The organism is Luteococcus sanguinis, from assembly GCF_039527675.1.
In the GTDB taxonomy this organism is placed as follows: domain Bacteria; phylum Actinomycetota; class Actinomycetes; order Propionibacteriales; family Propionibacteriaceae; genus Luteococcus; species Luteococcus sanguinis.
On sequence record NZ_BAAAKI010000013.1, the window covers coordinates 165,524 to 220,442 of the forward strand.

At 68.1% G+C, this 54,919-nt stretch carries 59 protein-coding genes and 2 tRNA genes (1 of these 61 only partly in view); 21 read left to right on the top strand and 40 right to left on the bottom strand.

From position 1 onward, the window contains the following. Positions 1-121: 121 nt before the first annotated feature. Together ABD089_RS10005 and ABD089_RS10010 are read right to left on the bottom strand one after the other, a co-directional pair. Complete coding sequence (locus tag ABD089_RS10005) at positions 122-676, bottom strand: PH domain-containing protein (RefSeq protein ID WP_343886217.1); 555 nt, start codon at positions 674-676, stop codon at positions 122-124. Between the two features lie 15 nt (positions 677-691). After that, entirely contained in the window at positions 692-838 is a 147-nt protein-coding gene (locus ABD089_RS10010) for a hypothetical protein (protein ID WP_343886219.1), read from the bottom strand. A gap of 193 nt (positions 839-1,031) precedes the next feature. On the opposite strand from ABD089_RS10010, the gene mce reads away from it, so the two are divergent. Both mce and ABD089_RS10020 read left to right on the top strand, forming a co-directional pair. Beyond that, a complete protein-coding gene (gene mce / locus ABD089_RS10015) occupies positions 1,032-1,481 on the top strand; it encodes a methylmalonyl-CoA epimerase (protein WP_343886220.1) in 450 nt (149 codons plus the stop codon). Positions 1,482-1,616: 135 nt separating this feature from the next. After that, the gene (locus ABD089_RS10020) at positions 1,617-2,858 is read left to right on the top strand and encodes a DivIVA domain-containing protein (protein WP_343886221.1); all 1,242 of its coding nucleotides are present in this window, start codon (positions 1,617-1,619) and stop codon (positions 2,856-2,858) included. A 5-nt stretch (positions 2,859-2,863) separates the two neighbouring features. On the opposite strand, the gene ABD089_RS10025 is transcribed toward ABD089_RS10020, so the two are convergent. From ABD089_RS10025 to nucS, 3 genes are all read right to left on the bottom strand, one after another. Beyond that, positions 2,864-3,940, bottom strand: a complete 1,077-nt coding sequence (locus tag ABD089_RS10025) for a hypothetical protein (RefSeq protein ID WP_343886222.1) — start codon at positions 3,938-3,940, stop codon at positions 2,864-2,866. Beyond that, the gene (locus ABD089_RS10030; RefSeq protein ID WP_343886223.1) at positions 3,937-4,443 is read right to left on the bottom strand and encodes a SigE family RNA polymerase sigma factor; all 507 of its coding nucleotides are present in this window, start codon (positions 4,441-4,443) and stop codon (positions 3,937-3,939) included. Before ABD089_RS10030 ends, ABD089_RS10025 begins: the two co-directional genes overlap by 4 nt. Positions 4,444-4,511: 68 nt before the next feature. Further along, positions 4,512-5,228, bottom strand: a complete 717-nt coding sequence (gene nucS, locus ABD089_RS10035) for an endonuclease NucS (RefSeq protein WP_343886225.1) — start codon at positions 5,226-5,228, stop codon at positions 4,512-4,514. Between the two features lie 82 nt (positions 5,229-5,310). On the opposite strand from nucS, the gene ABD089_RS10040 reads away from it, so the two are divergent. Both ABD089_RS10040 and ABD089_RS10045 read left to right on the top strand, forming a co-directional pair. Continuing rightward, positions 5,311-5,589, top strand: a complete 279-nt coding sequence (locus tag ABD089_RS10040) for a hypothetical protein (protein WP_343886226.1) — start codon at positions 5,311-5,313, stop codon at positions 5,587-5,589. Then, complete coding sequence (locus tag ABD089_RS10045; protein ID WP_343886227.1) at positions 5,589-6,353, top strand: alpha/beta fold hydrolase; 765 nt, start codon at positions 5,589-5,591, stop codon at positions 6,351-6,353. Before ABD089_RS10040 ends, ABD089_RS10045 begins: the two co-directional genes overlap by 1 nt. 5 nt (positions 6,354-6,358) lie before the next feature. Here ABD089_RS10045 and ABD089_RS10050 read toward each other — a convergent pair whose 3' ends face one another. Further along, the gene (locus tag ABD089_RS10050) at positions 6,359-7,204 is read right to left on the bottom strand and encodes a phosphotransferase (protein ID WP_343886228.1); all 846 of its coding nucleotides are present in this window, start codon (positions 7,202-7,204) and stop codon (positions 6,359-6,361) included. After that, positions 7,204-7,860, bottom strand: a complete 657-nt coding sequence (locus ABD089_RS10055) for a peptidylprolyl isomerase (protein WP_343886229.1) — start codon at positions 7,858-7,860, stop codon at positions 7,204-7,206. Before ABD089_RS10055 ends, ABD089_RS10050 begins: the two co-directional genes overlap by 1 nt. Positions 7,861-7,915: 55 nt before the next feature. Here ABD089_RS10055 and ABD089_RS10060 point away from each other — a divergent pair, with 55 nt between their 5' ends. Next, a complete protein-coding gene (locus tag ABD089_RS10060) occupies positions 7,916-8,530 on the top strand; it encodes a cob(I)yrinic acid a,c-diamide adenosyltransferase (RefSeq protein WP_343886230.1) in 615 nt (204 codons plus the stop codon). Here ABD089_RS10060 and lplAB read toward each other — a convergent pair whose 3' ends face one another. The 20 genes from lplAB to ABD089_RS10160 form a co-directional block, all read right to left on the bottom strand. Continuing rightward, a complete protein-coding gene (gene lplAB / locus ABD089_RS10065) occupies positions 8,531-9,580 on the bottom strand; it encodes a lipoate-protein ligase LplAB (RefSeq protein ID WP_343886231.1) in 1,050 nt (349 codons plus the stop codon). 21 nt (positions 9,581-9,601) lie between these two features. Further along, positions 9,602-10,057 carry a DUF2550 domain-containing protein gene (locus tag ABD089_RS10070; protein ID WP_343886232.1) on the bottom strand — a complete coding sequence of 152 codons (456 nt, stop codon included), beginning with the start codon at positions 10,055-10,057 and terminating at the stop codon, positions 9,602-9,604. Between the two features lie 108 nt (positions 10,058-10,165). Then, positions 10,166-10,579, bottom strand: coding sequence for a F0F1 ATP synthase subunit epsilon (locus ABD089_RS10075; protein WP_343886233.1), 414 nt, complete (start codon positions 10,577-10,579; stop codon positions 10,166-10,168). Positions 10,580-10,581: 2 nt separating this feature from the next. Next, entirely contained in the window at positions 10,582-12,051 is a 1,470-nt protein-coding gene (gene atpD, locus ABD089_RS10080; RefSeq protein ID WP_343886234.1) for a F0F1 ATP synthase subunit beta, read from the bottom strand. Between the two features lie 16 nt (positions 12,052-12,067). Continuing rightward, positions 12,068-12,991, bottom strand: a complete 924-nt coding sequence (locus ABD089_RS10085; protein WP_343886235.1) for a F0F1 ATP synthase subunit gamma — start codon at positions 12,989-12,991, stop codon at positions 12,068-12,070. Between the two features lie 7 nt (positions 12,992-12,998). Beyond that, positions 12,999-14,627 (bottom strand): F0F1 ATP synthase subunit alpha, encoded by a 1,629-nt coding sequence (atpA, locus tag ABD089_RS10090; protein ID WP_343886236.1) that lies wholly within the window; start codon positions 14,625-14,627, stop codon positions 12,999-13,001. Between the two features lie 62 nt (positions 14,628-14,689). After that, a complete protein-coding gene (locus ABD089_RS10095; protein ID WP_343886237.1) occupies positions 14,690-15,490 on the bottom strand; it encodes a F0F1 ATP synthase subunit delta in 801 nt (266 codons plus the stop codon). Then, positions 15,487-16,029, bottom strand: coding sequence for a F0F1 ATP synthase subunit B (locus ABD089_RS10100; protein ID WP_343886238.1), 543 nt, complete (start codon positions 16,027-16,029; stop codon positions 15,487-15,489). Before ABD089_RS10100 ends, ABD089_RS10095 begins: the two co-directional genes overlap by 4 nt. A 20-nt stretch (positions 16,030-16,049) precedes the next feature. Beyond that, positions 16,050-16,271, bottom strand: coding sequence for an ATP synthase F0 subunit C (atpE, locus tag ABD089_RS10105; protein WP_343886239.1), 222 nt, complete (start codon positions 16,269-16,271; stop codon positions 16,050-16,052). A gap of 52 nt (positions 16,272-16,323) precedes the next feature. Next, positions 16,324-17,142, bottom strand: a complete 819-nt coding sequence (gene atpB, locus ABD089_RS10110) for a F0F1 ATP synthase subunit A (protein ID WP_343886240.1) — start codon at positions 17,140-17,142, stop codon at positions 16,324-16,326. A gap of 19 nt (positions 17,143-17,161) precedes the next feature. Continuing rightward, positions 17,162-17,416 (bottom strand): hypothetical protein, encoded by a 255-nt coding sequence (locus ABD089_RS10115; RefSeq protein WP_343886241.1) that lies wholly within the window; start codon positions 17,414-17,416, stop codon positions 17,162-17,164. After that, positions 17,413-17,958, bottom strand: coding sequence for a hypothetical protein (locus ABD089_RS10120; protein WP_343886242.1), 546 nt, complete (start codon positions 17,956-17,958; stop codon positions 17,413-17,415). The genes ABD089_RS10115 and ABD089_RS10120 overlap by 4 nt, the downstream gene beginning before the upstream one ends. A 104-nt stretch (positions 17,959-18,062) precedes the next feature. Next, positions 18,063-19,154 carry an MraY family glycosyltransferase gene (locus tag ABD089_RS10125; protein ID WP_343886243.1) on the bottom strand — a complete coding sequence of 364 codons (1,092 nt, stop codon included), beginning with the start codon at positions 19,152-19,154 and terminating at the stop codon, positions 18,063-18,065. Then, positions 19,147-19,995 carry an L-threonylcarbamoyladenylate synthase gene (locus tag ABD089_RS10130; RefSeq protein ID WP_343886244.1) on the bottom strand — a complete coding sequence of 283 codons (849 nt, stop codon included), beginning with the start codon at positions 19,993-19,995 and terminating at the stop codon, positions 19,147-19,149. The genes ABD089_RS10125 and ABD089_RS10130 overlap by 8 nt, the downstream gene beginning before the upstream one ends. A gap of 30 nt (positions 19,996-20,025) precedes the next feature. After that, positions 20,026-20,880 (bottom strand): peptide chain release factor N(5)-glutamine methyltransferase, encoded by an 855-nt coding sequence (gene prmC / locus ABD089_RS10135; RefSeq protein WP_343886245.1) that lies wholly within the window; start codon positions 20,878-20,880, stop codon positions 20,026-20,028. Then, positions 20,877-21,965, bottom strand: a complete 1,089-nt coding sequence (gene prfA / locus ABD089_RS10140) for a peptide chain release factor 1 (RefSeq protein WP_343886246.1) — start codon at positions 21,963-21,965, stop codon at positions 20,877-20,879. Before prfA ends, prmC begins: the two co-directional genes overlap by 4 nt. Before the next feature lie 131 nt (positions 21,966-22,096). Beyond that, positions 22,097-22,306: a 50S ribosomal protein L31 gene (rpmE, locus tag ABD089_RS10145; protein WP_343886247.1), complete on the bottom strand. Its 210-nt coding sequence runs from the start codon at positions 22,304-22,306 to the stop codon at positions 22,097-22,099. 139 nt (positions 22,307-22,445) lie between these two features. Further along, on the bottom strand, positions 22,446-24,449 hold the full coding sequence (rho, locus tag ABD089_RS10150; protein ID WP_343886249.1) for a transcription termination factor Rho: 2,004 nt from the start codon (positions 24,447-24,449) through the stop codon (positions 22,446-22,448). A gap of 311 nt (positions 24,450-24,760) precedes the next feature. Further along, a complete protein-coding gene (gene thrB, locus ABD089_RS10155; protein ID WP_343886250.1) occupies positions 24,761-25,690 on the bottom strand; it encodes a homoserine kinase in 930 nt (309 codons plus the stop codon). Position 25,691: 1 nt separating this feature from the next. Further along, entirely contained in the window at positions 25,692-27,017 is a 1,326-nt protein-coding gene (locus ABD089_RS10160) for a homoserine dehydrogenase (protein WP_343886251.1), read from the bottom strand. A gap of 184 nt (positions 27,018-27,201) precedes the next feature. On the opposite strand from ABD089_RS10160, the gene ABD089_RS10165 reads away from it, so the two are divergent. The 5 genes from ABD089_RS10165 to ABD089_RS10185 all read left to right on the top strand — a co-directional run bounded on the left by ABD089_RS10165 (position 27,202) and on the right by ABD089_RS10185 (position 34,061). Then, positions 27,202-27,273: transfer RNA gene (locus ABD089_RS10165), tRNA-Arg, on the top strand. Positions 27,274-27,319: 46 nt separating this feature from the next. Further along, positions 27,320-28,654: a glycosyltransferase 87 family protein gene (locus ABD089_RS10170; RefSeq protein ID WP_343886252.1), complete on the top strand. Its 1,335-nt coding sequence runs from the start codon at positions 27,320-27,322 to the stop codon at positions 28,652-28,654. Next, positions 28,651-29,952 (top strand): glycosyltransferase 87 family protein, encoded by a 1,302-nt coding sequence (locus ABD089_RS10175; protein WP_343886254.1) that lies wholly within the window; start codon positions 28,651-28,653, stop codon positions 29,950-29,952. Before ABD089_RS10170 ends, ABD089_RS10175 begins: the two co-directional genes overlap by 4 nt. 72 nt (positions 29,953-30,024) lie before the next feature. Continuing rightward, complete coding sequence (locus tag ABD089_RS10180) at positions 30,025-33,882, top strand: multifunctional oxoglutarate decarboxylase/oxoglutarate dehydrogenase thiamine pyrophosphate-binding subunit/dihydrolipoyllysine-residue succinyltransferase subunit (protein ID WP_343886256.1); 3,858 nt, start codon at positions 30,025-30,027, stop codon at positions 33,880-33,882. Continuing rightward, complete coding sequence (locus tag ABD089_RS10185) at positions 33,882-34,061, top strand: DUF6104 family protein (RefSeq protein ID WP_343886257.1); 180 nt, start codon at positions 33,882-33,884, stop codon at positions 34,059-34,061. Before ABD089_RS10180 ends, ABD089_RS10185 begins: the two co-directional genes overlap by 1 nt. A 42-nt stretch (positions 34,062-34,103) precedes the next feature. Here ABD089_RS10185 and ABD089_RS10190 read toward each other — a convergent pair whose 3' ends face one another. Then, a complete protein-coding gene (locus ABD089_RS10190) occupies positions 34,104-34,496 on the bottom strand; it encodes a hypothetical protein (protein WP_343886258.1) in 393 nt (130 codons plus the stop codon). Positions 34,497-34,652: 156 nt separating this feature from the next. On the opposite strand from ABD089_RS10190, the gene ABD089_RS10195 reads away from it, so the two are divergent. Continuing rightward, on the top strand, positions 34,653-34,904 hold the full coding sequence (locus ABD089_RS10195; RefSeq protein WP_343886259.1) for a WhiB family transcriptional regulator: 252 nt from the start codon (positions 34,653-34,655) through the stop codon (positions 34,902-34,904). Between the two features lie 112 nt (positions 34,905-35,016). Here the strand turns inward: ABD089_RS10195 and ABD089_RS10200 are convergent, their stop codons facing one another. Continuing rightward, positions 35,017-36,486 (bottom strand): sensor histidine kinase, encoded by a 1,470-nt coding sequence (locus ABD089_RS10200; RefSeq protein WP_343886260.1) that lies wholly within the window; start codon positions 36,484-36,486, stop codon positions 35,017-35,019. A gap of 137 nt (positions 36,487-36,623) precedes the next feature. Here ABD089_RS10200 and ABD089_RS13850 point away from each other — a divergent pair, with 137 nt between their 5' ends. Then, entirely contained in the window at positions 36,624-36,698 is a 75-nt protein-coding gene (locus ABD089_RS13850) for a 50S ribosomal protein bL37 (RefSeq protein ID WP_386751676.1), read from the top strand. Positions 36,699-36,831: 133 nt separating this feature from the next. On the opposite strand, the gene ABD089_RS10205 is transcribed toward ABD089_RS13850, so the two are convergent. The 4 genes from ABD089_RS10205 to ABD089_RS10220 all read right to left on the bottom strand — a co-directional run bounded on the left by ABD089_RS10205 (position 36,832) and on the right by ABD089_RS10220 (position 39,298). Next, complete coding sequence (locus tag ABD089_RS10205) at positions 36,832-37,089, bottom strand: zf-HC2 domain-containing protein (protein WP_343886261.1); 258 nt, start codon at positions 37,087-37,089, stop codon at positions 36,832-36,834. Then, positions 37,082-37,756 (bottom strand): sigma-70 family RNA polymerase sigma factor, encoded by a 675-nt coding sequence (locus tag ABD089_RS10210; RefSeq protein ID WP_386769604.1) that lies wholly within the window; start codon positions 37,754-37,756, stop codon positions 37,082-37,084. The genes ABD089_RS10205 and ABD089_RS10210 overlap by 8 nt, the downstream gene beginning before the upstream one ends. Before the next feature lie 130 nt (positions 37,757-37,886). Beyond that, entirely contained in the window at positions 37,887-38,540 is a 654-nt protein-coding gene (locus tag ABD089_RS10215; protein WP_343886262.1) for an alpha/beta hydrolase family protein, read from the bottom strand. Further along, positions 38,537-39,298, bottom strand: coding sequence for an SOS response-associated peptidase (locus ABD089_RS10220; protein WP_343886263.1), 762 nt, complete (start codon positions 39,296-39,298; stop codon positions 38,537-38,539). The genes ABD089_RS10215 and ABD089_RS10220 overlap by 4 nt, the downstream gene beginning before the upstream one ends. Positions 39,299-39,382: 84 nt before the next feature. On the opposite strand from ABD089_RS10220, the gene ABD089_RS10225 reads away from it, so the two are divergent. Genes ABD089_RS10225 through ABD089_RS10240 form a run of 4 tightly spaced genes read left to right on the top strand, consistent with a single transcriptional unit; the run spans position 39,383 to position 43,187 of the window. Further along, a complete protein-coding gene (locus tag ABD089_RS10225) occupies positions 39,383-39,997 on the top strand; it encodes a DoxX family membrane protein (RefSeq protein WP_343886264.1) in 615 nt (204 codons plus the stop codon). Positions 39,998-40,027: 30 nt separating this feature from the next. Then, positions 40,028-41,347, top strand: coding sequence for a 3-phosphoshikimate 1-carboxyvinyltransferase (gene aroA, locus ABD089_RS10230; protein WP_343886265.1), 1,320 nt, complete (start codon positions 40,028-40,030; stop codon positions 41,345-41,347). Then, on the top strand, positions 41,344-42,369 hold the full coding sequence (gene rsgA / locus ABD089_RS10235; RefSeq protein WP_343886267.1) for a ribosome small subunit-dependent GTPase A: 1,026 nt from the start codon (positions 41,344-41,346) through the stop codon (positions 42,367-42,369). Before aroA ends, rsgA begins: the two co-directional genes overlap by 4 nt. 23 nt (positions 42,370-42,392) lie before the next feature. Next, positions 42,393-43,187 (top strand): inositol monophosphatase family protein, encoded by a 795-nt coding sequence (locus ABD089_RS10240; RefSeq protein ID WP_343886268.1) that lies wholly within the window; start codon positions 42,393-42,395, stop codon positions 43,185-43,187. A gap of 99 nt (positions 43,188-43,286) precedes the next feature. Here ABD089_RS10240 and serA read toward each other — a convergent pair whose 3' ends face one another. From serA to ABD089_RS10270, 6 genes are all read right to left on the bottom strand, one after another. Continuing rightward, positions 43,287-44,477, bottom strand: coding sequence for a phosphoglycerate dehydrogenase (serA, locus tag ABD089_RS10245; RefSeq protein ID WP_343886269.1), 1,191 nt, complete (start codon positions 44,475-44,477; stop codon positions 43,287-43,289). Between the two features lie 63 nt (positions 44,478-44,540). Further along, a complete protein-coding gene (locus tag ABD089_RS10250; protein ID WP_343886270.1) occupies positions 44,541-45,329 on the bottom strand; it encodes an ABC transporter ATP-binding protein in 789 nt (262 codons plus the stop codon). Continuing rightward, a complete protein-coding gene (locus ABD089_RS10255) occupies positions 45,326-46,162 on the bottom strand; it encodes an ABC transporter ATP-binding protein (protein ID WP_343886271.1) in 837 nt (278 codons plus the stop codon). Before ABD089_RS10255 ends, ABD089_RS10250 begins: the two co-directional genes overlap by 4 nt. Further along, on the bottom strand, positions 46,159-46,974 hold the full coding sequence (locus tag ABD089_RS10260) for an ABC transporter permease (RefSeq protein WP_343886273.1): 816 nt from the start codon (positions 46,972-46,974) through the stop codon (positions 46,159-46,161). The genes ABD089_RS10255 and ABD089_RS10260 overlap by 4 nt, the downstream gene beginning before the upstream one ends. Beyond that, the gene (locus ABD089_RS10265; RefSeq protein ID WP_343886274.1) at positions 46,971-47,936 is read right to left on the bottom strand and encodes an ABC transporter permease; all 966 of its coding nucleotides are present in this window, start codon (positions 47,934-47,936) and stop codon (positions 46,971-46,973) included. Before ABD089_RS10265 ends, ABD089_RS10260 begins: the two co-directional genes overlap by 4 nt. Positions 47,937-47,939: 3 nt before the next feature. Then, on the bottom strand, positions 47,940-49,484 hold the full coding sequence (locus tag ABD089_RS10270; protein WP_343886275.1) for an ABC transporter substrate-binding protein: 1,545 nt from the start codon (positions 49,482-49,484) through the stop codon (positions 47,940-47,942). Between the two features lie 102 nt (positions 49,485-49,586). On the opposite strand from ABD089_RS10270, the gene ABD089_RS10275 reads away from it, so the two are divergent. The 5 genes from ABD089_RS10275 to ABD089_RS10295 all read left to right on the top strand — a co-directional run bounded on the left by ABD089_RS10275 (position 49,587) and on the right by ABD089_RS10295 (position 54,340). After that, complete coding sequence (locus ABD089_RS10275; protein ID WP_343886276.1) at positions 49,587-50,747, top strand: FUSC family protein; 1,161 nt, start codon at positions 49,587-49,589, stop codon at positions 50,745-50,747. 61 nt (positions 50,748-50,808) lie between these two features. After that, positions 50,809-50,882: transfer RNA gene (locus ABD089_RS10280), tRNA-Met, on the top strand. 133 nt (positions 50,883-51,015) lie between these two features. Continuing rightward, positions 51,016-51,603, top strand: coding sequence for a membrane protein YczE (yczE, locus tag ABD089_RS10285; protein WP_343886277.1), 588 nt, complete (start codon positions 51,016-51,018; stop codon positions 51,601-51,603). A gap of 41 nt (positions 51,604-51,644) precedes the next feature. Continuing rightward, entirely contained in the window at positions 51,645-52,973 is a 1,329-nt protein-coding gene (locus ABD089_RS10290; RefSeq protein ID WP_343886278.1) for a M16 family metallopeptidase, read from the top strand. Further along, positions 52,970-54,340, top strand: a complete 1,371-nt coding sequence (locus ABD089_RS10295) for a M16 family metallopeptidase (RefSeq protein ID WP_343886279.1) — start codon at positions 52,970-52,972, stop codon at positions 54,338-54,340. The genes ABD089_RS10290 and ABD089_RS10295 overlap by 4 nt, the downstream gene beginning before the upstream one ends. A 16-nt stretch (positions 54,341-54,356) precedes the next feature. Here ABD089_RS10295 and ABD089_RS10300 read toward each other — a convergent pair whose 3' ends face one another. Continuing rightward, a protein-coding gene (locus ABD089_RS10300) for a UPF0182 family membrane protein (RefSeq protein ID WP_343886280.1) crosses the window boundary here: on the bottom strand, positions 54,357-54,919 show its 3' end. 2,287 nt of this gene lie beyond the right edge of the window; 563 of the gene's 2,850 nt are visible here — the last part of the coding sequence; its start codon lies beyond the right edge, outside the window; the stop codon is at positions 54,357-54,359.

The following is a 54,919-nucleotide window of genomic DNA, read 5'->3' on the forward strand; positions in this document are numbered from 1 at the left end:
CCAATCGGGAGCGGCGCCTCGTTGTTGCGTCGTCGCAGTGACATCGTGGGCCCAGCGCGTACCCGTGGACGATGGATCGTTCAAGCGGCCAGATTTCCCACCCTGTCAGGGTGCGGAAGGCTCAGGAACCATCGTCCTCGTCGTCCGGCTCCTGCACCCGGACATTGGCTCGGAGACCCGCTCGCTGGATCACCTGCTGGATCGTCAGGTCGCGCTCCTCGGGGCGTCCGACGTAGGTGATGTCGCGCAAGCCTTGGTCCTGGGCAGCCGACTCGAAGGTGAAGTGGCCGTAACCCAGGATCCGTCCCCAGAAGGGCTGGGCGACGGAGATGTCGAGGATTCGGGTCATCGGCATGGTGGCCAGGTGCTGGTCGAGGATGCCGTGCACCCGGAAGACCCGCATGTTGGTGATGACGAAGCGGTCCATGTACTGGATGTGGATCTTCACCAGCGCCCACAACATCACGGCGAATCCCAGTGCCACGGGAACCCAGAAGAGGTCCCCCCAGTGCGGCAGCATCCAGAACCAGGGGATGAGGGCGACGATCGCCAGCACGGGCCCTGCCATGGTCACCCAGTGCTTGGGGACCTCGTCGATCACGTACTCCCCCTCCCCGCTGATGAGGTGGCGGTCGACGTCAGGTTCGACGAAGCGGGTGAAGAATCCGGCGGCCATCGAGGTGGCCGAGGGTCAGTTCGCGAGGGCGCGGAACAGGCGGGTGATGGCGTCCACGACGGACTTCACACCGTTGGCGAACTCCTCGGGCTGGGTCGCGATGTAGTAGATGATGAACGCGACCAGGAGGGTCCACAAGATCTTCTTGGCCCACTCGGGCATCATCGTTCTCCTCGCTGTGTACGGCAGGGTGGCCATAGGGGAAGGTCACACCGGTCTGCACCATAGTGCCGCAGCCTGGCCCTGCGGTCACCAACGGCGCGCCAAACCCTTCAGCGGCAGTGCAGGGTTCACGGTTGCGGAAACCCGCCACCCGCCCGCCCGCGCCTCAATGGCCTGTGAAAGAGTTGGACCCATGGACAACGAGAACCTCTTCATCTGCATCGACCACGTCGGCCTGGCCGTCAACGACCTCGACGAGGCCATCAAGTTCCACACCGAGAAGTTCGGCTGGCGCTTGCTCCACCAGGAGGTCAACGAGGAGCAGGGCGTTGCCGAGGCCATGATGGGCACCGGCTCGCAGCTGCCCGAGAGCGCCCAGATCCAGCTTCTGGCCCCGCTGAAGGAAGACTCCACCATCGGCAAGTGGCTGGCCCGCAACGGCGGCCCCGGCATCCAGCAGCTCTGCTACCGCGTGGCCGACATCGACCACGTGTGCGAGGTGCTGCGCGAGCGCGGCCTGCGCCTGCTCTACCCCGAGCCCAAGACCGGCACCGGTGGCGCGCGCATCAACTTCGTCCACCCGAAGGATGCCGGTGGCGTCCTGCTCGAGCTGACCGAGCCCCCGGCCAACGCCGCTCACTGAGCCAGCCGACCATTCATTTCCGTCGCCGCGGGCGGCGCTCCCCTCGGAGCGCCGCCCGCACTGCGTCCGGGCGGTGTTGGTAGCCTCAAGGGTGGGCGCCACTCCCCCGGCGAGCCGCTGGACGAGAGGAATGACGTGACGCAGCAGTCGGACGATTACTACGACGACACCGCGAACGAGGAGACGGGCCTCAACCTGTTCGACGACTCGGCAAGCGCGGCGGGGTCCTTCACCCGCGAGATGTTCGGCTACGACCGTGGGTCGGTCGACAGTTACGTCCGCGAGATCGAGAAGCAGCTCTCGACGCTCAAGCAGCTCGTCCGCACCCTGCGCCACGAGGTCGCACTGGCCGAGCGGACCAACGGCACCACCGACTTCACCCGGCTCGGGTCCCACGCCACCGGCATCCTGCGTACCGCCGAGTCCCAGGGCAATGACCTGGTCGCCAAGGCCTCCATCGAGGCCGAACGGATCAAGGAGGAGGGGCGGCGTGTCGCGGCCGACCTCCGCGCCAATGCCCAGGCCGAGGCGGACGACATCCGGGTCGCGGGCCTGGCGAACCTGCGCCAACTGCGCGAGGACCTCGAGGGCGAGCAGACCACCACGATCATGGCCGCGCGAGGCGAGGCCCAGTCCATCATCGCCGCCGCCCGCCGCCAGGCCGACGCACTGGCCACCCAGGCGCGGCAGAATTTCGCCAACCAGACCCAGGCCGCCGAGCTGCAGGCCGAGAGGATCATCGCCGAGGCGAACCGCCGCGCCGCCGACATCGAGGCAGCAGCGAAGCAGACCGCTGAGACCCATCTGGTCGAGGCCAATGCCCGCCACGACGAACTGCGCCTCAAGGCGGAGGCGCTGCTGAGCGAGGCCACCCAGCACCACGAGCAGTCAGCCGCCGACCTGGCGAACCAGGCAGAGGAGGCCCAGCAGATCCGTTCGCGAGCGCTGGCCGAGGCCGAGAAGACCAAGGCCGAAGCCGCGCGCGAAGCGGAGACGACGATCGCGTCCGCCCACCGTCAGGCAGCCATGCTGAAGGACCGCCTCGAGGAGCAGTACGCCTGGCGCAAGGAGCAGTTGGAGCGCGAGGTCGCAGCGTTGGTGCAGCGCAAGGGAGCGGTCGTGGCGCAGATGTCGAACCTGCGCCAGCTCGCGGGTGACGCGCCGCTCGACTTCCCCGACGACGATCCCTTCGGCTCCTCCGACCCGCGGGAGAAGCAGACCTTCGCCGCCGAGCAGCTGCCGCCGCTCGACGCCGACGCGACCCAGGTGCAGCCCCGCATCGAGTCCGGTGAACAGACCCAGGTCTTCGACCATACATCCACCGAGGTCTTCGACCGCTCCGACGTCGAGTACACCGAGGTGGTCAGGCGCGACTGACTTACTCAACCCCTGTCGGTGTGCGTCGTGCCCGCCGAATCGCGCCAGATGACCGTGGGCCTGGTGAAGTCCGTGTTGCGCTTCTCGGCCGCAGAGACCCAACAGCTGTACGTGCCCGCGAGCACTTCCTTGGTCTCGACGCTTTCGGGATTGTCGGCCCACACGACGCTCACCAGCCTTGCGCCCTGTGGGAGGACGCCCGCAGCCCAGGCCCTGCCCTGGCCCGTCAGCTGCTGCGATGTGAAGCTCTTCGTCACCGACGAAGTCGACAGTGGGCTCGTGGCTCCCGAACCTTCCGCGATGAGCTCGAACATGTCGTGGGCCTCGGAGACGATGACGCTCACGTCGCCGCCCAGCAGCTGGGTCGTTGCCGCGGGCAGCGCTCGTCCGGTGCCCTCGCGGTAGACCCCTGCGGTGTCGCGGAAGAAGATGTCGGCCTTCTCCCCACTGCCAACCGGATGGTCGTAGCGCATCAGGAGCACGCTGACCCCGGAGCTGCCGAGCGGGACGGGCTTGGTGGTGACGACCTCGCTCGGGGTGTCGTCGCCGGGCCGCCCGACGCGTGCCACCCAGGTGGGATTGCCGGGCACGGTGACGACACGCCAGCGCTGCAGGTCACCACCCCCCGCCGTCATGATGGACGCAACCTCGGTGAGCTTTCCCGAACCGCTGCGGATGTCGAGCGGTGTGACCAGTTGCGCGCCCGTACTCGATCGCACCTCGATCTGCACGCCATCGGCGCAATCCGTGACGGCCGGGGCCGCGCCACACCTCGCGACGAAGGTCGGCTGGTCGAGGAGTTCACCGTTGGCGAGTTCGTTCCCGTCCAACCGCACCTCGACGAGCGAACTCGGGGAGTTCGCGCTGTCCAAGGAGGTCCTGGTGCCCTGCTGCGTGACCATCGTGGCAGTCAACAGGCCAACCCCGCACAAGGCCCCGGCCCAGGCCGCCCGACGCTGGTTGCGCTCGCGGACCCCTTGCCGGCCGCGCGCGATCAGCTCGTCGAGGTCCAGGTTGACTTCATGGGTACGAGCCGATTCGGCCAGGTGCTGCTTCAGGTCGTGTTCGAAGTCGGTGCTCATGCAAGTGCTCCTTCGGCTTGAAGGGTGCGCAGGGTGGCCAGGCCGCGTGATGCGGCCGACTTCACTGCGCCGGGGGAAATGTTCAGGGACTCGGCGATCTCTCGCTCGGTCATGTCGCAGAAGTAGCGCAGCACGATCACCCTGCGCTGCCCCTCCGGCAATCGCCGCACCAACCTGGCCACCTCATCGTGCGTGGCAAGACGCTCATGCGCGTCCAGGGCGGCCAGCGAGCTGGCTGGGTCGTCGTCCAGGACCTCCGAGCGGCGGGAGCGCCATCGGTCGATGTTCTCGTTGACGAGTGTCCGTCTGGCATAGGCCAGGGCGTCCGCGCGGCGCACCTTCGGCCACGCCACGTAGGTCTTGACCAAGGCACTCTGCACCAGGTCATCGGCCTGTTCCCGGTTGCCGGTCAGCAGCCAGGCCGTTCCGCTCAGCGACGACTGCGCGTCGGTGACGAATTGGGAGAATTCCTCATCCCGCTGCGCCTTCTTTGGGCCAAACATCGTGTCCCCGTCCTGTGGGTGTCCTCACCCAGCACTACGGAGGAAGGCACCAGAAGGTTGCTCCAGCCTCAGAACAATCGGTCCTCGGCGTGGTCCATTCCGCGCAGCGCGTCGTAGTCGACCGTGACACATGCGATGCCGCGGTCGCCGGCCAGCACCCGGGCTTGCGGCTTGATCTGCTGGGCCGCGAAGACCCCGGCGACCGGGCTCATCAGCGGGTCGCGGTTCATCAGTTCGAGGTAACGGGAGAGCTGCTCGACCCCGTCGATCTCACCCCGACGCTTCACCTCGACGGCCACGTACTGGCCCTCGTCGCTGCGCAACAGCAGGTCCACCGGGCCGATGGCGGTGAAGTATTCGCGCTGGACCAAGGTCCAACCGTCCCCGAAGGTGGTCGGGTTCTCCGCGAGCAGGGCCTGGAGGTGGGCTTCGACGCCGTCCTTCTGCAGGCCCGGGTCGACTCCGAAGTCCTGTTCGACGTCCAGGTGCACGGCGCCGATCGAGATCTGCAATGTGTCGCCCCCCTTGCCCTTGACCTCCCAGACCTGGGTGATCGTCGGGTCGAGGTCGGCCGTGGTGGCGGGGACGTCGGTTGCCTCGTCGAGGTGGGTGACCTCGAGCGTGCACGGCGGGCTCATCCAGTTCAGCGGCTTGTAGGCGCGGTCGTCGGCATGGATCGAGACCGAGGAGTCGGCCTTGACGATGATCAGCCGCTTCGCCATCGGCAGGTGCGCCGTGAGCCGCCCCGCGTAGTCGACCTGACAATCCGCAATCACCAAACGCACGCGGTCAACCTACCTGACGATCTTCGCCATGCCTGACGATCTTCTCCCCGTTGCGTCACGATCTGGCCGGTACGCTGGCCAGGTGGCAAAGCGTCCGAGCAAGCACCTGCGACCCGCCCGTCCCCTGAGCGGTGGTCATGCGAGCGCGGCGCACAAGGCGGACGGAAGTTGGGTGGTCCGCACGATCCCGGGCAGCCGCGCCACCAAGCCCTACACCTGCCCCGGTTGCCACCAGGTGATTGCCGTCGGTGTCCCGCACGTCGTGGCCTGGCCCAGTGAACCGACCGGCTTCGGCTCGAACCTGTCCCCCATCGACGAGCGCCGACACTGGCACACGGGCTGTTGGAACCGAAAGCACTGATGTTGCACACGCTGGTCGTCGAGGGCGGCCCCACTCCCCTGGTCTTCCTGCACGGCTTGTTCGGGCAGGGAAAGAACTTCCTGCAGATCGCCAAGTTCGTCGCCGACCTCGCGACGTCCACGCTGGTTGACCTGCCCAACCACGGACGATCGGGCTGGACCGAGACGATCGACTACCCGTCCATGGCTGCCGAGGTGGCCGAGGTGCTGACCGCGATCGGACGCCCTGTCTGTCTGGTCGGGCACTCGATGGGCGGCAAGGTGGCGATGCGGGTGGCGCTGGACCACGCCGACCTTGTGGAGCGGTTGATGGTGGTCGACGTCTCCCCCAAGGTCGGTCTGGGGTCGAACTTCGACCCCTTCTTCGCCGCGATGCAGGGCCTGGACCTGGCGGCGCTGGAGTCTCGCCGGCAGGCCGACGAGCTGCTCACGCCCGGCATCCCCAACCCGGTGGTCCGCGGTTTCCTGATGCAGAACCTGCGCCACGACCACGGACGTTGGCACTGGCAGATGAACCTCGACCTGCTGGCGGCGTCGATGGACGCGATCAGCGGTTGGCCGGAGACGGACGCGAGCTACGACGGCCCGGTGCTGTGGGTCGCCGGTGAGACCTCGAACTACATCCAGCCCGAGTTCGCCCCGGCGATGCGCGCGCTGTTCCCCCGCACGCGCAAGGTCACGATCAGGGGCGCCGGACATTGGGTGCACTCCGAACAGCCCGCGGCCTTCACGTCGACGCTGCGGAGCTTCCTCGAGATGAGCTGACCCCCTCAGGCCCGGACCTCAGACTCATCCAACCCCAGGCATTCGGCCAGATGGGTGAAGCCGTGCGCTTCGAAAGCCTCGTCCCCCACCTGGTTTGCCCAACAGACGGTCCCGACGGCTTCGCGGAGGTTGATCCGCTCCCAGCCGGACGCCTGACGAGGGTCGCTGCCGTAGCCCTTGACGAAGGCCTCGGCCAGTTCGGGCCGGTCCCGCCACTCGCGGCGGTCCAGCCGGACCAGGTCGGTGGCGGCCGGCCGCCAGTCGAAACGACCCAGGTCGATCACGAACAGCCGGCCCTGGTGAACGAGCCAGTTGCGTTCCTGCCAGTCGCCATGGGTGGGGACGAGCGTGGCCACGGGATGCGCGTGGGCGGCGATCCGTTCGCGGAGCAAACGCTCGGCAGCTGGTGCGATCCGATGCGGACCCTCCAGCCAGCGCAGGGCACGGGCGTCCAGGGAAAGCTCGTGGTGGGGGTCCTGGCGCGACGCCTGGCGGTGGAAGCGCGCCAGCAGTTCACCCGCCTGGCGGTGCAGTTCGGGGTCCAGCGCCTCGGTGCTGTCCTGGACGAGGACTCCGGGCAGATACTCGACCGCGATCACGTTGAGCTCCGGGGACGCGTGCAGCAGGCACCCGATGCGGCCGTGCCACGGACGGCACCACTGTTCGCGTCCGGTGATTTCCCGACCGATGTGGTGGTTGCCCGGCCCTGCGGCCTTGACGACCACCTCTCCCCCGTGCCAGCGGTGGTGCTGGACGACCGTGTCAACCAGCCCCCAGCTCATGTCGGCCACCAGGACGTGGCCGGGGAACCAGTCATCCAGGACCCTGCACTGGGTAGCGGTGAGCGCCATCAGCCCAAGGTGACGGCGGTGATCTTCGCGAGGGCATTGGGGCTGATGCCGTTGGCAGCCACACCTTGGGCCGCAACGGCGGCCACGGCCTGCGTGGAGTCCTCGTCCATCTGCCCGAAGACGGTGTAGCTGGGGTCGAGCTGGGTGTCCTCCCACACCAGGAAGACCTGCGAGCCGTTCGTGTTGGGCCCCGCATTGGCCATGGCGACCGTCCCCTTGGGGTAGGTCTCCGAGCCGGTCAGTTCGTCCGCGAAGGAGTAGCCGGGGCCGCCTCTACCTGTCCCGGTCGGGTCGCCGCACTGGAGGATGAAGATGCCCTGGTCGACCAGACGATGACACTTGGTGTTGGTGTACCAGCCCTGTTTGGCCAGCGACTCGAACGAATTAACCGTGCAGGGCGTCTTCGAGCGGTCCATGGTGATCGTGACGGGCTTGCCGTCCAGCTTCAACGTCACGCTGGCAGTGCCCGTGCGCGCGACATTGGTGGTGCTGGGCGGGTCGACCGTCCTGGCCGCCTGCCCGCTGACGGGGTACTCGCAGCTCGCTCCCGTGGCTGGCGTCGTCGAGGTCTGGCTCCCGGACGACGAACCATTGGCGCAGGCTCCCAGCACAAGCAAGGGGACGAGCAATGACAGGACGGGACGCGGCGAGGGCATGGGCGCCATGCTAGTCATGCCCGCTGCTCCGGGCCCTCGCGACTAGGCTGATGTCATGGTGAACCTGACGCGCATCTACACCCGCACCGGCGACGGCGGCGAGACCCGCCTGTCCGACAACTCGCTCACCCGCAAGACGGACCTGCGGGTGGACGCCTATGGGCAGGTGGACGAGGCCAACTCGGCGATCGGCGTGGCGGTGGCGATGGGGATCCCCGACGAGCGGATCGTCGCTGCCCTGGGCATCATCCAGAACGAGCTCTTCGACGTGGGCGCGGACCTGTCCAATCCTCTGGTTGCCAACCCCGAGTGGGAGCCCCTGCGGGTGATACAGCCCTCGATCGAACGACTCGAGGCCTGGTGCGACGAGTTCATGGAGACCCTGCCGAAACTGCGCTCCTTCATCCTGCCCGGCGGCACCCTGCCGGCTGCACAGTTGCACGTGGCCCGGACGATCGTGCGTCGTGCCGAGCGCACGGCCTGGCAGTGCGTCGAGCAGTACGGCACCGAGACCACCGATGACGCGGAACTTCGCCCCGGCGGGGTGAACCCCTTGGCGGTCACCTACCTGAACCGGCTCTCGGACCTGTTGTTCATCATGGCCCGGGCAGCCAATGGCGAGTCCGAGGTGCTGTGGGTGCCCGGCGGCGAACGAAACCCCAACGCCTGATCAGGGGACGCGCTGGGTCCACGCGTCCGTTGCGAACTTCTCGGCCACCAGACGCTGGGCTCGGGCCAACTCGTCGTCGGTGTAGGTGGACAGGGACGACTCGTAGCGCCCCATGAAGTGCTTGATGAAGCTCGTCATGATCTGCTCGCGCGTCAGGCCGGTCTGGCTGCGCATCGGGTCGACGCGCTTGTTGGCGCTCTTCGTCCCCTTGTCGGAGAGCTTCTCGCGCCCGATGCGCAGCACCTCGAGCATCTTGTCGGCGTCGATGTCGTAGCTCATCGTGACGTGGTGCAGCACCGTGCCGTCCACGAAGCGGCGCTGCGCGGCGCCACCGATCTTGCCCTTGTCGGACGCGATGTCGTTCAGCGGCACATAGCGCGCATTGACACCCACCTCGGCCAGGGCGCCGAGCACCCAGTCGTCCAGGAAGGCATATGACTGCTCGAAACTGAGCCCCTCGACGAGCGACTCCGGCACGACGAGTGAGTAGGTGATGCAGTTGCCCGGCTCCATGAACATCGCCCCGCCGCCTGTGATCCGACGCACGACGTCGATGCCGTGCCGAGCCTGACCCTCGGGGTCGATCTCGTTGCGGACGCTCTGGAAGGAGCCGATCACCACGAGCGGCGAGTCCCAGTCCCAGAACCGGAAGGTGGGATTGCGCACGCCAGCACCCACCTGCTCGCAGATGACCTGGTCGAGGGCGACGTGCAGGGCAGGTGGGAGGGTCACCGCGTCGATGACGTCGAAGGCGTGGTCGCTCCAGCTCGTTGCGTGGCCCAGCGCACGACGCACGGCAATCCCGACCGACTCCGGCGTGAAGCCGATCAAGTGCACATCCTCCGAGATCGCCGCCTCGATGGCCTGGCCGATCTGCAGCGCGGACGAGGTACCCGGCAGCCCCTCAACGGCGCCGTTGATGGTCTCGAGCGCGTCGTCGGGCTCGAGGAAGAAGTCACCGGACAGGTGCACATTGCGCAACAGCCCGTCCACCTCGTCGACGTCTACTGCGACGAGCTTGCCGCCCCTGACCTTGTACTCCCCACGCATGCCGACGAGCCTACCGGTGGCTCACGAGTGGTAGGTCTCGCCTCCGGGCGGTGCGGCCTCCAGCCAGCTCATCAGACCTGTGACCGACTGCGGCGTCATGGCCAACTCCTGAACGCGATCGTCGCCGTCGCTGGACAGCTGCAGGCGGACGATCTGGTCTTCCCCGAACAGCACAATCGCCTCGGCCGGGTCGGGGGCTCGTCGGCCGAGGGCCACGGTCTGATCGCGATGCAGCTCGACGTGTGGACGCCAGCTCAGCGAGAAGATGCGGAACCACTGCAGCACGTCGCCCTCATAGCGCGCGAGCCCGGTCGCCCAACCCACGCCCGGGCCTGAAGACCGCAGACGCAATGCGCAGTCGAAGACACCACCCTGGGACGAGAGCCACCGGCGCCGGGCCCAGAGTCCGAGGATCGGGGCGATGAGGAGCAGCATGAGCAATACCGCCCCGAACTCCGCCGTCGCCATCCAACCCATGGGGAGAATCTAGCCGATCCCACCAGCGACCGTCGGGTCGGGGGCCGAACGCACCGAGGGGCCGCCCGGACGGTTCCGGACGGCCCCTCGGGCCTGGCTGACCTGGGGTCAGAAGGCGTGCGAGTTGCCCTTGCGGGCTGCCTTGAGCTGGGCAGCGGCCAAGTGCATGCGGTGCACCTCGTCCTGCGTCGCGTCACCATCCTGGTGCAGCTTCGACAAGGTGTCGAACTCCGCTTGGGCCGCGTCGACCGAGACTTCCTGGCTCATCGTCGCGTACTGCGACACGAGGCTCACGCGGTTGGCGGCAACTGACAAGAAGCCCCCGTCGATGGCGACCATCTCACGCCGCCCGTCCGAGGCCACGATCTCCGCTGCGCACGGCACGAGGCCGGCCAGCAGGGGCTCGTGGCCCGACTGGATGCCGATGTCACCCTCGGTGGTCCGGACGATGACCATCTCGGCCTCGCCCTCCCAGACCATGCGGTCTGCGGCAACCACCTCGACATTCAACGGTGCGGCCATGCTCACAGATCCTTCTGCATCTCGGCCCACTTCGCCTCGACGTCATCCATACCGCCGACGTTGAAGAAGGCCTGCTCGGCGATATGGTCGACGTCGCCGCGGCAGATCATCTGGAAGGCCTCGACGGTCTGCTCCAGCGGAACCGTCGACCCCTCGATGCCCGTGAACTTCGTGGCCATGTAGGTGTTCTGCGACAGGAACTGCTGCAGACGACGAGCGCGGTTGACGATGATCTTGTCCTCTTCGGACAACTCGTCGACGCCGAGGATCGCGATGATGTCCTGGAGCTCCTTGTTGCGCTGCAGGATCTGCTTGACCTCGATGGCAGTGTCGTAGTGGTGCTGGCCGACATACTGCGGATCCAGGATTCGCGAGGTCGAGGTCAGCGGGTCGACGGCCGGGTACAGACCACGCGAGGCGATGTCACGCGAGAGCTCGGTGGTGGCATCGAGGTGCGCGAAGGTGGTGGCCGGGGCGGGGTCGGTGTAGTCGTCGGCGGGGACGTAGATGGCCTGCATCGAGGTGATGGAGTGGCCCCGGGTCGACGTGATGCGCTCCTGGAGGGCACCCATCTCGTCCGCCAGGGTGGGCTGATAGCCCACGGCCGAGGGCATGCGACCCAGCAGGGTCGAGACCTCGGAACCGGCCTGGGTGAAGCGGAAGATGTTGTCGATGAACAACAGCACGTCCTGGCTCTGCACGTCGCGGAAGTACTCCGCCATCGTCAGCGCCGAGAGGGCGACGCGCAGACGCGTGCCCGGCGGCTCGTCCATCTGGCCGAAGACCAGCGCGGTGTCCTTGAGCACGCCAGCCTCTTCCATCTCCATGATGAGGTCGTTGCCCTCACGGGTGCGCTCACCCACGCCGGCGAAAACCGAGGTGCCACCGAAGTTGTGGGCGATGCGGTAGATCATCTCCTGGATGAGCACCGTCTTGCCGACGCCGGCGCCGCCGAACAGGCCGATCTTGCCGCCCTGGACGTAGGGGGTCAGCAGGTCGAGCACCTTGATGCCGGTGTGCAGCATCTCGGTCTTCGACTCCAGTGCGTCGAACTTGGGGGCGTCACGGTGGATCGGCCAGCGCTCGGTGATCTCGACGCCATTGGCGGCGAGGTCCTCGTTCAGGCAATCGCCGGTGACATTCCACACGCGTCCCTTGGCGACGTCGCCGACCGGCACCGAGATCGGGGCGCCGGTGTCGATCACCTGGTCACCGCGGCGCATGCCGTCGGTGGGCTTCAGCGAGATGGCGCGAACCATGTTGTCGCCGACGTGCAGGTTGACCTCGAGGGTGAAGGTGCGCTTCTCCTGGGGGTTCTCCAGTGAGTCGACCGTCACGGTCAGCGCGTTCATGATGTCTGGCATCTGGTCGGCGGGGAACTCCACGTCGACGACGGGGCCGATGACGCGGGCGACGCGGCCCACACCAGCGCTGCGCTGCTCGGCCTGGGGATTGACAAGGGTGTCAGTCATTTCCATTCTTCCTGGTTCACTCGTCCGCGTTCGCTTCGGCCAGCGCTCCCGCGCCGCCGACGATCTCGCTGATTTCCTGGGTGATCTGGGCCTGACGGGCCTGGTTGGCCTGGGTCGTGAGCTTCTCGATCAGTTGCTGGGCGTTGTCGGTGGCCGACTTCATGGCCTTCTGGCGGCTCGCCAGCTCGGAGGCGGCAGCCTCGAGCAGGTAGAACCACACGCGGTTGCGCAGGTAGAGGCCGAGCAGCTGGTCGAGCACGGTCTCCGGGTCGGGCTCGAAGGTGTAGAGCAAGGGGGTGTCGCCCTCGGCCTCGATGGCCTTGTCGACGTCCTTGCCCTCCTCGATGACCTCGATCGGCAGCAGACGACGCACACGCGGCGACTGGGTCAGCATCGAGACCATGCGGGTGTAGACGGCGTAGATCTCGTCCACGCCACCCTCGTCCGAGTCCTGGACGAAGCGCTCGAGCAGCGCGTCACTGATCTCGGCGGCCTTCTCGTAGGTCGGGGCATCGGTGAAACCCGTCCACGTCTGCTCCATCTGAACCTGACGGAAGCCCAGATAGTCGGCGCCCTTGCGGCCGACGACATACATGACGACCTCCAGACCCTCCCCCTGGAGCTTTTCGCGAAGGCGCAACGCCGTCTTGATGGCGTTGGTGGAGTAGCCGCCAGCGAGCCCACGGTCCGAGGTGAACATCACCACGGCCGCGCGGCGACGATGCTTTGGCTCACCCACCAGCGGGTGGTCAATGTCGGAGTGCTGCGCGACTGCGGCGACGGCCCGGTTGAGCACACTCGTGAAGGGCAGGGCCGCGCGAGCCGCGCGGTCCGCCTTCACGATCCGGGATGCAGCAATCAGCTCCATGGCCCGGGTGATCTTCTGGGTCGTGGCAACCGACTTGCGTCGCTGTCGCAACTCCCTCAGGGATGCTGGCATTGTCTGGTCAGCCTCGCTTCACGACGATCTGCTCGTTCGAGACCTTGTCGTCCTCGAGCGGCTTGTGCTCCTCGCGGCCCAGGAGATGGCCCTCCGAGGTGCGGAAGCCCTGCTTGAACTGCTCGATCGCCGCGCCAGCAGCAGCTTCGGTGTCCTTGTCGAAAACCTTCGTCTCCGCAACGGTCGACAGGATCGGGGTGTTGTGGCGCAGGTGCTCCAGCATCTCCTGCTCGAAACGCAGCACGTCATTGACGGGAACGTCGTCGAAGTGGCCATTGGTGCCCGCCCAGACGCTGAGCACCTGGTCTTCCACCGCGTAGGGCGCGTACTGGCCCTGGCGCAGCAGCTCCGTGAGGCGGGCGCCCCGCTCGAGCTGCTTGCGCGAAGCGGCGTCGAGGTCGGAGGCGAACATCGCGAAGGCCTGCATGTCGCGGTACTGGGCGAGACTCAGCTTCAAGGTGCCGGAGACCGACTTCATCGCCTTGACCTGAGCGGCGCCACCAACTCGGGAGACCGAGATGCCGACGTCCACGGCGGGACGCTGGTTGGCGTTGAACAGGTCGGACTGGAGGAAGATCTGGCCATCGGTGATGGAGATCACGTTGGTCGGGATGTAGGCCGAGACGTCATTGGCCTTGGTCTCGATGATCGGCAGGCCGGTCATCGAGCCGGCGCCCAACTCGTCGGAGAGCTTTGCGCAACGCTCGAGCAGACGGCTGTGGAGGTAGAAGACGTCGCCGGGGTAGGCCTCACGGCCCGGGGGACGACGCAGCAGCAGCGACATGGCGCGGTAGGCCTCGGCCTGCTTGGTGAGGTCGTCGAAGATGATCAGGACGTGCTTGCCCTGGTACATCCAGTGCTGGCCGAGCGCGGAACCCGAGTAGGGCGCGATGTACTTGAAGCCGGCCGGCGCGGAGGCGGAGGCGTTGACGATGGTGGTGTATTCCATCGCTCCGGCCCTCTCCAGCGTGCCGCGCACCTCGGCGACGGTCGAGCCCTTCTGACCGACGGCGACGTAGATGCAGCGGACCTGCTTGGTCGGATCGCCCGACTCCCAGTTCGCCTTCTGGTTGATGATCGTGTCGATGGCAATGGCGGTCTTGCCCGTCTTGCGGTCACCAATGATCAGCTGGCGCTGACCACGGCCGATCGGGATCATCGCGTCGATGGCCTTCAGACCGGTCTGCATCGGCTCGCGGACCTCCTGGCGGTCCATGACGCCCGCCGCCTGGAGCTCCAGGGCGCGACGGGTCTCGGCCTGGATCTCGCCAAGTCCGTCGATGGGGTTGCCCATCGCGTCGATGACGCGGCCCAGGAAGGCATCACCGACGGGCACGGAGAGAACCTCGCCGGTGCCGCGCACCTCGGAGCCCTCCTCGATGTGGTCGGAGTTGCCGAGTACGACGACGCCGATCTCACGCACATCGAGGTTCAGCGCGATGCCCATGGTGCCGTCGGCGAAGCGGAGCAGCTCGTTCGCCATGACCGAGGGCAGGCCCTCGACGCGGGCGATGCCGTCGCCCGAGGTGACGACCTTGCCAACCTCTTCGCGTTCCGCCGCCGCGGGGGTGTAGTTCTGGACGAAGGTGTCCAGTGCGTCGCGGATCTCGTCCGGACGAATCGTCAGTTCCGCCATTGCTTGCGTCCCTACTCTTTCGAAATCGCTTGCACCCTTGTGGGGCGGCTTGGGGTTGGTCTTCAGCCGAGCTGGCGCTTGGCCTGCTCGAGCCGATCTGCAATCGTGCCCTGGATGATCTCATTGCCCAGCTCCACCCGGACGCCGCCGATGACCTCGGGATCGATCGTGAACTGGAGGTCGACCTGGCGGCCGGCGATGCTGCTCAGCGCGACCTGGAGCCGGGCCTTCTGCTCGTCGGTCATCTCTCGGGCGACGGTCACCTTGGCAACGTCGCGGTTGCGCAGCTGCGCGGCGAGGGCCAGGTAGCCGTCGACCGTCGTCTCGAAGTTGCGGTTGCGTCCAGCCGCCGCACGGGAGGCCAGGGAGCTGGTCCACCCAGTGGCCTTGCCGGCCAACAGGTTGCGGACGAGTTCCTGCCGGCCCGACAGAGGGCGGCTGCGGTCGCTCAGTGCCGCACGGAGCTCCGGGGAGCCCTGGACGGTCTGGGCGAACCGGAAGAGCTCGTCGGTGACCTCGTCCAGCTGGCCGTGGGCCTGTGCACTGGACAGCTCGGCCCGGACGGCCTGGCGCTCGACGGCGTCGACCAGCGAGCGGCCCGAACGCCAGCGCAGGCCAGCAGCCTGCACCAGGAGGTCCAGGGCCTGCCCGCCGACCTTTCCCTCGAACAACCGACGAGCCAGCCCCTGCTTGGCCTGCGAAGAGGCCGCAGGATCGGTGAACGCCCGCTTGAGCGCGGACTGGGAGTCAATCGCGTCAACGAGAGCGAACAACTCCCCCGGCGTGGCGAAGTCGAGCTGCTGGGAATCCAGCACCTTGTCGAGCTCACCCTGCCGGGACTCTTCGGTTGCACTGAGGGTCATACCGTCTGCCTCTGCTCGCTCGTGGACTCCAGCTCGGCCAGGAAGCGGTCGACCGTGCCGCGGACGCGGACGTCGTCGTCGAGGGACTCCCCGACGATGCGTCCGGCCAGCGTCGTGGCCAGGCCGCCGACCTCACCCTTGAGCTGGTTCAGGGCCTGCTCGCGCTCGGCCGAAACCTGGGCACGGGCAGATTCCACGATCCGGGTGGATTCCTTGGTCGCCTGATCCCGCATCTCGGCAAGGATCTGGGCGCCCTGGTTCTTGGCCTCCTCGCGGATGCGAGCGGCCTCGTCTCGGGCCTCCGAGAGCTGGGCGGCGTACTGCGAACGCGCAGCCTCCGCCTCGGCCTGGGCGCGCTCGGCGCGCTCCATGCCTCCCTGAATGGCGTCCGCACGCTCCGCATACATCTTCTCGAAGGCCGGTACGACCCACTTGGCCAGAACGGCCCACACGAGGCCGACCAGGATGAGGCCGATGAACAGCTCGGAGAGATGGTGCGGCAGCAGCGGGCCCAGGTCCAGCTCCTGAGGCACCCACATGAGGGGCACCATGAGGGGGCTCACTTGATGACGAACGCGAGGGCGATCGCGATGATGGCGAGGGCCTCGACGACGGCCATGCCGATGAACGCGGTGCCCATCATGGCGCCACGGGCCTCAGGCTGGCGGGCGGTGCCGTTGATGACCGAGGCGAAGATCCAGGCCACGCCAAGGGCCGGGCCGAGGGTGGCCAGGGCGTAGCCGATCATGTTGATCGAGCCCGCGATTTCCATGGGGGTCATGTTGTTTCCTTTCGGAGTTTTTCTTCGGTGGTGAAGAAAGCTTTGGGTGGGGTCAGTGCTCGTCCGCAATGGACGAACTCACGTACTGGGCCGTGAGGACGGTGAAGATGTAGGCCTGCAGCGCTCCGACGAAGAGCTCCAGGAAGAGGATGGCGAAGCTGAACAGCAGCGAGACACCGCCAGCAACGCGGTGGATGGCCGGGCCGTGGGTCAGCAGGTAGGCGCCGCCGACGACGAACACGAGGACGACCAGGTGGCCGGCGAACATGTTGGCGAACAGACGCAGGGCCAGCGTGACCGGGCGGACGATGAAGTTCGACAAGAACTCCAGCGGGATCAGCAGCGGCAGCAGGTAGCCCGGGGCGCCCGGCGGGATCAGCGAGCGCTTGAGGTAACCGCCCACGCCGTGCTTGGCGAAACCAGCACCCATGTACATGATCCAGGACAACAGCGCGACCGCGTAGGCGTAGCCGATGTTCGAGAAGGTCGGCAGCATGAAGAGGAAGAACTCGCCGAACCAGTTGTTGACCAGGATGAAGCTGAAGACGGCCAGCAGGTAGGGCAGGAACTTGCGGAAGTCATGGCCGAGGGTGTCGCGAGCCACGCCATTGCGGATGAACTCGTACACATACTCGAAGAAGAACTGGCCCTTGGTCGGCTTGACGCCGAGCTTGCGCGAGCCCCACAGCCAGAAGGCGATCACCAGCAGTGCGGCGATGATCGCCTGCATGGCTGGCTTGGTCAGCCAGTCAATCCCCCAGTTGCCGTCGAACTGGAACGACTCCACGCCGGGCGACTGGTAGCCGCCCTCACCGTGCGCCTCGGTCTCCAGGGGAAGGATGTTCAGCAGATGCAGTGACAGCTGCAGCATCACAGGTCAGCTCCCTTGTTCACGTGCGGCTCCCATAACGCTTGATGATCGAGTAGACGCTGAAGCACAGTCCGATGATCAGACCGAGCGGCAACATCCAGTTCTGGTGCAGATAGTGGTCTGCGAGCCACCCGAGGCCGCCGTAGAACAGCAGACCCGAGATGACGTAGCTGAGCACGAGCATGCCGTCGTCACCCGTCGGTTCCGTCGCCTCGTTGCGCGATTGCTTCTCCATACCGGGGGCGACATTACCAGTGACGAGATGGTTGTTCACCTCGAACCACCGCCCCTGGGAGGCTCACCCGCGGGAGTCCCTTGCCGGCGGCCAACAGAGCCGCTTCGACTGGTGTCCGTGCGCGCCCGCCACTGGGAGTCGAAGACGCTCACGCGCTGGTGGGCATGGGTCCACAGGACTCCCCCCAGCCAGCCGGCGAGCACCGCGAGGGCACCCACCATGACGCAGGTCCGGTCCAGGAGCGGTTCCACGCGTTCCTGGTGCTCCATGGCCAGCCAGAGCATCCCACCGAGAACGGCCACCCGGGCCAGGTAGGAGCCCAGCACGAGCACCATCCCGTTCGAGTCAGCCATGCCCGCGGCAACCATCTGGACGGCCTGCCCGGAGGCGGCGAACAGCAAGACGATGACGCCCGCCGCCGCGGCATTGAGCGCGCCCACTCCCCCGTGTGCCATCCCACAACCGGCGGCCGCGACGAGCAGTGCGACATTGGCGGCTCCGAAGCCGCCCCGCAGCATGCCCAGACACAACGCCTCACCTTGATGCAGGGGCAGCCGAGGGGTTCGGTCAACAGCGGCCATGGCAGTCATTCGGTGACGCGTCCTGTCCGCCGGATGTCCGGCTCACTAGGAGTTTGGGTTGCTTGTGAAACCTAGCACAAGAGATCTCTTGATGTCGAAACATCTCACGCCCGCCGCGGTCGGGGCCAGGTGAGGGCCGTCGCCACCAGGAGAGCCACGACCAGCCCGAGGACTGCCCACCAACCCGGGGCGAGACCCACTGCGATGGCACCAAAGCTGATGATCGCGGTCCACAGGTACATCAGCAACGCGGCGCGGGTCTGGGAGTGGCCCAGTTGCAGCAGGCGATGGTGCAGGTGCTGCTTGTCGGCCACGAACCACCACGTGCCGTTCATCGTCCGTCGGGCATAGGCCAGCACGAGATCGAGTAGCGGCAGCGCGAGGACGGCAAAGGGCAGCACGATGGGCAGGTAGGCAGTCACCAGGCCGGCGCCCCTCGCGTTGAGTCCCGAAGCGTCGATCTGCCCGGTCAGCGAGATGGTGGACGCTGCCAGGAGCAGCCCCAGCAGCATCGAGCCCGAATCGCCCATGAACATCCGGGCGGGGAAGAAGTTGTGCGGCAGGAAGCCGAGGCAAACACCCGCGATGGTGACGGTGACCAGGCTGGCGGTGGTGGCCAGAACCAGGTCCTGTTCATGGGCCAGGAGGTAGGTGTAGCTGAAGAAGGCAAGCCCACCGATCGCCACCACTCCCCCGGCGAGCCCGTCCAGCCCGTCCACGAAGTTGATGGCGTTCACGCAGACGAAGATGAAGATGACCGTGATCAGGATGGAGGTTGCGTTGTCGAGGACGATGATCCGCTGGGGCAGCGCGATCCAGAACATCCGCACGCCGTTGACGACCACGATGCCAGCGGCCAGCACCTGGCCAGCGGCCTTGGCCAGTGCCGGCAGGTCGAAGACGTCGTCCAACACCCCCACGACGCAGATCACCGACGCCGCGATCAGGATCGCTCGGGCGTCATGGGCGACCACCGCATGTCGGGACAGGAAGGGCAGTTGAGCGGCCAGCAGGAAGGCCGCCGCAACCCCGCCCAGCATCGCCAAGCCTCCCAGGTAGGGAATTGGCACGGCGTGCACATCCCGGGCGCGGACCGGCGCCACCGCGCCCACCTTGATGGCGACACGGCGGCACATGCCGCACAGGAGGTAGGTGGTCGATGCGGCGGTCAGCAGGACCAGGAGGTATTCACGCATCCACACCCTCGTCGGGCGCGTCGGATGCGGCCTCGACCGGATCGGTGCCAGCGGGCTCAGAAGCATCGGCAGGGGTCGCGGACTCCTCGGGGGACTCGATGCCCTCCACGAAGGGGGCGACCTCGTGGATCAGCTCCAGCGAGAGGGCACCTTGGCGAACGACCTTGCCCAGGCTGGTCGAGACGAAGTCGATGATGGTCGACGGGGTCTCGCCGGGGGTGGCACCGGCGTCGAGGTAGACCTGCACCCGGTTGCCGAGCTGGCCCACCGCGTCGTCGATGTTCGTCGACGAGGGCTTGCCGGAGACATTGGCCGAGCTGACGGCAAGGGGGCCGGTGCGCCGGAGCAGGTCGCGGGTGAAGTCGTGGTCGGGAACGCGGACGGCGATGGTGCCACGGGTCTCCCCCAGGTCGATTCGCAGATGGGGCTGCGCCTGGACGATGAGGGTCAGGGCCCCGGGCCAGTAGGCCTGCGCCAGGCGCATTGCGTGCGAGGGGATCTCGTCGGCCAGCGCCTCGAACATACCCACCTCGGCCACCAGCACGGGCGGTGGCATGTCGCGTCCGCGTTCCTTGGCGTCGAGCAGACGCTGCACCGAGGCCGCCGAGAAGGCGTCCGAACCGATCCCGTAGACGGTGTCGGTGGGCAGCACGATGCACTCCCCGGCCGCGATCGCAGCCTGTGCCGCAGCAAGCGCCTCACCCGCCTCCGAGGTGACGTCGAAGCGGCGCCAGGTTGACTCGTCGGGGCCACCAGCCTCGCTCTGGGATTCGTCGCCCTCGATCTCAGTGGCGTCCAGCTCTGGATCGACAGGTGCGTCGGTGGGAGGAAGGTCAGTCACGAGGAACATCCTGCCACGCCCAAGGGCGGCTCAGCGGTCGCGTCGGGTGCCACGGCGGGCGGTGACGAAGCGTGGACGGCCGGCGAGGTCACGGTTGTCGGCCACCTCCGTGAAGCCACCGTGGTCCACGAAGACCTGCGGCGCCGAGCGCTCCTGCACCTCGGCATGCTCGCTGCACACCAGGCCTCCGGCGCGCAGCAGGCGCGCGGCGGTGCGGGCGACGACCCGGGTGGCGTCCAGACCGTCATCTCCTGACCACAGCGCCAACGCCGGGTCATGGTCGCGCACGTCGGCGGCGACGGACTCCCAGGCCTCGAGCGGAATGTACGGCGGATTGGAGATCACCAGGTCGACGCTGCCGTCGAGTTCGGCGAAGGCGAGCGCCATGTCACCTGGTCGCAGGTCGACGCCCGTCCCGGCGAGATTGCGCTGGGCAAAGTCGAATGCGGAGTCATCGAGTTCCACGGCATGGATGCGGGCGGACGGCAGTTCGTCCGCGATGGCCTTGGAAATGGCCCCGGATCCCGCGCAGAGCTCCACGACGACGGGTTCATTCACGCCCTGCAACTCATCGATGGCCCATCCGGTCATCACCTCGGTTTCGGGACGAGGAATGAAGACCCCCGGGCCCACCTCCAGGCGCACGTGACGGAAGAATGCCTCCCCGGTCAGGTGCTGCACGGGGATGCCCTGCGCTCGCTGCGCGATCAGCTCATCCATCTGGTGGCGCTGCTCCTGGGTCACCTCGGTGGCCAGCACCAGCCTGGACGGATCGACGCGCAGCACATGGGCCAGCAGGGTGCGGGCCTCCGCGGCCGGTGAGGGAGCACCGGCGTCGGTCAGGGTTCGAACGGCGGCCGACAGCAGCGCTGACGGACGAGTCACTGCGCGCCGCCCTGCAGGCGTTCCGCCAGGTCAGCGGCCTGCAGCGCCTCTACGACCGGGCCGAGGTCACCGTCGAGCACCTGGTCCAGGTTGTGGGCCTTGAAACCGATCCGGTGGTCGGCGATCCGGTTCTCCGGGAAGTTGTAGGTGCGGATGCGCTCGGAACGGTCCACGGTTCGCACCTGCGAGCGTCGCGCCGCCGAGGCATCGGCAGCGGCCCGTTCGTCGGCGAGTTGCACAAGCCGTGAGCGCAGGATGCGCATCGCCTGCTCCTTGTTCTGCAGCTGGGACCGCTCGTTCTGACAGGTGACGACGATCCCCGTGGGCAGATGGGTGAGGCGCACGGCCGAGTCGGTGGTGTTGACGCCCTGACCGCCCTTGCCCGAGCTGCGGTAGACGTCGACGCGCAGGTCGTCCTCGTTCACCTCGACCGCGTCGTCGTCGTCCACGTCGGGCATCACCAGGACGCCAGCCGCCGAGGTGTGGATGCGGCCCTGGCTCTCGGTCACGGGCACTCGCTGCACGCGGTGCACACCGCCCTCGAACTTGAGCGCGCCGTAGGGCATGGTCTCGGGGTCGCCAGCTCCAGGGGCCTTCACGGCGATGGTGACGGTCTTGTAGCCACCCAGGTCGGTGCCCTGCTCGTCGAGGGCCTCGACCTTCCAGCCTCGACGTTCGGCGTAGCGGGAGTACATCCGCAGCAGGTCGCCGGCGAACAGCGCGGACTCCTCACCACCCTCGCCGGACTTGATCTCCACGATCGCATCCAGCGAGTCGTGCGGGTCACGCGGCGCCAGCAGGGCGGTCAGCCGGTCGTCGGTGCGTTCCAGCTGCGAGGTCAGTTCGTCGGCCTCAACGGTAAAGGCCTCGTCCTCGTCAGCGAGTTCGCGGGCAGCCGCGAGGTCGTCGGCAAGCTGCTGGTGCTCGGCCAGTGCCTTGATGATCGGGGTCAGTTCCGCGTAACGCCGGCCAACGCGCCTTGATCGGGCCGGGTTGGCGTGCAGGCCCGGGTCGGCAAGCTGGCGTTCGAGGTCGGCGAACTCGTCACGCAGGGCACTCACCTGGCTGGTGGAGGGGTCGAACACTGCTGCTCCCGGGGACGTGGGCGTGCCTGTGGAAACGACGTGGGGGAAACGACGTGGGGGAAACGACGTGGGGGAAACGACGAGCGCCGGGACAGGTCCAAGGGACCTGCGCCCGGCGCTCGGCTGGATGACTACTTCTTCGCGGCGTAACGACGCTCGAAGCGGGCCACGCGGCCGCCCGTGTCGAGGATCTTCTGCTTGCCGGTGTAGAAGGGGTGGCACTCGGCGCACACGTCGGCGCTCAGCTGGCCGCCCTTGGCGGTGGAGCGCGTGGTGAAGGTGGCGCCACAAGTGCACGTCACCGTGGTCTCGTTGTAATCGGGGTGGATACCCTGCTTCATGTCTTCTCCTTGATGGGTTTGTGTGCCGGGTCGCCTGCATGAAGGGCGGCGTGAACCGGCACCGACGGACAATTTTGCCCGCTCCAGTGGTGAATCGCCAAATGCCGCGGAATTGTTCCCGCGGCACCGGCAATCGGGCTCACTCGGTCTGGGGCGTCGTCTTCGAGATCTGGATCAGGAAGTCGGTGTTGGACTGCGACTTGCGCATCTGCTTCAGCAGCATCTCCAGCCCCGCCTGGGAATCCATCCCCGACAGGAGGCGACGCAGCTTCCAAATGATCGCCAGCTCCTCGCGTCCCACCAGGAGTTCCTCGCGGCGGGTGCCCGAGGCGACCACGTCGATGGCCGGGAAGACTCGCTTGTCGGCGAGGTCACGGCGCAGGCGAAGCTCCATGTTGCCCGTGCCCTTGAACTCCTCGAAGATGACCTCGTCCATGCGCGAACCGGTCTCCACAAGGGCCGTCGCGAGGATGGTCAGCGAGCCACCGTCCTCGATGTTGCGGGCGGCGCCGAAGAACTTCTTCGGCGGGTAGAGCGCGGCCGAGTCGACACCACCGGAGAGGATGCGACCCGAGGCGGGCGCGGCCAGGTTGTAGGCGCGGCCGAGGCGGGTGATGCCATCGAGCAGGATGACGACGTCGTGACCAAGCTCGACGAGGCGCTTGGCGCGCTCGATGGCCAGCTCCGCGACCGTGGTGTGGTCGTCGGCGGGGCGGTCGAAGGTGGAGGCGATGACTTCACCGTTGACCGAGCGCTGGAAGTCGGTGACCTCCTCGGGGCGCTCGTCCACGAGGACGACCATCAGGTGCACCTCGGGGTTGTTCGCGGTGATCGCGTTGGCGATGTTCTGCATGACCATCGTCTTGCCGGCCTTGGGCGGGGACACGATCAGGCCACGCTGGCCCTTGCCGATCGGGCTGACGAGGTCGATGATGCGGCCGGTCATGTTGGCCGCACCCATCTCCAGGCGCAGACGCTCCTGCGGGTAGAGGGGCGTCAGCTTGTTGAAGTCGGGACGATCCTTGGCCTTGGCCGGGTCGTCGCCATTGATGGTGTCGAGGCGGACGAGCGGGTTGAACTTCTCCTTGCGCTCCCCCTCCTTGGCCTGGCGGATGGCACCGGTCACCACGTCGCCCTTGCGCAGCCCGTGCTTGCGCACCATGGCCAACGACACGTAGGCGTCGTTGGACCCGGGCAGGTAGCCGGAGGTGCGGACGAAGGCGTAGGAGTCCAGCACGTCCAGGATGCCGCCGATGTTGAGCAGCACGTCGTCCTCGGCGATCACGGGCTCGGCGTCGTTGTAGCGCTCCATGCCCGTGCTGCGATTGTTGTTCCCACGGCGGTTCTGGCGATCACGCTGGCGGCGACGACGTCCACGACGGCCACCGGCCTCGTCGTCGTAGTCGCGCGAGGCACTGGGGTTGTTCGAGTTGCCCGCGTTGCCGCCGCCCGAGTTGTTGCCATTGCCAACGTGATTGCCAACGTTGTTGTTGCCGTTGCCAACGTGGTTGCCAGCGTTGTTGTTGCCGTTGCCGGCGGTGTTGTTGCCGCTGCCCGAGGTCGCGCTGCCGCCTGTGAAGCTCTGGTTGTTCACCGACTCGCGCTCGCGGTCTTTTCCGTGCTGCGCAGGCTGCTCGCCACCCTCGGACTGTTCGCCGCCGCGGTTGCGTCGACGGCGGCCCTGGTTGGACAGCTCCGCCAGACGCGCTCCCACCTCGTCGGCGACCTCGCCGCCCGAGGTGGTCGGCTGCACCGGCTCGGACTCGCTGCGCTGCCCCTCGGAGGCCGCTGCCTCGGTACGGCCACCGCGCTGTTCACGCTCGCGGCGGGAACGGGTGCGCTGCTGGCCCTGCTCGTGCGCCGTCTCCTTGCGGGTCGAGTCCTCGCGGATGGTCTGGGCCGGACGCTCCTGCTGGGCTGGTGCCGCCCCAGCGGCGGACTCCTGGGCCGGCGCCCCAGCGGAACGACTGGCACGACGGCGCGAAGCGCTGGCATTCCCACCGCCCTGCTCACCTTGGATGGCAGCAATGAGGTCGGCCTTCTTCACCCCGGTGGTGCGGATGCCCATGGAGGACGCCAAGGTCTTCAGCTCGGGCAGGAGCATGCTGTTGACACTCTTGCCCGAGTTCTGCGATTCGGTCACGTGGTTCCCTTCGGTTCCGGCGTGGGTGTGCACATGTTCGTGCGGGCCGCCGGTGGATGCTGGCTTTCAGGTCGTGATCTGGCGGGGCAAGTTTGCCCTCGGCGCCAGTTCGCGGTGGGGGTTGGCGGTGTCCGGACGTCCATCCGTCGGTCTCGCCGATGGGAACCTGACCTGTGAGGTACCCGGAGCGGGTGGTGACCGCGCTCACTGCCAACGATAGCACCCACCCTGGCCACCCCGGGCACCGGTCCGGCCGCCAGGCGAGCCCCGACGAGTTGGGCGACGCCAGCTGACGGCGCCGGGTGCCGCGCTCAGCCTTGGCTGCCGCGTACCTCCAGGAGCTCGACGCCACAACCGAGCGCGACCGGGTGGGCCACGAAACCGTCCTGCGATACGCCCTCGGCCAGGGCGAGCTGGTCTGGGGTACCGAGCGCGAGCACGGTCGGTCCGGCCCCGGAGATGACCGCCGCCACGCCCACGGCTCTCAGGGCCGCGACAAGGTCGGCGGAGGGGCGCATCATCTCGGCACGGTAGGGCTGGTGGAGCAGGTCGTCCGTGGCCTCCAGCAGTCGGGCGGGGTCGGTGGTCAGGGCATGGACGAGCAGCGCCGAGCGGGTCGCCTGGCGCACCGCGTCCAGCCGGGGGACGTCATCCGGCAGCACCTTTCGGGCGCCCGAGGTGAGCACCTCGAAGGTCGGGACCAACGCGATCGCACGCAACCCGGATGCCGGCGTCAGCTCCACGACCTCCACCACCGGGGCTGCGTCCAGGTCGTCGGGCATCCAGGCCAGCACCGCTCCCCCGTGCACGGCAGCGGTCGCGTTGTCAGGGTGGCCCTCGGCCTGCGATGACAACCGGTCCACCCAGCCAAGGTCAAGACGCCGGTCTGGACGCGCGAGGCCCCAGGCCAGGGCCAGACCCGCGACGATCGCAGCCGCGGAAGAGCCCAAGCCGCGCGAGTGGGGAATCGTGTTGTGGGCGCGCAGGACGAGCCCAGCCACTCCATCGCCGAGGTCGGCCAGACCATCCACAAGGCTGGCCAGGACGAGGTGACGCTCGTCCCGTGGGACCTGTTCGGCGCCCTCTCCGGACAGCTCGAAGACCAGACCACCGTCGGTGGCCTCGGCCTCGAGCTCGTCGTACCAGTCGAGCGCCAGGCCCATGCAGTCGAATCCGGACCCGAGGTTGGCGCTGGTCGCGGGCACCCGGACGCGCGCGATGCGCCCAGCGGGGATGACCACCTCAGTTGCCTTCGACGCGCAGCACGCGGACCTGGCCGTGGATGAAGCTGCGCAGGCCGAGCTCGTCGACGCATGCCTGGACGTCGGCCTCATTGGCCTGGTGGGTGGTCACCTGGATGGTGGCCGTCGGGTGGTCCGTGGAGGCACCCAGTTCCTGGTCGACCGTCTGGAGCGAGACACCGTGCTCGGCGAAGCAGCTTGCCACCGCGGCGAGCACGCCGGGCTCGTCGGCCACCTCGGCACTCACCGCATAGCGCGTGTGCACGTCACCCATGGAGGCGATCGGACGGTGGGCGTAGACATTGTGCCCACGGGCCGCGACGCCGCGGACGCGGTTGCGTCCGACCGTGACCAGGTCTCCCATCACGGCGGACGCGGTGGGGGCACCTCCAGCGCCGGGGCCCAGGAACATCAGGCGGCCGGCCTCACGGGACTCGACGAAGACGGCGTTGTACGCGCCCGACACCGAGGCGAGCGGGTGGGAGTTGGGCACCATGGCGGGGTGCACGCGCACACTCACCTTCCCGTCCGGAAGGCTGCTGGCGATGGCGAGCAGCTTCACGACGCAGCCATTGACCCGCGCCTGTCGGATGTCCTGGGCGGCGATCCGGGTGATGCCCTCGCGGTAGACGTCCGCGGCCCGCACCCGGGTGTGAAAGGCCAGGGAGGCCAGGATCGCAGCCTTGGCGGCGGCGTCGTAGCCCTCGACGTCGGCTGTCGGATCGGCCTCGGCATAGCCAAGGGCCTGCGCCTCGGCGAGGGTCTCGTCGAAGTCAGCGCCGGTGGTGCACATCTTGTCCAGGATGTAGTTCGTGGTGCCGTTGACGATGCCCATCACGGTGATGATCTCGTCGCCGACCAAAGACTCGCGCAGCGGACGGACGATCGGTATTGCGCCCGCCACTGCCGCCTCGTAGTAGAGATCGACCCCTGCCTTGTCGGCGGCCTGGGAGAGGGTGTCGGCGTCAGCGGCCAGTAGTGCCTTGTTCGCGGTGACGACCGAGGCTCCGCTCTCGATGGCGGCCAGCACCAGGGGGCGCACCTCCTCGATCCCACCGATCAGCTCGACGACGACGTCGAGGTCACCGCGGGTGACCAGGCCCAGGGCGTCGGTGGTGAACAGCTGGGGGTCGATCCCGTCGCGCTGCTTGATGGCATCCCGCACGGCGATGCCCACCAGCTCGATGGGACGTCCGATCCGCTCCCGCAGGTCATCGCCGGACTGGGTGATGAGGCGGGCGACCTGCGTCCCGACCGTCCCACAGCCCAGCATGGCCACCTTCAACGGGGCGAGCTCGGGCGGGCTGGACGTGCTGGTCTGGTTCATGGACGCCTTCCTGGGCATGCTGCTGTCACTTCGCCGGCCGCAGAGCCGACGATCAGGGCAAAGCCTGTCAGATGCGCGGGAAGCGAGGCGCCGTGATCCAGCGAACGGACGCGAGCTCGGTACCGTCGCGCTGGCACGACCGGGAAACCTGCTAGCCTGTTCCACGCCCTGCCGAGCAGGGCAGGCCCCCGTAGCTCAGGGGATAGAGCACCGCCCTCCGGAGGCGGGAGCGCAGGTTCGAATCCTGCCGGGGGCGCCCAGTCGCCCGAACAGGCCGCCCGAGAAAGCCACAGCGAGGTCTCGTGACGAATCCCACCCCTTCAACCGGATCTCGTCGGGCGGGCAGGTCCGGCGCCCCGGATTTCACGTGGCGGGGTTGGTGGCAGTCCGATCGGCTCAATGACGCCCGCCTGTTGCGCCGGGTGTGGCTGATCGGCCACGCGCTCCTGCTGGCCCAGTGGGTGCTGATGCGTTTCACGCTCGGCGACACGCGCTACTACTTCGACAACATCTCCCGGATGGGCGAACTCGGCCCCCGCCGGACGATGGTGGAGTACCCCACCCCGGTGCTCTGGTTCCTGAAGCTGCCCGACCTGGTCAGCTTCGGGCAGCGCTGGGTCTACGTCCTGGTCTTCTTCCTGATGATGATGGCCCTGGATGCCGCCTTCACCCGCTCACTGTGGCTGCTCGGCGGTCGCAACCGGGGCAAGGCGGTGCTGTTCTGGAGCGTCTTCATCCCCCTGATCGGCACCACCGCCTACCTGCGCTTCGACATCGTCACTGCCGTGCTGGCTGGCTGGGCGCTGATCGAGCTGGCACGTCGTCGTCCCGGCGTCGCGGGCATGCTCGTCGGAGCCGGTGCCGCCATCAAGTTGTGGCCCGCCCTGTTGTGGCCCGCACTGCTCAACCGGCCGGACGACAAGGGGTCCGCGGGACGCGCAACGCTCGGGATCTTCGGCTTCGGTGGCGTGCTGGCGTTGGTCAGCCTGGCCTGGGCCGGGTGGGACCGGCTGTTGTCGCCGCTGACCTGGCAGGGTGAGCGCGGCCTGCAGATCGAGTCGCTGTGGGCGACGGTGCCGATGGTGTTGCGGGTCTTCCATCCCGAGCGCTACCTGGTCGCGGTCAGCCCCTTCAACGCGTGGGAGGTCTCCGGACCGACCACCGACCTCTTCCTGAAGGGCGCGAGCCTCGCCTTCGCCGTCGGCCTGCTGGCCGCCGTCGCGGCCTACCTGTGGTGGATCCGTCGCGGCCACGGACGTCTGGTCGAGGCAGCCGCGATGATGCTGCTGGTGATCCTGGTGATGATCGTCACCAACAAGACCTTCTCGCCGCAGTACATCATCTGGCTCGGTGGGCCCCTGGCCGCCGCCTGGGCGATGGCGAGCGAGAACCCGGTTGGATCGGTGCGTGCTGCGCGCGACGAGCACGAGATCGCCGTGGTCAGCGAGTTGACCTTCCTGGCCACCTTGCTGACCCAGCTCGTCTACCCGTTGACCTATGCGGCCCTGGTGCAGCACCGTCCCGGGCTGGTGCTCGCCACCATCGTGCTGGCCGCGCGCAACCTCGTCCTGCTGTGGCTGTTCATCCGGGTGACCCGTTGGATCTGGAGTTTCCTGCGGACGGACGGTCGCGCATGAGCGCTGCCCGCCATCCGGATGAGGTCGACCTCGTCGCGCTCGGCGCCAGGTTGCTGCACTCGGGCTGGGTGTGGATCGCGGCGTGGCTGTTCAGCCGTGCAGTGATGTTGCGCGAGTGGGGCTTGCACTACGACTACATCGCCAATGACGTGCGCTACTACTACTTCCAGCTCGCCCAGGGTGACCCGCACGTCGTGCTGCGCGAGTACCCCTTGCCGGTGCTGTGGTTCTTGGACCTATTGCGCTTCCCCGCGGCCGAGGACGTCAACCTCTACATCATCACCTTCGCCTTGACGATGGCTCTGCTCGATGCCGGCTTCGTCTACTGGCTGTGGCGGTCACACTCCCATGTAGCGGCGATCTCCTGGATGGTCTTCGGCTTCGCCATGGGTCCGCTGGTCTGGTTCCGCTATGACATGCTGCCGGGCGTGATCGTCGGGGCCGCCGTGCTGTTCATCGCCCGCCGTCCGAGGGTCAGTGGCGCCCTGGTTGCCGTCGGCGCCGGCATCAAGCTGTGGCCCGCACTGCTGGTCGCTCCCCTGCTTGGACGCGACCAGGCATCCGTGCGCCGTACGACCTCCTTTGCCGCGACCGGTCTGGCGTTGGCCCTGCTGGCGCTGGCGGATGCCGGTGCCGTGCGGCTGGTGTCACCGCTGTCATGGCAGGCGGAGCGCGGGCTGCAGATCGAGTCCGTCTGGGCCACACCGCTGATGTGGCAGCGTGCCTTCGGAACCAACCCGCAGGTGCTGGTGGAGATGAGTCGCTTCAACGCCTACGAGCTCTTCGGCCCGGGCGTGGGGGGCTACCAACTGGCCGCCTCCATCGCGATGGTCATCGCGGTCATCTTCTGCGTGATCGTTGCCGTGGCGGCCCTGGCGCGGACCCACGTCCCGGCCCACGAACGAGCCCAGGCCTGCGCCGCGATCGTCTCCATGATGCTCGTGGCCAACAAGACGCTCAGCCCCCAGTACCTGATCTGGTACGGCGCGGTGTGCTCCGCGTGGCTGGCCCTCAGCCCCCGCACGCACCGGCTGCGCGCCATGACCAGCTGCGGCGCGGGCCTGGTGGTGGCTGCGGCCACGCAGTACGTCTACCCGGTCGCCTACGGCGGCTTGATCACGAACCCTGTAGGCGAAGTGGGCGTGACGGTCGTCCTTGCGCTGCGCAACCTGCTCCTGACCGTGGTCTGCCTCACGCAGGCGCTCTGGGTGGTGGGTGACATGGCCGGGGGGCTTCGCCCAGCAGCGCGCCGCTGGGGGCGCACGGTTGAAAGTACCGATAGCATTCCCCCTGGGTAGGCACAGGAGCCTGCCACAGGCCCACACAATCCGGGAAAGAGGCGATGGTGGCCGCGGCCACCGGTTACAACAATGGCTCACACTGACACCTCAGACGACTTCGGCGCCAACGACTGGCTGATCGAGGAAATGTACGAGCAGTTCCAGGCCGATCCGGCCAGCGTGGACCCAGCCTGGCAGGACTACTTTGCCAAGAACCCGCCCGCCGGTCAGCAGTCTCCCCAGGCCGCAGCTCCCGCCCAGCAGGCGTCCGCTACACCCGCGCCTGCCCAGCAGGCCGCCACGGCCCCCGCCCCAGCCGCTGGACCCGCTGCCGATGCTCCTGCTGCTGCTCCTGCTCCTGCTCCTGCCGCGAAGCAACCCGCTGCCGCTCAGGCTGCGCCCGCGAGCGTTCCCGCCTCCCAGCAGGCTCCCGCCGAGCCCACCCGGAAGTCGACGCCCGCCGTCGAGGCCCCGGAGACCCGCCGCTCGGAGACCCCGGACTCCCCCGGCAGCTCCAGCAAACTCTCCGCGGACGCACCGAACCCGGCGAAGCGTCCTGCCGCCAGCACGTCCGAGGCGAAGCGCACGATCATGAAGGGTGCGCCGATGCGCACCGCGAAGAACATGGACGCCTCGCTGTCGATGCCGACCGCGACGACCGTGCGCTCCGTGCCGATGAAAATGGTGATCGACCAGCGCACGGTGATCAACAACTTCCTCAAGCGCTCCAAGGGCGGCAAGGTCAGCTTCACCCACATCATCGGCTATGCCATGGTTCGCGCCCTCAAGGCGATGCCGGCCATGAACAATTCCTACGACGAGACCGACGGCAAGCCCACGCTCGTCGAGAGCCCGTCGATCAACCTCGGCCTGGCAATCGACCTCGTCAAGGCTGACGGAACCCGCCAGCTCGTCGTCCCCGCGATCAAGGGCTGTGAGGACCTCGACTTCGCCCAGTTCTGGGCCGCCTACGAGGAAGTCGTCCAGAAGGGGCGCAAGGGCACGCTGGGCGTTGACGACTTCGCCGGCGTGACCGCCTCGCTGACCAACCCCGGCGGACTCGGGACGAACCACTCGGTGCCCCGACTGATGAAGGGCCAGGGCGTCATCCTTGGCGTCGGCTCGATCGACTACCCGCCGGAATTCCAGGGCACCTCGGAGTCGCGCCTCCAGGAGTTGGGGGTCAGCAAGGTCACCACGCTCACCTCGACCTACGACCACCGCGTCATCCAGGGCGCCCAGTCGGGCGAGTTCCTGCGCACGATGCACCAGCTGCTGATCGGCGAGCACGGCTTCTACGACGACATCTTCCGCAGCCTGCGCATCCCCTACGCGCCGCTGCGTTGGGACCGTGACGTGCAGGCCCACCGCTCCTCGCAGGTGCCGAAGGAGGCCCGAGTCATCGAGCTGATCAGCGCCTACCGTCACCTGGGCCACCTGGTCGCCGACACCGACCCGCTGGAGTACCGCCAGCGCAGGCACCCCGACCTCGAGCTCGAGACCCATGGCCTGACAATCTGGGACCTGGACCGACAGTTCGCCGTCGGCACCTTCGCCGGTTCCCCCCGCCAGTACATGACTTTGCGCGAGATCCTGGACATCCTGCGTGACTCCTACTGCCACACCATGGGCATCGAGTACATGCACATCTCCGACCCCGAGCAGCGCGCCTGGTTCCAGGACCGTTTCGAGAAGCCCCACAAGCCGCTGCCCCGCGAGGAGCACCTGCGCATCCTGGACAAGCTCAACGAGGCCGAGATCTTCGAGACCTTCCTGCAGACGAAGTTCGTCGGGCAGAAGCGCTTCTCGCTCGAGGGTGGCGAGTCAACGATCGTCTGCGTGGACGAGATCTGCGAGCAGGCCGCCAATGCAAGCCTGGCCGAGGTCTGCATCGGCATGCCCCACCGTGGCCGCCTCAACGTGCTCGCGAACATCGCCGGCAAGAACTACGGGCAGATCTTCCGCGAGTTCGAGGGCTCCATCACCGGCCTGCAGGGCTCGGGTGACGTGAAGTACCACCTCGGCGTCGAGGGCGAGTTCACCGCTGGCAGCGGTGCCACCGTGAAGACCTCGGTCGCCGCCAACCCCTCCCACCTGGAGACGGTCGACCCAGTTCTCGAGGGCATCACCCGCGCCAAGCTTGACCGGATGCCCAGCGCGCTCAACGGTGGCGAGGGCTTCCCCGTCCTGCCGGTGCTGCTGCACGGGGACGCGGCCTTCTCGGGCCAGGGCGTCGTCTACGAGGTGCTGCAGATGGGCCAGCTGCGCGGCTTCCGCACCGGCGGCACCATCCACTTGGTCGTCAACAACCAGGTCGGCTTCACCACCTCGCCGGTCGAGTCGCGCACGTCCACCTACTGCACGGATGTCGCCAAGGTCGTCCAGGCACCGGTGATCCACGTCAACGGCGACGACCCGGATGCGGTCGTCCGCGCCGGTCGCGTCGCCTTCGAGTACCGCCAGAAGTTCAACAAGGACGTCGTGATCGACCTCGTCTGCTACCGCCGCCGTGGTCACAATGAGGGTGACGACCCGAGCTTCACCCAGCCCAACATGTACGACCTGATCGAGCAGAAGCGCTCCACCCGCAAGCTGTACACGGAGTCGCTGATCGGCCGCGGGGACATCTCCACCGAGGACGCCGAAGCCGTGATGAACCGCTTCCGCGACCGTCTGGAAGGCGTGTTCAAGGAGGCCCGCGAGGGCTCGAGCGACCTGGACGATGGCTACACCCGCGTCCCCTACTACCCCTCCAAGGGCACTCAGCTGGCAGGCACCGCGATCGATCGCTCGGTGCTGGAGCGCGTGGCCGAGGTCTACACGGCCTACCCGGAGGGGTTCACCCCCCACCCGAAGGTCAAGCCGCAGCTGGAGCGTCGCGCCAAGCAGATCCTGGAGGGGCCCATCGACTGGGCCACCGGCGAGCTGCTGGCGATCGGTTCGCTGCTGATGGAGGGACGTCCGGTGCGCATGACCGGCCAGGACTCCCGCCGCGGCACCTTCAGCCAGCGCTTCGCGGCCATCGTGGACCGGACGACCAACGAATCCTGGGTGCCACTCAAGCACCTGGCGGACGACCAGGCGACCTTCGACGTCTACGACTCGCTGCTCAGCGAGTACGCGGTGATGGGCTTCGAGTACGGCTACTCCGTGGCCGCGCCCGACGCCCTGGTGCTGTGGGAGGCGCAGTTCGGCGACTTCGTGAACGGTGCCCAGACCATAGCGGACGAGTACATCTCCTCCGGCAACGCCAAGTGGGGCCAGAAGTCGGGCGTGGTCCTGCTGCTCCCCCATGGCTACGAGGGCCAAGGCCCGGACCACTCCTCGGCCCGCATCGAGCGGTGGCTGCAGCTGTGCAGCGAGAACAACCTCGCCGTCTGCCAGCCGTCGACCCCGGCCAGCCACTTCCACCTGCTGCGCCAGCACGCCTACGTGAACTGGCACCGCCCGGTGGTGATCATGACCCCGAAGTCGATGCTGCGCAACAAGATGGCCGCCTCCAGGCCGGAGGAGTTCACCAGCGGTGCCTGGCACCCTGCACTGGGCGACCCGACCATCAGCGATCCCGTCTCCGTGGAACGCGTGCTGCTGTGCTCGGGCAAGGTCCGGTGGGAACTGGTGGCCGAGCGCGCCAAGCGCGGTCTGGACGGCAAGGTCGCGATCATCGCGCTGGAGCGGTTGTACCCGCTGCCGGCCGAGGACCTGGCCCGCGAGCTGGAGCAGTACAAGCACGTGACCGACGTGCGCTTCGTCCAGGACGAACCGGAGAACCAGGGTCCGTGGCCGTTCATGGCGCTGCACCTGCCCGGTGCCGTGGCCGAGCACCTACCTGGCTACACGCTGGACATGAAGGTCGTTTCTCGTCCGTTCGCCTCGGCACCCTCGGTGGGCTCGCACAAGGTGCATGAGGAGCAAGAAGCCGCGCTGATGGAAGCGGCTCTCGGCTGATGTACTTCACCGATCGCGGCATCGAGGAGCTGTCAGCCCGCCGGGGGCAGGAGGACGTCTCCTTCGCCTGGCTGGCTGAGCAACTCAGCCTGTTCGTCGACCTCAACCCGGACTTCGAGGTTCCCGTGGAGCGGCTGGCCACCTGGCTGGCACGGCTCGACGATGAGGACGACGACTAGCTCAGCCAAGGATTGCCCGCGACGCTCGCGGCCTGACCACGGTCAGGCCGCGGGCTTCTCGTCATCGACGTAGAAGTAGCGGGTTGCCGCGGGCGTCACCGCACACACGAGGATCACCAGGGCGAGCACGAACACCGGCCAGGCCCAGGGCTGGCCTGTGCGAGCGGTCGTCCAGGCCACCATGGCGTGGATGATGGCGCCGGTCACGATGCCGCCGCGGGCCAGGGGTAGTGCCCGCCATCCTGCCCAGGCCACCGCCGCGACGAAGACGCCGTAGATCAACAGCATCGCCCCGACGCCGGCAGAGAATCGCCCGTGGCGCTGCAGTGCCGTGGCCAGCCCGATGCCGATGATGGCGAGGGCGAACAGCGCAGTGCCGACGATGGCCACCACCAGGCTCGTGGGACGGGCAGTGGCAGGTTCAGGCACGGACATGGCCCGAACTCTAGCCCGATTGCCGTGATCCCCTTGTCAACGTGAGCGCCACTTGAAAGACTCGTCTACGCTGTCTGAGGCCGCCTGATGGTTGGCCCCGGTGCGACGACCCCTGTGGAGTCTCGCCCAGCATGTCTGACACAAGGAGCAATGCGCATGGACTGGCGCCACAAGTCTGCCTGCCTCACGGAGGACCCGGAACTCTTCTTTCCCATCGGCAACACGGGACCCGCGCTGCTTCAGATCGAAGAGGCCAAGAAGGTGTGCCGTCGCTGCACCGTGCGAGAGCAGTGCCTGGCCTGGGCCCTTGAGGCCGGTCAGGACCATGGAGTCTGGGGCGGTCTCAGCGAGGACGAGCGGCGCGCCTTGAAGCGCCGCCAGGCCCGCAGCCGCCTGCGGAGCTCCTAGAACACCTCGTCCACCAACTGACAATGACCGTCCGGCTGGCCCGGACGGTCATTGTTTGTGTGCGCTGGCGTTCCAGGTGACGACGGGGGCCAAGTCAATGCGGGCCTCCAGCTCATTGCGGGCTGCGACGGGTCAGCGGCAGTTCGACGCGCGCACGGGTGCCTTGGTGACCGTCCGCCCGCGAGCTGAGGAGGAAACTTCCGCCCAGGTCACTGACCAGCGTCTGGACGATCGACAGCCCAAGGCTGTTGGTGTTGGTCATGTCGAAGTCGTCCGGAAGTCCTTCCCCCTCGTCCAGCACGTCGACGAACAGCTGCGGACCTTCCCGGTGTGGGTAGACCTCGACCGTCCCCGACGATGAGTGCAGCCCGTGCTCGACGGCGTTCTGGCACAGCTCGGTCATCACCAGTGAGAGCGAGGTGGCGGCGTCGGCGGGCACCAGGCCGAAGGAACCGGTTCGGCGGGCGACGACCCGTCCGCTGGACGCTGAGACATCGCCCACCATCCGCAGGATGCGGTCGGCGACGTCGTCGAACACGACCTCCTCGTCGAAGGCTTGCGACAGGATCTCGTGAACCACCGCGATGGCCGCCACCCGGCTCATCGCGTCCTTCAGCGCACCCTTGGCCTCCTCGGAGTCCATCCGTCGTGACTGGAGGCGCAGCAACGCCGCAACGGTCTGCAGGTTGTTCTTGACGCGGTGGTGGATCTCGCGGATCGTGGCGTCCTTGGTGACCAGCTGGCGGTCGCGCTGGCGCAGCTCGGTCATGTCGCGCACGAGGTACAGGACACCGGCGGGCTGGCCCTCCACGGTCATGGGTACGACCCGGATACGCAGCGCGGCTCGCTCGTTCTCCACCTCGAGTTCGCCCACATCACGCCCCGAAAGGTCGCTGCCGAATGACTGCCCGACCTCCGAAAGCCCCGAGGCCAGCGAGGTCGTCAGCTGCCGCATCTCCTCCCCCTCGAGGTCGGCCGGATGGCCGAAGTGACGGTAGGCCGAGATGGCGTTGGGGCTCGCGTAGGTGATGACGCCGCTGGGCATGGCAGTGATGACTCCATCCCCGACCTTGGGACTGAGCGTCGGGTCGCTCGGGGGGTCAACGGGGAACTCCCCGCGCCACAGCATGTCCGAGAGCACGTCGGCGGTCTCCAGGTAGGAATCCTCCAGCGCGCCCGGTGCCCGCACGCCCATCTGGTTGGTGTGTCGTTCCACGACACCTATGCAATGTCCATCACGGACGATGGGGATGGCCCACACGTCCACCGGGATACCGGCATGGAGCTGGTTCTCGCTCGTCTCACAGATCGCCCTCGACAGGTAGGCGGTGGTCACCAGGTGCTCGGGGTCGTAGTTGATCTCCTCCCCCACCACCTCGTCCTCCAGTGCCGTCGGACCGGTGGTAGGGCGGACCTGCGCGGCCGCCCAGAAGATGTTGTCGTCGGGGCCGGGCACCCACAAGATCAGGTCGGAGAAGGAGGTGTCGGCCAGCAGGTGCCACTCGTTGACCAGACTGCGCAGCCACCCCTTGTCCTGGTCGGACAGGGCGGTCTTGTTGAGCACCTCAGACATCGACACCATGGGGAACACCCTAGAGGTGTGGGCTGATCGCGTCCGTGCTGCCCGGTCGTGTTGGTCGCTGGGGCCTGGAGCTGGCAGAATGGTACTCCGTGCCCGGCATCGCCGGGTGAGCCATCCATCATCGTGAGGAGACCGTCATGGGCAAGACCGGACGCAAGCGTCGCGCTCGCCGCAAGAACGGCGCCAATCACGGCAAGCGTCCCAACGCCTGACCTGACGCGCACGAACAGAGCCCCGACACGTGGTGTCGGGGCTCTTGTCGTTGTGGGCCCGTTATTGAAGTTGAGCCCTGTTGGAGTTGGGGCCCTGCTCAAGTTGGGCCGTGTCCGAGGTGGAACTCGGGTGTCAGACCTGTTCAGTCCAGGTCATCGACATCTTGGTGATCCTCATCCGCAGGGCCTCGGTCGCGGGCTGGGGCGGGTTGCATCGGCGCACCAGAGCGGTGATCGCCTGCTCGACGTCATAGTTCTCCAGGCAACCGTCGCAGTTGTTCAGGTGGTCGCGGATTGCGTCCATCTCCGCTTCGGAGAGTTCTCGGTGCAGGAAGGAGTGCACCTGGGCGAAAACGCGCTCACACTGACCATCGTGGATGTGCTCACTCATTGTCGCCCCTGCTGGTGCGGTGGTCGGTGATGCCCATCTCGCGGGCGTGGTCGGCGAGCTTCTTGCGCAGCTGCGCCCGGCCACGGTTCAGCCGCGACATCACGGTGCCGATCGGAGTGCCCATGATCTCGGCGATCTCCTTGTAGGCAAAGCCCTCGATGTCCGCCAGGACGACGGCTTCGCGGAACTCCGGGCTGAGCGAGTCCAGCGCCTCGGTCACCGCCGAGTCGGGGATGGAGTCCAAGGCGTCCATCTCTGCCGAACGCAGGCCGCTGGAGGTGTGTGACTCGGCGCGCGCGAGCTGCCAGTCCTCGACGTCCTCGCCACCGGAGGTCTGCGGCTGGCGCTGCGACTTGCGGTAGGTGTTGATGTAGGTGTTCGTGAGGATGCGGTACAGCCACGCCTTGAGGTTCGTGCCGGGCTGGAACTGGTGGAAGGAGGAGTACGCCTTGGCGTAGGTCTCCTGCACCACGTCCTCCGCGTCCGCGGGGTTGCGCGTCATGCGCAGGGCGGCGCCATAGAGTTGGTCGAGATATGCCAGCGCGTCTCGCTCGAAACGCTCCTTGCGCTGGTCCTGCGTCTCGTCCAGGGCAGCTTCAAGCTCGTCGACACGAGGATCGAGGGCCTCGATGCCGGTGCTGTTCTCATCGGTTCCGGGGAGAGTCATCACGTACGAGCGTACCTGCCCACCGGGCCCGGCCGCTGTCACCCGCGCGGGGGGTTTGCTCAACATCGCCATCACATCGAGAGGAACGGGCTGGATGGTGCGAATATTCCCGCACCGGGTGACTCCGAGCTCAGGCGAGGAAGGATGCCACCTCGCTCACGACGGCGCTCAACAGAACCTCCGTCCCGGGTTGGGCCCGCTTCCCAACCGTCAGTTCGTGGCCCGCACCGGGGACGACGTGCAGGCGGAACCCGTCGTGGCCGTCCAGCACGGCGGACAACTCGTCGGCCGTACCCATCGGGTCTCGCGTCCCTTGGACCACAAGCGTCGGCACGCGCGCGCCGAGCAGTTCGGCGTCTCGCGAGACGTGGCGAGCCGGCAGGTGCAGCGGGAAGGCGAGGGCCAGCACCTTGTCGGCGGCCAGTTCGGTGGCTGTCCGGCAGGCGACCCGGGCACCGGCCGACCGTCCGCCCAGCACCAGCGTGGCGGGCTGCAACCACTCTCGGACGTCCGCGACGGCGAGGCGCCAGGCCTCGTCCAGACGCGTTGGGGCAGGGGCGAGCTTCTGGCCCGCCGTCCGCCAGGGTTGCTCGAAGCGGACGACCGCGATGCCGCGCGCCGGGAGCTGTGCGGCCAGCGCGGACAGGTCGGGCGCCTCGATGCCGCCGCCCGCGCCATGGCCGAGCATCAGCACGGTCCCCGCCGAGGGGTCGCCATCGAGGACGAGTCGGCCAGGCCCTCGCGGGGTGTCGACGGCTCTGCTGGTGATGCCCTGCGTGCTCATACCGCCTCCCCGTCCAGGGGAAGGATCAACTGGCGTCCCTCATTGCCCACCTTGCCCACCGCCGTCGAGACGGCCCAGGCGGTCATCTCCTGCTCGGCCGGGAAGTGCATGAGGTCGTGCGCGCCCAAGGGATCGGTCATTCGCGGGTCGAGCCAGTCGGCCCAGTCGTCGCGGCGCACCTGCACCGGCATCCGGTCATGGATGTGGCCCAACGCGTCCGTGGCCTGGGTGGTGATGATGGTGCAGGTTGACCACCACGCGTCCGGATGGTCGGCCGGGAGCGTGTCGTCGCGCCAGAACTCGTAGAGACCGGCCATCGCCATCAGTCCGGGCACCCGGGCCGGGTTGGCGGCGGTGGGGCTGATGAAGAAGGGCTGCTTTCGGGGCTTGGACGAACCGGGGGCGGCTGCGAGTTGGTACCACTCGTAGTATCCGTCGGCGGGCAGCAGGCAGCGCCGGTTGGCAAAGGCCTTGCGGAAGGCGGGCTTGTCGGCGACGGTCTCGGAGCGGGCATTGATCAGGCGCGCGCCGCCCTTGGGATCCTTGGACCAGCTGGGCACCAGTCCCCAGCGCAGCGGCGCGAGCTTGCGGATGTCTCGTCCAGACTCCCTGTCGGTGCGGGTCAGGACGGCAGCCACCGGGTCAGTGGGCGCGATGTTGAACCGGGGCGGAAGGTCTGCTCCCGGCACCATCGCAACCGTCTCGAAGATCTCGCTGAGCCGATCGGCCTCCTTGGAGGCCGCATAGCGTCCACACATGGGCGCCAGACTAACCCCAGCCAGAGTTTCGTTGATGGCGAAGGATCCTTGGCCTGCCGGTGCGTCGCGCGGTAGGAAAGTGTCATGAGTCTTACACGTGCAGCCGGGCGGACGATGCTCGCCAGTTTCTTCGTCGTGAATGGTGCCAAGGCCGCGGCCAATCCAACGCCGCTTGTCGGCGATGCGGAGCCGATAGCCCGCAAGGTGGTCCCGCTGGCCCAGCGGCTCGCCCCGCCAAGCGCCGCCAACTACATCCCCGAGGACACCAAGCAGCTCGTCCGCCTCTCCGGCGTGGCCCAGCTGCTGGGCGGCTTGGGGCTGGCCACCGGTCTGGCCCGCCGTCCCAGCGCAGCCCTGCTCGGGGCATCGATGGTGCCGCACGTCATGGCGTCCCGCCCGACCCGGCAGATGTCCGGTGAGGCCCGCACCGCCGCCCGCTCGGTGATGCTGCGCAATGTCGCGCTGCTCGGCGCCACCCTGATCGCAGCCCAGGACACCCAGGGCAAGCCCTCGCTGGGCTATCGGGCGTCCTCCCAGGCCCGTCAGGTGCGCAGGGATGCCTCCCGTCAGCAGAAGGCGCTCGCCAAGGCGGCCAAGAAGCAGGCCCGTTCGCTGGACAAGACCAGCAGCCGCATCGGCAAGCAGGCCACGAGCCACGTCTCCCAGATCACCGACCAGATCGAGTCGGCGCTGTCCTGAGCACGTCCCGGTGGGGCACACTGTGACTCGATGAGCGACCCACAGACCAACACCCAGCGGCCCTGGCCGGCTCCCGCCGCGCCGGGGCCGTTGCATGCCACCGTCGAGGTTCCGGGCTCGAAGTCCGAGACCAACCGTGCCCTGTTGCTGGCTGCGCTGGCGGACGGCTCCTCCACGATCACCGGGGCGCTGGTGAGCCGCGACTCCGAGTTGATGCGTGCAGGGCTCGAGGCCTTCGGCACCCAGATCATCGACGAGGAAGGAACCCTGCGGGTGCAGCCCGCGAACTTGCGCTCCCCCACCGAGCCTGTCGACTGCGGTCTGGCTGGAACCGTGATGCGCTTCCTCCCGCCGGTCGCTGCCTTGTGTGCGGGCTCCACCCGGTTCGTCGGTGACGCGCACGCGTCCAATCGTCCGAATGGCCCGATCCTGGCGGCACTGCGCCAGCTGGGGGCCGAGGTGGCGGGCGACGCCATTCCCTGCACCGTCACCGGTGCGCTCACGGGCCGCGAGGCCGTCGTGGACGCCTCCGGCTCCAGCCAGTTCGTCTCCGGTCTTCTGCTGTCGGGTGCTCGTTTCCCCCGTGGGCTGGACCTCCGCCACGAGGGCGGACCGGTGCCCAGCCGTCCCCACGTCGAGATGACGATGCAGATGCTGCGCGAGCGCGGCGTCACCGTGAGCGAGGTCGGTGAGGGCCACTGGGTCGTCGAGCCCGGCCCCATCGCCGCCCGCGACGTGCGGGTCGAGCCCGACCTGACCTCCTCGGCGGTCTTCCTGGGTGCCGCGGCTCTGGCCGGTGGGTCGGTGAGCGTGCCTGGCTGGCCGTCCCAGACCAGCCAGGGTGGGGACGAGATCCGCGACCTGCTGTTCCGGATGGGCGCCGAGGTGTCGCTGGACGGCGACGTCCTGACCGTCAGCGGCACCTGCCGGCTCCGCGCGATCGACGCCGACCTGTCGGGTTCCTCCGAGTTGACCCCCGTGGTGGCGACCTTGATGGCTTTCGCCGACGGCACCAGCACGATCAGCGGCGTCGCCCACATCCGCGGCCACGAGACCGACCGTCTCGCGGCACTGGAGACCGAACTGGGTCGGCTCGGCGTCCAGGTCGCGCAGACCACCGACGGCTTGCGCATCATTGGCTCCGAACCGGCCCATCTGCACGGTGCACTGCTGCAGGCCTATGCCGACCACCGGATGGCCCACGTTGCTGCGCTGGCCGGGCTGGTCGTTCCCGGAGTGGAGCTCGACGACATCGCGTGCACCTCCAAGACCATCAACGACTTCGACGGCCTGTGGCGCTCGATGCTGGCCGGTTCCGCCGGTTCCGCCGGTTCCGAGGGTGCCCGATGAGCCCCCGGGCCCGCGGCGCGATGGGCCGCAACATCAGCCTGGACGACCATTCCGGCTTCGACCGGCCCGCGAAGCGCACCCGGCCGCGCACGAAGGATCGTCCGAACTACTCCGAGCTGCCACTGGGCCGGGTCATCACCATCGACCGCGGCCGCTACCGCTGTCAGGTGGACGGACGAATGGTGAGCGCAGCGAAGGCCCGCGGGTTGGGCCGCAAGGCTGCGATCGTGGGTGACCTGGTGCGACTCGACGGTGACGTCTCCGGCGAGGAGGGCACGCTGGCCCGGATCGCCGAGGTGGCCGAGCGGACGACGGTGCTTCGCCGAACCGCCGACGACACCGACCCCTTCGAGCGTCCGATCGTCGCGAACGCCGATCAGCTGATGATCGTCACCGCGCTGGCCGACCCGCCACCACGCGTCGGCATGATCGACCGGATCATGGTCGCCGCCTTCGACGCCGGGATCGAGCCGATCCTCTGCCTGACCAAGGCCGACCTCGCCAGCCCCGCCGAGCTGATCGCCGCCTACGAACCGCTTGACGTCCCAGTCGTCGTCACCGAACCGGACGCGGACCTGGGCCAGGTGCGTGCACTGCTGGCCGACCACGTCACCGTCTTCGTCGGCCATTCTGGGGTCGGCAAGTCGACCTTGGTCAATGCCCTGATCCCCGACGCAGACCGCGCCACCGGCGTCGTCAATGACGTCACCGGGCGCGGACGGCACACGTCCACCTCGGCGATAGCGCTGGAGCTGCCCGACGTCGAGGGCGGTTCGGGTTGGGTGATCGACACCCCGGGCGTCCGCTCCTTCGGTCTCAGCCACGTCACCCCAGAGTCGGTGCTGGCAGCCTTCGGCGACCTGGTCGAGTACACCGAGGAGTGCCCGCGCGGATGCCAGCACGGTGTCGACGCCCCGGAGTGTGGTCTGGACGCGGCCCTGGCCCGCGGTGAGCTGGCGCCCGAACGGCTCGCCTCCTACCGGCGGATGTGGCAGGCGGGGCGCTCCACCGACAGCTGGTGAGGCCCAACCGCTAGCCTGAGCAGGTGGCGAACTACACCGACGACCTGCGCCTGGCGCACCTGCTGGCCGACAACGCCGACTCCGTGTCGATGAGCCGGTTCAAAGCCTCCGACCTGCGGATCGACACCAAGCCCGACATGACCCCGGTCAGCGACGCCGACGTCGCGACCGAGCAGGCGATCCGGTCGACCCTGGCGAAGGCTCGCCCCCGCGATGCCGTGCATGGGGAGGAGGGTGACGACACCGGCTGGGGTCCGCGTCGGTGGATCATCGACCCGATCGACGGGACGAAGAACTACGTTCGCGGGGTGCCGGTGTGGGCCACGCTGATCGCGCTGATGGTCGAGGATGAGGTAGTCGCCTCCGTCGTGTCGGCGCCCGCGCTGGGACGACGCTGGTGGGCCTCCAAGGGCGACGGCGCCTACGCCGGCAAGAGCCTGTTGCAGGGTCAGCCCATCCGCACCTCCGGGGTGTCGAGCCTGGCGGACGCGTCGTTCAGCTACTCCGAGGTCTCGGAGTGGATGGCCTCGGGCCGTGGCCAGCACTTCGTGAACCTGTTGCGTGACTGTTGGCGCACCCGTGCCTACGGCGACTTCTGGAGCTACATGCTGGTGGCCGAGGGCGCGGTCGACCTGGCCGCTGAGCCGGAGCTGGCGCTGCACGACATGGCTGCACTGGACGTGATCGTCCGCGAGGCCGGCGGCACCTTCACCGACCTGGACGGCAAGCCGGGCCCGCTGGGCGAGGGCGCGATCGCGACCAATGGTCCCCTGCTCGACCTTGCCCTCGACGCGCTGCGTCCCGACGAGATCAACTGACACTTGGCGCCGCGACGAGGTCGCTTGGCAGGTTGTGACAACGGCAGAGCGCCTGACCCCGGCTGGGGGCAGGCGCTCTTGCGTCGCTTCGTGCGCGCGTCAGGCCTGCAGCAGCCGGACGCGGATCGTTTCGGGCAGCGCGGCGAGCTCGGCCTCCAGGTTGGGGTGGCTGCCGGTCACGTCGGTGATCGCATAGCCGATCGAGCCGCGGGTGGACAGCGTCTGGTAGGCGATGTTGCCGTCGTGCTCGGCCAGCACCTGGTTGAGCTTGGCCATCACGCCGGGGACATTGTGGTGCAGGTGCAGCACGCGGGTTCCCTCGACCGCGCCGGGCTGGATCTGCGGCAGGTTGACGCTCATCGAGGTGGAGCCACCCTCGGCGTAGTCGACGAGCTTGCCCGCGACATAGCGGCCGATGTCGACCTGGGCCTCCTGCGTGGAGCCACCGACGTGCGGGGTGAGGATCACGTTCGGCATGTTCTGCAGTTCGCTGACGAAGGGATCCCCCGCGATCTTGGGTTCCTTGGGGAAGACGTCCAGACCGGCGCCGGAAAGATGACCGGACTTGAGGTGGCGCACCAGCGCCTCGGCGTCGTAGACGGCGCCGCGGGCCAGGTTGAGGAACATGGCCCGGTCGCGCATCTTGGCGAACTGCTGCTCGCCGAAGAAGCCGGTGTTGGCGGCGCGTCCGTCGACATGGAGGCTGACCGTGTCGGCCTGCTCCAGCAACTCGTCCAGACTGTTGCAGCGGGTCGCATTGCCCAGCGCCAGCTTGTCGGCGAGGTCGTAGAAGACGACGCGCATGCCGAGGCTCTCCGCGAGCACCGACAGCTGGGAGCCGATATTGCCGTAGCCGACGATGCCCAGCGTCCGGCCGCGGACCTCGTGCGAACCCGCGGCGGACTTGTCCCACACGCCATCGTGCATCATGCGGTTCTTGTCGAACAGGTGGCGTGCCAGGGCGATGATCTCGCCGATCGCCAGCTCCACCACCGAGCGGGTGTTCGAGTACGGGGCGTTGAAGATCGGAATGCCGGCCGAGGCGGCGGCATTCAGGTTGACCTGGTTGGTTCCGATGCAGAAGGCGCCGGCGGCCAGCAACTGGGTGTTCGCCACGACCCTCTCGGTGAGCTGGGTCTGCGAGCGGATGCCGAGCAGCTGGACCCCTTGCAGGGCCTCGATCAACTCGTCCTCGAGGAGCGCTCCCTTGCGGGTCTCGACCTCGATGCCGTGCTCGGTGAGGATGCGGTTTGCCTCGGGATGGATGTTCTCCAGGATCAGTGCCTTCACCGGAGAGATTCTAGGTTTCAGCGCCGGTCGCGCCGGGCTGGTCTCATGACGGGCACAGGATGGTCAGGAAAGCCGGATCCGTGGCATGGCTGACAGAAGTTCCTGCGTGTACTGCTCCCGGGGCCGTTCGTAGACCTCCGCGATGGGGCCGGACTCGACGACTCGTCCGTGCTGCATGACGACGACCCGGTCGCAGACATGGCGCACGACGGCCAGGTCATGGGAGACGAAGACCAGGGTCAGCCCGAACTGTTCCACCAGTTCGTGCAGCAGGTTCAGCACCTGCGCACGCACCGACACGTCCAGGGCGCTGACGGGTTCGTCTGCGACCAGCACGTCGGGACGGATGGCCAGCGCGCGCGCGATGGCGATGCGCTGGCGCTGCCCACCGGAGAACTCGTGCGGGTAGCGATTGGCCAGCTCCGGGTCGAGGCCGACCTGTTCCATCACCTCCCGCAGCCGTGCTGCCCGGTCGGTGGGGACGTCGGGGCGGCTGCGCAGCAGGGGTGAGCGCAGCGGCTCGGTGATGATGTCGCCTACCTTCATCCGGGGGTCCAGGGAGCTGCGCGGGTCCTGGAAGACCATCTGGACGCTGGAGCGCAGGTCACCGAGGTCCTTGTCGCGCAGGTTGATGATCTCGAGTTCGCGGAACTGGATCGAGCCGGCTGTGGGACGGTCGAGGGCGGCCATCATCCGCACCAGGGTGGACTTGCCCGAGCCGGACTCCCCCACGATGCCGAGCCGGTCGCCGGGGTTGACGACCAGGTCGACCTCGCTGACGGCCGCCACGGCGGTGCTTCCTCGGCGGTAGGTGCGCGAGACCTGTTCCAGGCGCCAGGTGGGTTCGCTCATCGGCTGCCTCCCGGACGCCAGAAGTCCTCGACGACGGGGAGCCGCTCACCCGGTTCGACCAGATCCAGCCGGGCCGTGGCGACCAGGCCCTTGGTGTAGCCGTGCTGGGGGTCGCCGAGCACCTGCGCCACGGTGCCGCTCTCGACCATCTCGCCGCGGTACATCACGAGCACCCGCTGGCAGACCTGGCTGACGACGGCCAGGTCGTGGCTGATGAACAGGCAGGCGGCGTGCTCGCGGGTCAGTTCGGCCTCCAGCACCCGCAGCACGCGGGCCTGGACGGTGACGTCCAGGGCCGTGGTCGGTTCGTCGCAGATGACCAGGTCGGGTGAGTTGACCAGCGCCATGGCGATCAGGACGCGTTGGCGCTGCCCGCCCGACAGCTCGTGGGGGTAGGCGTCCGCAACCCTGGCCGGGTCGGGCAGGCCGACGCGGTCCAGCATCTCCAGCACGGCGTCACGGGCCTGGCCCTTGCGGTCGGGCTGGTGCAGGCGCAGCACCTCGGCGACCTGGCGGCCGCAGGTCATGGTCGGGTCGAGGGCGGTCATCGGTTCCTGGAAGACCATGCTCACCACATCGCCGCGGAGGCGGGAGAGTTCGCGGTCGTCGGCGGCGAGCACGTCGTGGCCCGCGAGGCGAACCGAGCCGGAGACATGGGCGTTCTCGGGCAGCAGCCCCATCATCGCCAGCGCCGTCACCGACTTGCCCGAACCGGACTCACCGATCACCCCCAGACGTTCACCGTCAGCCAAAGTGAAGGACAAATCCTTCACTGCGGGGATTCGCCGCCGACCGAACTCGACGGTGAGGTCGTTCACCTCGAGCAGGCTCACCGCACCTCCCGCAGTCTGGGGTCGAGCAGATCCCGCAGCCCGTCGCCGAGCAGGTTGAAGCCGAGCACGGCCAGCGCGATCGCCAAACCGGGCCACAGCAGCAACCCCGGGTTGCTGAACAGGTACTTCGACTGGGCCTCGTAGAGCATGCGTCCCCACGACGGCGTGTTCACATTCGTCGCCAGCCCCAGGTACGACAGCGCCGCCTCGGCGAGGATCGCCATCGCGAAGCTGACGCTCGCCTGCACCCCGACCAGCGGTGCGATGTTCGGCAGCACGTGACGCAGCGCCACCTGCGGCCAGGGCGTGCCGCTGGCGCGTGCCGCGAGGATGTAGTCCTGGCTCATCACCTGCACGGTGGCCGCGCGCGCGATCCGCGTGAAGACGGGGATGGTGGCGATGCCAATGGCGACCATGCCGGTCAGCGTCGAGGCACCGCGCGCGGCGGCCAACAGGATCGCCAGCAGCAGCGCAGGGAAGGCGTAGAGGATGTCGCTGGCCCGCAGCACCAGGCGGGCTGGCCAGCCGCCGACCATGCCGGCCACCATGCCCAGGGGCACGCCCACCAGGGCGGCGATGGAGACGGCAACGACACCGACGAACAGGCAGATCCTGGAACCGACCATGATCCGGCTCAGGGTGTCGATGCCCATCCCGTCCGTGCCGAGCAGGTGCGGCCAGCCGGGGCGCTGCAGTCGCGCGTCCGCATTGACCAGCGTCGGGTCGAAGGGGGTCCACACCAGCGAGACGAGCGCCATCAGCACCAGACCGGCGACCAGGGCCAGCCCAACCCAGAGCGCAAGCCGCCTCATCGGTCCTGCCCCCAAGTCGAGCGCAGCCGGGGATCGATCGCCACATAGGAGATGTCGACGCCCGCATTGATCACCAACACCAGGCTGACCAGGATCATCACGATCGCCTGGACGATCCCCAGTTCACGGGCCTGCACGGCCTCCAGCAGCGCCCGTCCCAGACCCGGGAGCGCGAAGACCTGCTCGATCACGATCGCGCCGACGAACAGCGTCGCCAGTTGCAGGCCGAGCACCGTCACCAGGCTGAGCGCGGCATTGCGCAGGCCGTGGCGCACCATGGCGCGGGTGGTGGTCCAGCCGACCGAGCGGGCGGTGCGGAACCAGTCCTCCCCCAGCACCTCGATGAAGGCGCTGCGAACATAGCGACTCAACACCGACGCCTGCACGAGTGCCAGCGAGACCACCGGGAGCACCATGTGGCGGGCCCAGTCGACGGGGTCATCACCGAGCGGCACGTAGCCGTTGGCGGGCAGCCAGTGCAGCTCCACGGCGAAGACGACGACCAGCACGATGGCGGCGAGGAAGGCGGGGACGGCCATGCCGACCTGGCTGATGGCCGAGGCGAGCGCGCCGGTCCAGCGTCGGCGTGCCCAAGCGGCGAACATGCCGAAGGGGACGGCGATGGCGATCGCCAGGAGCATCCCGGCCAGCACCAACCAGCTCGTCACGGTGAGCTTCGGCCCGATCATCGGGGCGATCGCCTCGCCCGTCCGCACCGAGGTGCCGAAGTTGCCGCGAGCCAGGTTGCCCAGCCACTCGAGATAGCGGACGACGACATTGCGGTCCAGGCCCAGCTGCTGTCGCAGGGCCTCCAGCGAGGCGGGGTCGGCCTGGTCTCCGAGGATGGTGGTGGCGACGTCGCCGGGCAGCAGGTTCAGCAGGCCGAACACGATCATGGAGGCGATGAGCAGGCTGACCACGAAGGTGGCCAGCCGCGTCGCGACCAGACGGAGTCGACCCACAGGTCAGCCGTTGCGGGAGGCCAGGACGGTCAGGTCGAAGCTCGACGAGGTCGCGTTGGCCTGGACGCCGGTGATGTCGGCCTTGCTGATCACCAGGTGCGGGAACAGCCAAAGCCAGCAGGCGGCGGCGTCGGTGGCCAGCAGCTTGGCAGCCTGCTTCATCTTCGAGACATAGACATCGGTCTCGGCCTGGTCGGCATCGGTGACGAGCTTGGTGAACTCGGCATTGCTGTAGTGCCAGTAGTAGTCAGGGTTGGCGAAGCTGAAGATGTCGTGCGGCTCGACGTGGTTGACGATGGTCATGTCGTAGTTGCCGTCGGTGTAGACCTCCTTCAGCCAGGTCGGGAAGTCGATCTCGTCCACCTTGACCGTGATGCCGACGGTCTTCAGCGCGCTGGTGATGAACTGCGCCGCGGTCGGACCATAGGGAAGCGTGGGGACGCGCAGCCGCAGGGAGAGGTTCGTCTCGCCAGCTTCCTTGAGCAGCGCCTTGGCCTTGGCGACGTCGAAGGCGTAGGTGGAGGAGAGGTCTTCGTACCAGGGGTCGGTGGGCGGCACCATGGAGCCGATCAGCGTTCCCTTGCCGCCCCAGACCGTGGCCAGCAGGGCCTTGCGGTCGATGGCATGGCAGATCGCCTGGCGTACCTTGACCTTCTTGAGGGCTGCGTTGCCCTTGGGGCCCTGGTTGAACCCGAGCACGACCTCACCGTTGGTGGTGCCCTCGGTGACCGTGTACTTGCTGGTGTCGCTGAACTGGCCCAGCGCCTCGGGGGCGGTCAGGTCGCTGATGATGTCGATGTCGCCGGCCAGCATGGCGGCGTTCATCGAGTTCGCGTCCGCGAAATAGCGGAAGGTGGCGCCGTCGAAGCGGGGTGCCGTGCCCCAGTAGGACTCGTTGCGGGCCAGCGAGACCGACTCACCCTTCTTCCAGGCGCCGAAGGTGAAGGGGCCGGAGCCGACGGGCGTGGTGGCCAGCGTCGCGAAGGACGAGGTGGGCGCGATCATGCCGGTGACCGAGGCCATGTTGAACAGCCACTCCTGGCTGGGCCGGGTGAGCTTCACCTGGACGGTGCGGTCGTCCGTGGCGGTGGCGGAGGCGACCAGCGCCATCTGCGCCTTGGGCGTGGTGACCGTCTTGGCGCCGGACTTGACCCGCTCGATGTTCGCGACGACCGTCTTCGCATCCACGGCCGTCCCGTCGGAGAACTTCGCGGAGGGCTGCAGCGTGAAGGTGTAGGTGAGGCGGTCGGGAGAGGTGGACCAGCTCTGCGCCAGCAGGGGTTTGAGGTTCCCCTCCCCGTCCAGCTTCACCAGCGTCTCGTAGACGTTGTAGAGCAGCACCTGCGCGATCGCGGCGCCGGATTGCGTGATCGGGTCCATCGACTGGGGTTCTGCCGTTGCACCGACGACCAGGGCGCGGGCCTCTTCATTCGTCTGCGAAGCCGGGGTGTCCGAGCAGGCCGTCAGCGCCGCACCGGCACCGACCACGGCGGTCGAGGCCAACATGGTTCTCCGCGGCATGCGAATCTGCTGCAGGTCGAACGTCATCGTCTCTCCTCGGGTCGAGTCGCCATGACTTCAGGCGGGCCCACTCTACTGCCCTCATGACCAGCCACCGGGGAACAGCGCGGGATGCGGGAGAATCGAGAGGTGCCCCCCTCCGAGCAACCCCGCCCCTCATCCCTCGGCGGTGCCCTGCACGACGTGACGCTGCGCGCCTTCGACGTCAGTGAACACGCCGCACGGGTGGGACTGGCGTCGCAACGTCGCCGCGTGGAGCGCTGGCGCAGCCGGGTGTTCATGATCTGCCAGACCTCGTTCACCGCCGGGACGGCGTGGTTCCTGGGCCAGCACCTGCTCGGGCACCCGATGCCCTTCTTCGCCTCCGTCGCCGCGATCATCTGTCTGGGCTTCAGCTTCGGTCAGCGGACCTCGCGGGTGCTGCAGGTGGCCGTCGGGGTTTTCCTCGGCGTTCTCGTGGGCGACATCTTCGTCCGTCTGTTCGGCACCGGTCCGCTGCAGATCATGCTGGTGTGTTTCGTGGCCATGTCGATCGCGACCTGGATCAACGGGCAGGTGCTGTTCATCAACCAGTCCGGGATCCAGGCCGCCACGGTCATGACCCTGATGCCTGCACCCGGCCAGGGGATCAGCCGTTGGGAGGACGCGCTGCTCGGCTGCGGCCTGGCCCTGTTGATGGCCCTGGTCGCGCCCACCTCGCCGGTGCAGCGGCCACGGCAGCGAGCAGCCCAGGTGCTGCGGGAGTGCTCGGCCTCGGTGCGGGCGGCGCACCAGGCGTTGCGCGACGGCGACCAGGAGCAGGCCGAGGCGGCGCTGGAGCGGGCCCGTGCGACCGAGAAGCCCCTGTCTGCGCTGCGCGAGGCGACCGGTGAGGGGATTGCGGTGGCCCGCTACTCCCCCTTCCTGCACGGGCACCGCGAGCACGTCCAGGCGATCGGGGACCTGGTCGCGCCGCTGGACCGACTGGTGCGCAACCTGCGGGTGCTGGCCCGCCGCGCCGTGGTTGCGTCCTGGCGCGGGGACGACGTACCGGAGGACTACCTGGCCCTGCTGCCGGGGCTGGCGGACGTGATCGACATGTGCGCGCAGGAGATGGACGCGCGACGCACCCCCGAGCGGGCGCGGTCCAGGATGGTCTTCCTGGCGGAGCAGAGCGCGGCGGTGACGATGCACGGATCGCTGTCGGCGGTGGTGTTGCTGGCACAGGTGCGCTCCATGCTGACCGACCTGATGGAGCTGACCGGGCTGGACTACGCCGATGCCCGAGAACTGCTCCCCGACCTGCAGTGAACCGGAGCCGACGCAGCCGATTTTGCGTCCCGGTGCGGAGTGTGTAAAGTAGAGCGAGCGACGCGGGGTGGAGCAGCTCGGTAGCTCGCTGGGCTCATAACCCAGAGGTCACAGGTTCAAATCCTGTCCCCGCTACGAAACCGGAGGCGCCTTCGGTCAGGAAACTGACCGAAGGCGCCTTTGTCATGCTGGCTCCCCCGGTTCGCAGATGCGGCATAGTGTCCCGGTGCCCACGATGACCCCTGTTGAACAGATCCGGGCGCCACGCATGCCCCGACGACTCCTCCAGTTGGTCGTCGGACTCTGGCTCTTCGGAGCATCGATGGCCCTGATGCTGCGGTCCCATCTCGGGCTGGACCCTTGGGATGTCTTCCACCAAGGAGTCGCGGCACATGTGCCGCTGACGATCGGGCAGGTGACCATCCTGACCGGGGCCGTCGTGCTGCTTCTCTGGATCCCCTTGAAGCAATGGCCCGGTCTGGGGACCGTGCTCAACGTCATCCTCATCGGTCTCGCAATGGACGCGACGCTGGCGCTCGTCCCCGACCCCCAGTTCGGTACCGACTGGGCCTGGCGGGCCGTGCTTCTCGCTGCGGGCATCGTCCTGAACGGCATCGCGGGCGGGCTCTACATCGGCGCGCAGCTCGGCCCTGGACCGCGCGATGGCCTGATGACGGGCCTCGCTCCGCTGACCGGACGCTCCATCGGGCTGGTGCGCACACTGATCGAGGTGACGGTGCTGGCGATCGGCTGGCTCCTGGGCGGAACAGTGGGCGTCGGCACGGTCGCCTACGCCGTTACCATCGGGCCTCTGGTCCAGTTCTTCCTGCCGCGTCTCGAGGTCAAGCTGGACTGACCGGCCACCCCTGTTCCCGGCGCGTGGCTAGGGTGGCACCCATGCCTGCGCAGCTCGACTATGTGATCGAACAGACCACCTTGGCCAATGGCCTGCGGGTGGTCGTCAACCCCGACCTCACCAGCCCCGGCGTCGCCGTGAACCTCTGGTACCACGTGGGTTCCGGGGACGAACAGCCCGGACGCACCGGCTTCGCCCACCTCTTCGAGCACCTGATGTTCGCCGGTTCCGACCAGGTGGGCAATGGCGAGCACCTGGCCGTCATGCAGGCAGCCGGGGGATCGGTGAACGCCACCACCTCCTTCGAGCGGACGAACTACTTCGAGACCGTCCCGCGCGGCGCGCTGGAGCTCGCGCTCTGGCTGGAGGCGGATCGTCTCGCGTCCCTCACGGTCGACCAGACCAACCTCGACACCCAGCGGCAGGTCGTCAAGGAGGAGAAGCGACAGCGCTACGACAACGTCCCCTACGGTGACCAGCTGGAACTGCTGATGGCGCTCAACTTCCCCGCCGAACACCCCTACGCGCACACCACCATCGGCGCGATGGCCGACCTGGACGCCGCGACCCTCACCGAGGTGCAGGACTTCTTCCGGAGCTGGTACAGCCCGTCCAATGCCGTGCTCACCCTCGCCGGCGCCGTCGGGGCCGATGAGGGCTTCCGGCTGGCGGATGAGTACTTCGGGACGCTGACCGCGGTCCGGGCCCCGGTCCGCTCCACCACGGCCGCGCTCCCGCCACACACCGGGGTGCCACGCCTGGTGGTGCGGCGCGACGTCCCGCGCTCGGCCCTGCACCTGGGCTGGCTGACACCGGCCATGGACCACGCCGACGCCCCGGCCGTCGAACAAGCCTTGGCGGTGCTGGGCGGGGGCCAGTCGTCCCGGCTGCACAAGGACCTCGTCCGCGAACGGCAACTCGCCGAGGGAGCCGGGGCCTCGTCCATCCAGCTGGCGCGCGGCAACTCGCTCGCACTGGTCTCCGCCCGGGCCCGCGAGGGCGTCAGCCTCGACACGCTCGAGGAGGCGATCCTGGAGCACCTGAGCGCGCTGGGAACCGATGGTCCCAGCGCGGACGAGGTGGACCGTGCCAGCGCCGGTTACGAGCGCGAATGGCTGAGCGAGCTGGCCGAGATCGACTCCCGCGCCGACCAGATCGGCGCCTTCGCGACTCTCTTCGGCGACCCGACACTGCTGAACTCCCACCTGGCGCAGGTGCAGGCCGTCACCGCGGACGACGTCCGCCGGGTGAGCGCCGCGTACCTGGCGCCCGACCAACGCAGCGCCCTGGAATACCACCAGTCCCCCGCTACTCCCGCCATCACCAGCCCCGAACCCACAACACCCGCACACAGCCAGGAGCAGGCATGAGCACCCGTCCCGAACGCCCCCAGATCGGCGAGCCCGCGCCGTGGGACTTCCCCAGCCCGCGAGTCCGGGAGCTCGACAACGGCCTGGCCGTATGGCTCTTCGACCTGCCCGGGCAGCACGTCGTCACCGCCGAGTTGTGCCTCGACATCCCGCTCGCGGTCGAACCCGTGGAGCACGAGGGCGTCGCGATGATGGCGCTTCGGGTCAGCGACGAGGGCACCACCAAGCACCCCGACGGGGAGGTGCTCGACCTGCTCGAGGGGTGCGGGGCGGCCTATGACGGTGGCGCTGGGACGCACGCCACCCACTGTTCGCTGGACGTACCGGCCCCGCGCCTGCGCCGGGCCATGGAACTGTTCGCGGAGATCGTCCGCACCCCGGCCATTGCCGCCGCCGACGTCGAACGCCACGTTGCCTTGCGGCTGGCCGAGATCGAGCAGGCGCGCATCTCCCCCGGGTCGCTGGCCAGCCTTGGTCTGAAGAAGGTGCTCTACGCCGACGACGACCGCAGCTCGCGTCCCACCGGCGGCTCGGCGACCAGCGTCGCCACGATCACCCCCGATCTCGTTCGTGCCTTCCACGACCAGTGGTGGCGTCCGGCCGGTGCCGTTCTCGTCGTTGCCGGAGACCTGCCGGACGACGTGGACGACATCGTCGACGCGTGCTTCGCCGACTGGACCGGCCCGGGCAGCCCCGCACAGCACCAGGCGCCACGGCACCAGGGCGCGGCCACGGCGAGCGATGGACGTCCGGTCGTCCACCTGATGGATCGTCCCGGAGCCGTGCAGGCGGAACTGCGCCTGTTCGGACCCTCTGTCGGCCGTGGCAGTGACGTGTTCGCACCGCTGCAGGTGGCGTGCACCGCGATGGGCGGTTCCTTCGGCAGCCGCCTCAACCATCTGCTGCGCGAGGACCGCGGCTACACCTACGGCGTGTCCATGTCGACCAGCCCCGGACGCGACCAGGACGGGCAGTGGTCGATGGGTGGCAGCTTCCGCACCGAGGTGGCCGTCGCGGCGCTCGGGGACGCGCTGGACACGCTGTTCGCCAACGAGCCCTTCACCACCGACGAGGTCAGCGACGCGATCACCTACCAGGTGGGGATCGCACCGCTGCGCTATGCCACCGCCGAGGGTGTCGCCGCCCAGGCCATCTCGCTGGCCTCGGTGGGCCGCGAACCGGGCTATGTGAACGAACACTTCGCGCGCATCCGCGCGGTCACGCCCGAGGCGGCGACGGACGCCTTCAGCCAGGTCATCACGCCCGCATCGACCCGCGCGCTGCTGGTTGGTGACGCCCTGGAACTGCGTCCAGCACTCGAAGCGGCGGGCTACCAGGTGTGCGACCTGTCAGCCCTCACCGACTGATCACGGGCCAAAGCGACTAGCGCAGGGCCTTCTGGGCCGCTGCCACCTTGGCCTGCGCGACCGCCATTTGCTTCTGGTAGGTCGCCAGGTCACCCTTCTTCAGGGCCGCGTCGGCAGCGCTGAAGGCCGTCGCCGCCTCCCGCAGCAGGGCCTGGGCCGCGGCCGCACCCGTGGCCGGGGAGGTCGTCGGCTTCTCGGAGGTGGAGCCGTCCTCAGAGCCCTCGCCCGTGTCGGCGCCGGCGTCCCCGACGAAGACCATGTCCAGGGCCTGCTGCAGGGTGTCACCGATGCCGATGTGCTCACCGAACCGGACGACGACGAAGCGCAGCACCGGGTAGCCGCCGCTGGTGGACTGCTGCTGGGTGTAGATCGGCTCGACATAGAGCAGACCGCCGCCGATGGGCAATGTCAACAGGTTGCCGTAACTGGCCGCGGCGGACCCCTGGACGTAGTTGCGCATGCGCGTCGCCACGGTCTCGTTGGCCATCATCGCGTTGTAGGTCTGTCCCGGTCCGGCGATCTGCTGGCTGTCGGAGAGCTTCAGCACCCGGATGCGTCCGTAGTTCTTGCTGGACGCGT

What these genes read in the sequence shown, in the direction of transcription:
- ABD089_RS10005 (WP_343886217.1), bottom strand. Translation starts at nt 676, where the DNA reads ATGGCCGCCGGATTCTTCACCCGCTTCGTCGAACCTGACGTCGACCGC.
- ABD089_RS10010 (WP_343886219.1), bottom strand. Translation starts at nt 838, where the DNA reads ATGCCCGAGTGGGCCAAGAAGATCTTGTGGACCCTCCTGGTCGCGTTC.
- mce (WP_343886220.1), top strand. Translation starts at nt 1,032, where the DNA reads ATGGACAACGAGAACCTCTTCATCTGCATCGACCACGTCGGCCTGGCC.
- ABD089_RS10025 (WP_343886222.1), bottom strand. Translation starts at nt 3,940, where the DNA reads ATGAGCACCGACTTCGAACACGACCTGAAGCAGCACCTGGCCGAATCG.
- ABD089_RS10030 (WP_343886223.1), bottom strand. Translation starts at nt 4,443, where the DNA reads ATGTTTGGCCCAAAGAAGGCGCAGCGGGATGAGGAATTCTCCCAATTC.
- ABD089_RS10045 (WP_343886227.1), top strand. Translation starts at nt 5,589, where the DNA reads ATGTTGCACACGCTGGTCGTCGAGGGCGGCCCCACTCCCCTGGTCTTC.
- ABD089_RS10050 (WP_343886228.1), bottom strand. Translation starts at nt 7,204, where the DNA reads ATGGCGCTCACCGCTACCCAGTGCAGGGTCCTGGATGACTGGTTCCCC.
- ABD089_RS10055 (WP_343886229.1), bottom strand. Translation starts at nt 7,860, where the DNA reads ATGCCCTCGCCGCGTCCCGTCCTGTCATTGCTCGTCCCCTTGCTTGTG.
- ABD089_RS10060 (WP_343886230.1), top strand. Translation starts at nt 7,916, where the DNA reads ATGGTGAACCTGACGCGCATCTACACCCGCACCGGCGACGGCGGCGAG.
- lplAB (WP_343886231.1), bottom strand. Translation starts at nt 9,580, where the DNA reads ATGCGTGGGGAGTACAAGGTCAGGGGCGGCAAGCTCGTCGCAGTAGAC.
- ABD089_RS10070 (WP_343886232.1), bottom strand. Translation starts at nt 10,057, where the DNA reads ATGGGTTGGATGGCGACGGCGGAGTTCGGGGCGGTATTGCTCATGCTG.
- ABD089_RS10075 (WP_343886233.1), bottom strand. Translation starts at nt 10,579, where the DNA reads ATGGCCGCACCGTTGAATGTCGAGGTGGTTGCCGCAGACCGCATGGTC.
- atpD (WP_343886234.1), bottom strand. Translation starts at nt 12,051, where the DNA reads ATGACTGACACCCTTGTCAATCCCCAGGCCGAGCAGCGCAGCGCTGGT.
- ABD089_RS10085 (WP_343886235.1), bottom strand. Translation starts at nt 12,991, where the DNA reads ATGCCAGCATCCCTGAGGGAGTTGCGACAGCGACGCAAGTCGGTTGCC.
- atpA (WP_343886236.1), bottom strand. Translation starts at nt 14,627, where the DNA reads ATGGCGGAACTGACGATTCGTCCGGACGAGATCCGCGACGCACTGGAC.
- ABD089_RS10095 (WP_343886237.1), bottom strand. Translation starts at nt 15,490, where the DNA reads ATGACCCTCAGTGCAACCGAAGAGTCCCGGCAGGGTGAGCTCGACAAG.
- ABD089_RS10100 (WP_343886238.1), bottom strand. Translation starts at nt 16,029, where the DNA reads ATGTGGGTGCCTCAGGAGCTGGACCTGGGCCCGCTGCTGCCGCACCAT.
- atpE (WP_343886239.1), bottom strand. Translation starts at nt 16,271, where the DNA reads ATGACCCCCATGGAAATCGCGGGCTCGATCAACATGATCGGCTACGCC.
- atpB (WP_343886240.1), bottom strand. Translation starts at nt 17,142, where the DNA reads ATGCTGCAGCTGTCACTGCATCTGCTGAACATCCTTCCCCTGGAGACC.
- ABD089_RS10120 (WP_343886242.1), bottom strand. Translation starts at nt 17,958, where the DNA reads ATGGCCGCTGTTGACCGAACCCCTCGGCTGCCCCTGCATCAAGGTGAG.
- ABD089_RS10125 (WP_343886243.1), bottom strand. Translation starts at nt 19,154, where the DNA reads ATGCGTGAATACCTCCTGGTCCTGCTGACCGCCGCATCGACCACCTAC.
- rpmE (WP_343886247.1), bottom strand. Translation starts at nt 22,306, where the DNA reads ATGAAGCAGGGTATCCACCCCGATTACAACGAGACCACGGTGACGTGC.
- ABD089_RS10160 (WP_343886251.1), bottom strand. Translation starts at nt 27,017, where the DNA reads ATGAACCAGACCAGCACGTCCAGCCCGCCCGAGCTCGCCCCGTTGAAG.
- ABD089_RS10175 (WP_343886254.1), top strand. Translation starts at nt 28,651, where the DNA reads ATGAGCGCTGCCCGCCATCCGGATGAGGTCGACCTCGTCGCGCTCGGC.
- ABD089_RS10180 (WP_343886256.1), top strand. Translation starts at nt 30,025, where the DNA reads ATGGCTCACACTGACACCTCAGACGACTTCGGCGCCAACGACTGGCTG.
- ABD089_RS10185 (WP_343886257.1), top strand. Translation starts at nt 33,882, where the DNA reads ATGTACTTCACCGATCGCGGCATCGAGGAGCTGTCAGCCCGCCGGGGG.
- ABD089_RS10190 (WP_343886258.1), bottom strand. Translation starts at nt 34,496, where the DNA reads ATGTCCGTGCCTGAACCTGCCACTGCCCGTCCCACGAGCCTGGTGGTG.
- ABD089_RS10195 (WP_343886259.1), top strand. Translation starts at nt 34,653, where the DNA reads ATGGACTGGCGCCACAAGTCTGCCTGCCTCACGGAGGACCCGGAACTC.
- ABD089_RS10200 (WP_343886260.1), bottom strand. Translation starts at nt 36,486, where the DNA reads ATGGTGTCGATGTCTGAGGTGCTCAACAAGACCGCCCTGTCCGACCAG.
- ABD089_RS10205 (WP_343886261.1), bottom strand. Translation starts at nt 37,089, where the DNA reads ATGAGTGAGCACATCCACGATGGTCAGTGTGAGCGCGTTTTCGCCCAG.
- ABD089_RS10210 (WP_386769604.1), bottom strand. Translation starts at nt 37,756, where the DNA reads ATGACTCTCCCCGGAACCGATGAGAACAGCACCGGCATCGAGGCCCTC.
- ABD089_RS10215 (WP_343886262.1), bottom strand. Translation starts at nt 38,540, where the DNA reads ATGAGCACGCAGGGCATCACCAGCAGAGCCGTCGACACCCCGCGAGGG.
- ABD089_RS10220 (WP_343886263.1), bottom strand. Translation starts at nt 39,298, where the DNA reads ATGTGTGGACGCTATGCGGCCTCCAAGGAGGCCGATCGGCTCAGCGAG.
- ABD089_RS10225 (WP_343886264.1), top strand. Translation starts at nt 39,383, where the DNA reads ATGAGTCTTACACGTGCAGCCGGGCGGACGATGCTCGCCAGTTTCTTC.
- aroA (WP_343886265.1), top strand. Translation starts at nt 40,028, where the DNA reads ATGAGCGACCCACAGACCAACACCCAGCGGCCCTGGCCGGCTCCCGCC.
- rsgA (WP_343886267.1), top strand. Translation starts at nt 41,344, where the DNA reads ATGAGCCCCCGGGCCCGCGGCGCGATGGGCCGCAACATCAGCCTGGAC.
- ABD089_RS10250 (WP_343886270.1), bottom strand. Translation starts at nt 45,329, where the DNA reads ATGAGCGAACCCACCTGGCGCCTGGAACAGGTCTCGCGCACCTACCGC.
- ABD089_RS10260 (WP_343886273.1), bottom strand. Translation starts at nt 46,974, where the DNA reads ATGAGGCGGCTTGCGCTCTGGGTTGGGCTGGCCCTGGTCGCCGGTCTG.
- ABD089_RS10270 (WP_343886275.1), bottom strand. Translation starts at nt 49,484, where the DNA reads ATGACGTTCGACCTGCAGCAGATTCGCATGCCGCGGAGAACCATGTTG.
- yczE (WP_343886277.1), top strand. Translation starts at nt 51,016, where the DNA reads ATGCCCCGACGACTCCTCCAGTTGGTCGTCGGACTCTGGCTCTTCGGA.
- ABD089_RS10290 (WP_343886278.1), top strand. Translation starts at nt 51,645, where the DNA reads ATGCCTGCGCAGCTCGACTATGTGATCGAACAGACCACCTTGGCCAAT.
- ABD089_RS10295 (WP_343886279.1), top strand. Translation starts at nt 52,970, where the DNA reads ATGAGCACCCGTCCCGAACGCCCCCAGATCGGCGAGCCCGCGCCGTGG.